Below are 57,671 nucleotides of genomic sequence, written 5' to 3' on the forward strand. Positions count from 1 at the left end.
TGATGGCGCGGAAGTCAGCGGCATCGTTTTTAATTTACCGGATGGTTTCGCTGAAAACGCGACTTACTACGTTACGGTAGTGCCTTATAACTCCGCAGGTGAAGCATCGGACTGTACGGAAATCAGTTTCACAACAGAGACGTTACCGATGCCTCCCGGCTGCACGACCATTACCAATCCGACAGATGGCGCAAGTCGTAACACAATCGATGCAGGAATCACTTGGACAGCTGTTGCTGGTGCTACCGGTTACCGGATTTCTATCGGCACAACCCCAGGCGGTAGGGAAATCGTGGACAATGAAACGGTGACCGGTACACGGTTCATTCCAACCCTTGACTTCGCCGAAAACACCGCGTATTACATCACCGTCATTCCATTTAATGCGGCAGGAGAGGCAGCTGGATGCGGTTATACCCGTTTCGTCATCACGCCCGGTGAGCATATAGGCCGAACCAAATACGGTATTTCTCCCAACGGCGATGGCATTAACGATTTCTGGAGAATAGAAGGCATTGGCGACTACCCCGATAATACCGTTTCCATATACAATCGATGGGGAGACATGGTTTTCCAGCTCCCGCGTTACGACAATGTATCAAAAGTATTCACAGGCGATGCCAACCGACTTACACGGCTCGGTGGCGGTGCGTTGCCTTCCGGTACATACTTCTTCGTGATTCAGTATCGCGATGGTCAGGAGCAGAAAAAAGTAGAAGGATTTTTAGTGTTAAAGCGTTAGCATGAGCTTCACAAAAAACTATTTTATTACTTTGTGTGTGCTTATCGGGTTGCACGGTGTTACCCTCGGTCAACAAACACCGCTTTTCCCCGAATATAATTACAACCCATTCCTGATCAACCCAGCCTACGCCGGAATGACACCCGGACCGGTGATTAGTGCTAGCCACACGCGGTTTACCCGTAATATAGACGGCGCACCATCAACGTCTTCGCTGACTTATCACATGCCCATATCGGCAGGAAAAATGGGTCTGGGGGCAGCTATCATCGACGATAGAATCGGGGTCATGTCGGCCACAAGCGTCGCCTTGGCCTATTCGTATAAAATATATTTTGATTTAAAACGCGACCGCCCGTATTGGGAGGTGTACGACCAGAACGTACTTTCATTTGGCATGACGGCGGGGATGAGACGACTTCATGAGAACCTGCTTGAACTGGGGGTGCCAGAAGACCCCGAGTTTGCAGCTAACCTTTCCGAGACGATCCCGACAATCGGTGCCGGAATCTTATATAATAAGGTAGGGTTTTATTTCGGGATTTCTGCGCCCGACCTATTGGGGGGCAGGTTCGCATCGTGGGATGACCTGAAGTTGTCGACACCCATCTATGGGTATGCCGGGTATCGCTTCTTTACCGATCTTTACAAAGAAATCATGATAACACCCAGCACATTGGTCAAATATGAGGCGGGGGCACCCGTACAGATAGACATGAACTTATCCGTGAATTTCAAAAGCAAGTTTGAATTTGGGGCAGGGTACCGAAGCAGTACCTCGCTGAATGTGCTCATCGGTGTTTACCCTGTTGAGCAACTCCGAATGGCTTATCATTACACCATCGGGCTGAGGAGACCAACATTGGGTAATCATCATGGTTTGATTTTATCGTATAGCTTATCGCCGTGAAAGTACCCTCGGCCGTTTTTTTTAAGAGGTCGCATTTAAGGGGTCGAATCCGTGAGCTAATACGCCTTCGCTTCGGGGGTTTCTTCTTTTTTGCTTTGCGTAATCTCGTGCTGAAATGCATTGCGGAAGGCTGCCGAGGCGTTTTCAGTCAGGAAAAAGCCACGTCCACTATAATGTGCAACGTTGTAAACCTCCTCGTCAAATTCGGAGGTGAACTGGCGAACTTGCTCCGTCCACTTATCGATCTCCGATGACTCGCCTTGTAAGTAATGCAGCGTAAGCCTACCTACGGCGATTTCAAAGTCGGCCGCGAGCGACCAAGCGGTAGCAAAAGCCGAAGCTGCTGCGTCCCACTGCCGCTGTTCCAGATGAGCGTAACCGAGCAGCTTGTAGCCCCGTGCGTAGGCCGGATCTAACCTAACCGCAAGTTCAAGATGGTGCACGGCTGAGTCGTATTCGTGGGTGATGTCTACTTCCGCCCATGCCAGGTCTGTCCACTCTTCGGCAGTCAATACCGGATGGCGCAGCGCCGTTTGGCGTTCGGTGCCCAGCCGTGCGTAGATACGGTCAACCCGCTTCAGCACGCGCCGTATGTGGCGGTACACTTTTCGTTTGTTGTAGGCCTTAGCAAATAACCGGGTCAGCTCATCGGTGTGGGCGGCAAAATCGGGCGCATTGTCTTGCCCATACTCCACCCAATTCCGTCCATCCTCCTCGCCAAATAGCACCATCACGTGGTTCCGCGCAGCCCGGGGGTCGTCGCCGAGGTAGTGCCCGGGCAAGCCGCCGATTTGGCCGGTCTCCCATTCGGCTACCTCCTCGGGTATCATCGAGACGAAGATAACCACAGCACCGTATTCGGCACGTATCTGCTCAATGTGCCGATTGAGCTTCGCAACCTGCTTGGCGTTCAGAAGCTGCCGGTTTACCTCGCCGAAACCTAGTTTGGTATAGCCAATGCCTGCATACCTGATTCGGTCGTTTTTCCTAAGTTCTTTCTGTGCGAATAGGAGTGAGGGCATAAGGGTAAGAAACCCCATCCAAAGGAGGTAGCCAAAATAAGGTTTTTTAACGGCAGGTAACATGGACACTAATCCGCAATAACCGCGCCGCATAAAAAAACCTCCCGGTTTGGCGGGAGGTTGGGCAACGCTGGGCGTTGTGTGTATTTATCCGTTGGTAGGCCTCGGCGCACCGCGGTCGTATGGCGTCATATCGAAGCTGTTCACCTCGTCCATCGTTAGCCCGAGTGCATGAGCTACACCCTCACCGTATTCGGGGTCGGCCTTGTAGCAGTTGCGGATATGGCGGATCTGGATGAACTTTTCTGCGCCACCCACTTGTGCGGCCGTATTCCGGAATAAGAAATCGGCTTTACCATCCGCTTTGATGATACGGAACAGGTCGCCCGGTTGGGTGTAGTAGTCGGCATCGTCGTCACGGAAGTTGTGCGCGTAGGCCGTGCCTTCGAGTTCCAACGGCGGTTCTTTCGCGGCAGGTTGCTCCTGCCATTCGCCGTAACTGTTAGGCTCGTAGTTTTTCGCGTCGCCATAGTTCCCATCCACGCGCATGGCACCATCTCGATGGAAGGCATGGTAAGGGCACTTGGGCTTATTCACCGGTATTTGATAATGGTTTACCCCTAGGCGGTAGCGCTGCGCGTCGCCGTACGAGAACAGCCGGCCCTGCAGCATCTTGTCGGGCGAGAAGCCAATACCCGGAACGATGTTCGTGGGGTTGAAGGCCGCTTGCTCCACATCCTGGAAATAGTTTTCGGGGTTGCGGTTCAGTTCAAACTCACCCACTGGGATGAGCGGGAAGTCTTTCTTGGACCATACTTTCGTGAGGTCGAACGGATGGAAGCGATAGGTCTTTGCCTGCTCTTCGGTCATCACTTGGATGAACATTTTCCATTTTGGGAAGTCCTGCCGTTCAATTGCATCGAAAAGGTCGCGTTGCGACGATTCGCGGTCTACGCCTACCAGTTTCGCTGCTTCTTCGTCCGAGAGGTTCTCAATGCCCTGCTGGGTAACGAAGTGGAACTTCACCCAGTGCCGTACGTTATCTTTATTGATCAGGCTGTAGGTATGGCTACCGAAACCGTGCATATGGCGGTAGCCGCGTGGGATACCGCGGTCGCTCATCACAATGGTTACTTGGTGCAGCGACTCAGGGAGTAGCGTCCAGAAATCCCAGTTGTTGTTGGCGCTCCGCAGGTTCGTTTTCGGATCGCGTTTAACGGCGTGGTTCAAGTCGGGGAATTTCATCGGGTCGCGGAAAAAGAATACCGGCGTATTGTTGCCCACCAAATCCCATATCCCTTCATCGGTGTAATATTTCATGGCGAAGCCCCGGATGTCGCGCTCGGCATCCGCTGCACCACGCTCGCCCGCTACCGTAGAGAAACGCGCGAACATATCGGTCTTTTTCCCGATTTCGCTGAAGATACTGGCCTTGGTATATTGCGTAATATCGTGGGTAACCGTAAAGGTACCGAAAGCACCCGACCCTTTCGCATGCATGCGCCGCTCGGGGATAACCTCGCGGTCGAAATTCGCCATCTTTTCGAGGAACCAAAAGTCTTGCATGAGCAACGGACCCCTGGGGCCGGCCGTTTGCGAGTTTTGGTTGTCCGGAACCGGAGCCCCGGTTTGTCTAGTTAATTTTCCCTTGTTCTCTTCCATGCTGTTGTTATTTTAGTGAGTACACGCAAATGTATATAGATTGTGATGATTTGTTTCAATAAATGTGATCAATAGTATTTATAACCGTATAGCCGTGTTAAATAAATGGTTTCTGCTAACCTACGAAAATAAACCGGTAATACCATGGAACATTTTTATGAATGTAACAGCAAAATTTATTGTATTTTATGTGCAATTGTCTTAGGTTAGCAGCCCATGCAAATGAAGGATTATATCATCGTACCACTTGGCCGGGTACTTCTTTTTATGGTGTGTTGTTTTATGTCGGGCTGCGCGGGCACTGTGGAAGACGAAGAAAGCGATCCGCGGCGGCCTTCGTTTAAGCCGATTGTCGATATCGACTTCTATGAGGTAAGGCGTTCGTTCGACAACGGATTGGCGTACGACTCGATCGGGTTTGTGCAGGAAGCCGAATGGCATATTAAATTTACGCGTGAGGATGCCGTCCAGATTTATGTGCCCGGCAGCGATTCATCGTTCAATTTTGAAATTACGCACGACCACGATTCTTTTTTCCACTTTGCGCGTGAGAGCTGGAAGGTCGTCGACCTGAATCGCGACAGCCTCATGTTGCAACGGCTGAGCCTCGATGGGCTGCGGGTGAATAAGATGCGTTCCAATGTATATATGCGTTTCTACGCTAAAGATTACCTCAATACGTTGGGTACATCGTTGACGCGGCTTCGCGAGCCGCGTCGGCAGGATACGTTATTCGTGCGGCAGATGGTGCAGCGGGCCAACCGGAACCTCGACAATGTAGATAGCTCGTATTCATCCAAGAATTACCCCAAGCTGGCGAGTAAAAGTGAGATGCTCGAAATCGAGCGCCGGCAATACGATAGCCTCGCGTTGATGAGTCAATCGTCGGCTTATGAATACCTGTATCCCGAATATGATATCACCATTCACCGGGCATACAAAGATTTTTACCATACGTTTTCCATTCTCGTAGGACCCGATGGCAAAATGCGTCTGGGCAAGTTTTTCGTCATGCCGGAGTTTGTGGAATCCAGGCGGCGCGTACTCAAGGGTATCATAGATGTCTACCTGCAGAACCTGCTCGATGTTACCCCGGCAACGACGTTGGGGATGCCCCACAATAGTGTAGTCTATCTGCGGGTGCGGGGCAAGGAAGATGGATAGATAATCGTACCTTAGCGGGTATTAAAGCAACGGTATTATGTTTGATAAATTAATGGCAGCCCAACAGAAGGCTGACGAAATAAAGAAGCGACTTGACCACGTGATGGTCACCGGAGAGGCCGAGGGCGGTGCGATCAAAGTAACTGCAACTGCCAATAGGGACGTGACCAATGTAAGCATCGACCCGACTTTTCTTGCCAATGCTGACAAGGAAGAACTGGAGGAGTTGTTGGCCGTGGCCATCAACAACACCATGAAGCAGGCTGAGAACGTGAGCCAGACCGAAATGCAGGGCGCCGCGAAGGATATGCTTGGTGGATTGGGCGGCTTGTTTTAAGCCGCCATCCGCCAATCACTTACTTGATTTATTGATGTGGTACTGTACGAGGTCGTCTATAGGCGACCGTATAATGCGTCCCACTTTCATGCCATACTGGCTAGCTGTATCTTCCAACACGTTTCTGAAGTTATAACCCACGGAGCCAATGCAGTTGAATGTGTGGTTTTGGTAATCCGGGTAGCGCGACACCAGGTTGCGGAAAAAGTCGTCGAACGCTGCATGCACAATGCCGCTCGAATAGTTGATGTTGACCGACACATCGTACACGAATTTGCTGAAACTAGCACAGAAACGGTTGGCCAGTGGTTTGGTATACACGGCGTCCATCACATCGTCGGGCGTCAGCTTATAGGTGTCCCAAAAAACTTCCCGCACATCTTCGGGCATAAAGCCACGGATGTAGTCGGTAAGCAGTTTCTTGCCGATGTAGCAACCGCTGCCTTCATCACCTAAGATATAGGCCGCCGAGTCGATATTGTGGGCGATGTCTTCGCCATCGTAAATACACGTATTGGTGCCGGTACCGAGGATAGCGGCAAAGCCCGGTTGGTCGCCCAGTAAGGCCCGCGCAGCTGCCAGCAGGTCATGCCCCACGAAAACCGTTGAGTTGGAGAAAACTTTTTTCAAAGCTTCGACAACAATACTGGCTTTTTCTTCATTATGTACCCCCGCACCGTAATAGTTCACTTCGGTGACCTCGTGGTACGGTAAGTCTTTGGGTAATCCCTTTTTGAGTGAGTTTACGATATATTCGCTATCTACGAAATAAGGGTTATACCCCTCCGTATTGAAATACACTTTTTTCCCAGCGTTGTCCAGCAAGCACCAATTGGTTTTGGTCGATCCTCCGTCTGCAATTATAATCATTTGTTGGGTATTAGTTTTGTTGGTTTTTTCAGTTTAATGATATTCCTTCAATTATACGCGCCGAAAATACGGTTTTCCCCGAAAATAATGACATTATCGACTTTCTTATTTCAAAAATAGTTCAACATCGGCGCTATATCGGGCTAATGGCCGCCTTCGGTATTGAGGTTCTCGATGTCGTACCCCTGCTTTTTCAGGATGTCCGATACCTTCCATGCAAAAAATGCAAGGTAAGCAAAACAGGCTACCGGAACCCAATACGAGAGATGGATGTCATGCAGCACATCGGCCAGACTGCCCTGTAGCGGCGGAATGATAGCATGGGTAAGGTCGAAATGGGATGTGCAGAATGGAATGAATACGCCGTTGGCCCCTGCCAGGAACCCCCAGAAGAAAAACACCATGGTCAGCGAATATAGCGCCGATGTGTAGCTTTGATTTGATTTATTTGTCATTTGTTTCATGTAAGGTTAGCCGAAATTTTCGCCTAACTTAGGGGTTTTGGTGCCAATTATTCGAACTTTTTCGGGACTTTTCTATAGGTGTAACCGATAAATCGTTTTACCTATTTGATAGACAGCGAATTAATTTGGCTTTTTTTGACGGGTGGTAGCCGGGGGAATGATGCTGCTCTTCCGCTGGTTTCGGATGCCAGAAGTGTTATTTTTTTAATATTTTTTTGAAAAGACAAATAGAATGTGTTACTTTGCGCAGTATTCTCAAAGTTTATCCTAGATACTTCGTCGAAAACTCTTTGATTTCTGAAGATTAATGCTGAATCACTACTGTTTGAAAATGAACGGCTGCACGAGGTGGATGAATTTCTTTTTATAACAGCAAATCCATATATTATTATATTTTTTAGTTGAATGAATATTAATGAACTGAACGCGAAACTCGTGTCTGAGTTACGCGAAATAGCGAAGTTGATCGGTATCGCTGACGTAGAGAAGCTTCGGAAGCACGAGTTGGTAACCAAGATCGTTGAAACCGGTGAGGAGGAAGCCAAGAATGCTGCATTGGAAGCTGAGGCAACTACGGAAACGGAAGACGCGGCCGAGGCGGTAGGCGAGCGCCCAAGGAAGCGTACGCGCACCATGAAATCGGTTGAGCCAATCAGTGTGCGCAACACACGCGACGATTTTCCTGCCGATAGTCGGGAACCGGCTGCGCCGGCGGATAACCGTCCGGAACCAACTGCCACCCCGAAACCTGCTAACGGTAGCAAGATGGAGGGCCCCGCAGGAAGTCTCGACTTTGACAATGTCATCGTCAATGAAGGGGTGTTGGAAATTATGCCCGATGGATACGGTTTCCTCCGGTCGTCGGACTATAACTACCTGACGTCGCCGGATGATATATATGTCTCGCAGTCGCAAATCAAACTTTTCGGACTTAAAACAGGTGATACCGTGCGCGGCAGCATCCGGCCACCGAAGGAGGGTGAGAAGTATTTCCCTTTAGTCCGCGTAGAAGCCATCAACGGCCAGAACCCCGCAGAAGTACGCGACCGTGTGCCGTTTGATTTCTTAACGCCGCTGTTTCCAACCGAGCGATTGAAGCTTTTCACAGGCACAGGTAACTACTCCACGCGGATTATGGACCTGTTCACACCCATCGGTAAAGGCCAACGTGGGCTGATCGTGGCGCAACCCAAAACGGGTAAAACCATGTTGCTTAAAGACGTGGCCAACGCCATCGCAAAGAACCACCCCGAGGTGTATTTGATTATCCTTTTAATCGATGAACGCCCGGAAGAGGTGACAGATATGGCCCGCAGCGTACGCGCTGAAGTGGTGTCGTCGACCTTTGATGAGCCCGCGGATAGGCACGTGAAGATTGCGAATATCGTATTGGAAAAAGCAAAACGCATGGTAGAATGTGGGCACGATGTGGTTATTCTGCTCGATTCGATTACGCGGCTGGCGAGGGCATACAATACGGTAGCCCCGGCGTCGGGCAAAATCCTGTCGGGTGGTGTGGATGCCAATGCGCTCCACAAACCGAAGCGCTTCTTTGGTGCAGCACGTAATATCGAGCACGGCGGCTCATTGACGATACTGGCCACGGCGCTGATCGATACCGGCTCCAAGATGGACGAGGTTATCTTTGAGGAATTCAAAGGAACGGGTAACATGGAGCTGCAGCTCGATCGGAAGCTTTCCAACAAGCGTATCTTCCCGGCAATCGACCTTATTGCGTCGAGCACGCGTCGGGACGACCTGCTGAACGACCGCGAAACGTTACAGCGGATATGGGTGCTGCGTAATCACCTGGCAGATATGAATTCGATGGAAGCCATGGAGTTCTTATTGTCGCAGATGCGTGGAACCAAATCTAATGAGGAGTTCCTCGTCAGTATGAATGGTTAATCATTAATAATGGCTGTAGCATCATCATGCTACAGCCATATATTTATGAAGACGCATATACCCAATTTTATAACCTGCCTAAACTTATTCAGTGGTTGTGTAGGGGTAACCTTTGCCTATGCGGGGCAGCTCGATATTGCTGCCTATTGTGTGCTTGCCTCTGGTGCCTTTGATTTTTTTGATGGGTTGGCTGCCCGAGCTTTGCATGTAAAATCGCCTATTGGCAAGGAACTGGATTCGTTGGCCGATGTGGTGAGTTTTGGTTTCCTCCCGGGGGCAGTACTTTATAGCATGCTTGGGGTAGCTTGGCCGGGCAATGGCTATGTGCCTTACTTGGGGTTTCTGGTCACCGTTTTTTCTGCACTTCGCCTCGCAAAATTCAATATCGACGACCGGCAGTCGACCGATTTTATTGGCCTCAATACGCCAATGAATGCGTTTTATGTGGTTTCGCTTCCCTTCATAGCGGCTACATACGGTACCATTATATACCATCCGGCCTTCTTGATCGGCAGTATTTTGGTTACCTCGCTGCTATTGGTCAGTAACGTGCGGCTTTTCTCTTTGAAAATCAATTCGTTTTCGTGGCGCGAAAACGGCTGGAAATTCACCTTCTTATTAATCAGTGCGGTTTTGGTGGTCGTGTTGAAATTCGCTGCTGCCCCGTTGGTCCTGGCTCTTTACTTTTTGTTTTCCTACGTCCACTTTCGGCAGCCCCAGTGAATTCGGGTCAGGTCCGTCAATCAATTGTTTTCAAATACGCGCGCAATTCCCCGTAAAGCACGTCTAGCTTTGGTAACATCGTAGCGAGTTTAGCTGCAATGCCATCCACGTTTTGACGATGTTTCGCATCATCTTCGATTTCCTGCAATTCCTGGCGCATTTCGTTGGCACCAACATACGCCAATGTCGGCTTAATATGATGGGCCTGTTTATAGGCGCTTTCCCAGTCCTCCTGTTCCACATACGTTGTAAGCAGCTGCATATCCGATGGGGTCTGCTTGATAAAAAGATCCAATATTTCTCGGATGAGCTGCGTATTGCCGTTGGAAAGGTCCATCAGGTATGCCAAGTCGGCTTGCTCAAAATTCATCTTGTTCATATGTATCTGGGTTAAAAAGGCGAACGGCAAGCCGGTCGGATGTCTCGTCCAGCAGCTCATCGGTGGTTTTCCCTAATATCGGGTGGACGAATGTCGCCGCGATTTCTTGCAAAGGTGCTAATGCGAATCGACGGTTGGGCAGGTGCGGGTGCGGTACTTGGAGGTTTGGCTCGTCGATGACTTCATCGGCATAATACAGAATGTCGATGTCGATCAACCGCGATTCCCATTTGTTTACACGTATGCGGCCCATCCGCTTTTCGATCGCGTTGATTGTTGCAAGCAAGGGCAGTGGTTTCAGCGTGGTCGCAACCCCAACCACTTGATTGAGGTAGTTGGGTTGGTCTTCATGGCCCCAAGCACCCGTTTCGTATATGGAGGAGATACGGTGCAAGTTCCCAATTTTTGTGCTTATTTCGTTGCGCGCGTGGCTTAGCTGGGCAAGCCTATCGCCCATGTTTGTCCCCAATAATAAATAGGCACTCGCTGTAACCTGCATAAAAACGATATCGATCGGTTTCGAAAGGCAAACTTAGGTAAACGGCAGTTTATATCCAAATATGCATCGCTGTAACGAATGAGGCGTGGCGTCGTCAAACTCCTGGCATGCTAGATATGCTATTTGTCAATGCAGTGAAGTTTTTCTAAGTTTGAACACCTTATAATAGAACACATATGAAATCATTTTTCAAATACGTGCTCGCTACCGTAACCGGTATCGTCATTTCGTTCATCCTGTTGTTCGTGGTGGGGTTAATCGTCATCGGTGCCTTGGTGACCTCCATGAGCGCAGAGAAAGAAACCACCGTTGCCGCTAATTCGCTGCTGCTGATCGACCTCAAGCACGACATCACGGAACGCACAATCCCCGATCCTTTCGAAGAGCTCGACCTACCGGGATTCATTACCGTTAAAAGTTTCGGACTGAATGATATACTCAAACGTATAGAAGGGGCCAAAGAAGATGAACGAATCGAGGGCATCTGCCTCGACCTCTCTTCCGTATCCGCAAGTTTTGCTACGCTACAGGAAATCCGCGATGCCCTGGTCGATTTCAAAGCATCCGGCAAATTCATTGTTGCCTACAGCGAGGGTTATACCCAGCGGGCTTATTACCTCGCTTCCACGGCCGATCGGGTTTACGTCAATCCGGAAGGATCGATAGACTTTAGGGGCCTTGCCTCGCAAACCGCTTTCTTAAAAGGTACGCTGGATAAGTTGGGCATTGAAGCACAAGTAGTGAAAGTAGGGACATTCAAAAGCGCGGTAGAGCCTTTTGTCTTGGACAAGATGAGCGATGCCAATAGGGAGCAGGTCAGCTCTTTCTTGGGAAGTATATATGACCATTTCATTGCACAGATCGGCGAAAGCCGCGGTATGGCGACCGATTCATTGCACGCCATTGCCGATGGCTACCTGGTAAGGACTGCCGACGATGCAGTGGCTTATGGGTTGGCCGACGGCAAACGGTATAAGGACGAATTCTTAACCGAGTTGAAAGACTCGCTCAACGTGGATCAGGAAAAAGATTTGAATGTCGTGTCGATTTTGAAATATAAGCCTACGGCGAAATCGGTGAGTGCATCTGTCCGCGAACGTGTTGCCGTGGTATACGCGGTAGGTAGCATCGTGTCGGGCGAAGGCACCGACGACATGATCGGCTCAGAACGCATATCGCGCGAGCTGCGCAAGGTACGCCGCGATGATAAAGTGAAAGCGGTGGTGTTCCGCGTTAATTCGCCCGGTGGTAGCGCCCTAGCCTCAGACGTCATCTGGCGCGAAGTGGAGCTGTTGAGCCAGGAAAAGCCGATTATCGTATCCATGGGCGATGTGGCGGCCTCGGGAGGGTATTACATTTCAGCGGCTGCCGATTCCATTTTTGCCGAACCCAACACCATCACCGGTTCCATCGGTGTGTTCGGCCTTATCCCCAATATGCAGGAACTGTATAACGACAAGCTGGGTATTACCTTTGATGAGGTGAAAACGGGTAAATATGCCGACTTCCTGGCGAATGTGGACCGGCCGCTCACGGCCGATGAACGACAGATCCTCCAAATGCAGGTCAATCAGATATACGATACGTTCCTGCAACGCGTGGCCGATGGCCGTGGCTTATCCAAGGCACAAGTGGATAGCATTGGGCAGGGGCGCGTATGGAGCGGACAGCAGGCCGTGGAACACGGACTGGTAGATCGCTTGGGCAGCATGGACGATGCGATTGCCGCTGCCGCGGATAAGGCCGGCTTGGAAACCTACCGCGTGGTCACCTACCCGGCTATCAAGAGCCCCTTCGAGGCATTGTTAGGCGGCTCTGCCGACCGGATAAGCACGTGGTTCAGTAAGCGTGAGTTGGGCGAACACTACCGGTATTATGAGCAAGCGAAAGCCGCATTGCAGGTGCGTGGTATACAGGCGCGGCTTCCGTTTACCATGGAGATCTATTGACGCCATGGCCGCTGCATCCCGGTCGCGAGTGCGCAACGGCGGTGTCCGCAAGGTGTCGATTACCGAATGCCCGCGCGATGCCATGCAAGGATTGCACCGTTTTATTCCCACGGCGACCAAAGCGGCGTATATGGAGCTGCTCCTCGGTGCGGGATTCGACCGGCTCGATTTCGGTAGTTTCGTGTCGCCCAACGCCATTCCCCAAATGCGGGATACCGCTGAGGTGCTGGACCGCTTGGATGGCGCTTTAGAAGGAACGGAAAGCTCCACGGAACTTCTCGCCATCGTTGCCAATGTGCGTGGCGCGGAGGCGGCGGTCCGGCATGGCCGGGTGAAGGTGCTCGGCTTCCCTTTTTCGGTTTCCGAGACCTTTCAACAGCGCAATGCCAACACGGGGATCCTACAAGCCCTCGATACCGTTAAACAAATCGCCATGATATGCCAGGCCCATGGCCGCACTCCGCTTGTGTATCTCTCCATGGGCTTTGGGAATCCATATGGCGACCCATGGAGCCCGGCCATCGTGGCCGACTATACGGAGAAGCTGGTGGCCATGGGAATCCGCCATTTTGCACTGGCAGATACGGTGGGGAATTCCACGCCGGAGACCATCACTTCGCTGTATCCGTATTTGCATGACACGTTCCCCGATATCGAACTGGGGTTACACTTGCATAGTACGCCAGCGACAGGTCGCCAGAAATTGGTTGCCGCACTTGATGCGGGATGTGTCCGCTTTGATACCGCGCTCCGTGGTTTCGGCGGATGTCCGATGGCTGCGGATAAACTGACCGGTAACATCGCTACGGAAACATTGCTGGAGTTGCTCGATGAGCGGGGTATCGGGACCGCGCTAAACCGAGATGCATGGGCCGCGGCACAACGGTATAGCTACGAAGTGTTTTGATTTTCCAATACTTATAGTAGCTTTGTTCCCCTTACATCATTAGCATTATAGATAGCATGAAGACGATAGACGATTTAGATTTTTCCGGGAAGAAAGCATTGATACGGGTAGACTTCAACGTACCCCTGGATGAACATTACGCCATCACCGACGATAACCGCATACAGGGGGCAACACCGACCATCAAGAAGATCTTGAACGATGGGGGGGCTGTCATCCTGATGTCGCACCTCGGTAGGCCTAAGGAAGGGCCTTCAGAAAAATTTTCCCTGAAACACATCGTCGCCCACCTCTCGGGCGTATTGGGTGTTGACGTGCAGTTTGCCGACGATTGCATCGGCGACGGCGCGTACGCCAAGGCTGCGGCACTGAAGCCGGGCGAAGTGCTCCTTTTGGAGAATCTCCGTTTTTATAAGGAAGAGGAGAAAGGCGATGCCGGTTTTGCCGAGAAGTTGGCTAAGCTCGGCGACGTGTATGTCAACGACGCATTCGGTACTGCCCACCGGGCACATGCTTCAACGGCCGTGATTGCGCAGTTCTTTCCAAATGCTAAATACTTCGGGTACCTTATGGCAGCTGAAGTGGGCAACGCAGAGCGCGTACTGAATGATCCACAGCGTCCGTTTACCGCCATTATGGGCGGGGCAAAGGTGTCCGACAAGCTCGAATTGATCGAGGCGCTGCTTGATAAGGTGGATAACCTCATTATTGGCGGCGGCATGGCTTATACCTTTGTAAAAGCCCGTGGCGGCGAGATTGGCCAGTCGCTGGTGGAGCTGGATAAACTCGACCTGGCGAATGATCTGGTGAAGAAGGCGAAAAAGAAAGGGGTAAACCTCGTATTGCCCACCGATTGCCAGATTGCCGACAGGTTCGCGCCGGATTCGCCGGCATACGATGGTCCGAACGACCAAATTCCTGCCGATAAGATGGGGTTGGACATCGGCAAGGAATCGGGCGAGCATTTTGCCCAAGTGATCCTGGCTTCCAACACGATTTTGTGGAACGGCCCCATGGGTGTATTTGAGATGGACAAGTTTGCCAAAGGTACGCGCGCGGTAGCCGATGCCGTGGTGGCGGCTACCGAACGGGGTGCATTTTCGCTGATCGGCGGGGGCGACTCCGCAGCCGCGGTAAGCAAGTTCGGTATGACCGAACATGTGAGCTACGTGAGTACCGGGGGGGGAGCCCTGCTGGAATACATGGAGGGCAAGGAACTACCAGGTGTGAAAGCCATCAACGAATAGGAAAATGGAGCGGCCCCGGCCGCTTTTTTTATGTGCTTGGCATGGACGATCATGCGGCTAATTACTTGCCGCTTTTTAATCGGTACCAGCATAGCATTACGATTCCAACGCCAACTACAAGTAGGATGATACACCCCGCCCAATTTGGCCGGGTATGCTTTTCTTTGGAGGTCGTGTCTTGAACTTGGGATTCGAGGGTCTTGGACGTACGCGACACCGATTGGACGGTCTGGTCTTGCCTGCTCGATCCGGCGACCCTGGTCGACGTTTGGACATCCATCCGGTTGGTTAGTGGCCACAAGGTCGCTATCAACGCGTTGGACTTTACTTCCGACATCCCATTGCGGTTTGACCAGGTTTGCAAAGTATACAAAATCCCAGTGTTGCATCCGTATAATTTGGGCTGGGCCGGGCTGACCATCGTGATTGACCCGGAGGGTATGCCATTGACGAGTATCGCAAATGCTGACGAAAAGTTCAATGAACTTACGGTGGTGGAGCACGTTTCTAGCCAACTGAAACGTCGCGGAACACCACAGGAATGGTTAGATGCAGTCATTGAGGAATATATACAAGAAGAAGAGCAATTATCGCCTCCCCAACTGTCCATCGCATCTTGGACCGTTGCGGCTATGTGCACACACATCCTCTTTAATTTGGCAACTCATCGGAAAGTAAAAATGTTCCCGGAATTCTACTTTTCCTCGCTAAATAATTTTTAAACGAGCTTATTATTGGTGGCAAATGCTATGGCCTCAGAAATATTGCTAACGTCCAGCTTTTGACACAAGTTCCTTTTATGAAATTTGACGGTGTCTTCCGAGATAAACAGCGCCTCAGCAATTTCTTTTATGGTGTAGCCGCGCGTTGACAATTGTAATATTTCACTTTCTCTGTCGGAAAGTTTTGCTTTTTCATCTAGTTTCCAAAAATTACGTGTTAAATCATAGGTGTGTATCTGATTGCTTCCCATTCGGTAGATTTTAATGTGGCCGGCTTCCTTTTCGGACGACAGCGAGACAATACACAAGGCTTTCCATATCTTGCCATCCTTCGTCAAAAACATGGGTGTCAGTTTTTGATTGATTAATATGGCCTTTCCCTCTTGACTTTTGATATGAAAATCATAGGATATGGTGTGTTCTTTTCGCTCATTTACAGGGATTTGCTCGTAAAAATCAAACCCTATGGTGTTGATTTTAATCAATAAATCCAAGTCTTGCGGAATGACGTGCTGAAAATAAAATTCATACCCGAGTTCCTTGACTTTATCAGCGGTATGCCCGCATAAGAACAATGGATTATCCGACACATAATCAAATCCTTTTTTTTCATAATCGATGATATAAATACTGTTATAAGTCGTTTTAGCGAATGCTAGAACGACATCCATGTAGTCGGTGATTTGTGTCTTTTCATCCTTAGTTACTTTCCTGATCGTATTCTTGGACGAAAAGAAATCTTTCATATCAGCCATAACTGGTTTTGTTGGTTTATACCGAAGGTAAACATTTTTATGTTAATATGACATTATCCTACGTACTTGAAAACTACACTTTTGTGTAAGCTGGTGATTTACTGAACCTAGTATTTTAGGTGTAAATCGCTGATTATGAAATCCTCAAACTATAACCTGGAAAAACTGTCATCAAAAGAACTGCTCGACCTTGCCAAATTTGTAGTTACTGAGAATTTTAAACATCATGTAGGAACCGACGATCCTGTGGAGTATGAGTGTGCAATTAACTGCATATATGCAGATGAACAGGGCTATTTTGATAAGGCACAGATATTTGTTTCCAAGGGTTTCGATCGATCAATCATAGGCTCGATAAGGGTATTAAGGTGGAACTACATTGATGTGCTCCCTATTCAACGGATTTTCGGTATTAACCCGCTAGATATTGACGATAGCCCTAATTGCAGGCCTATTTGGCATATCGGCAGATTTGCAATAAAAAAGGGGAGTGGAGATGTCAATCTTCTCAAACAACTGATGGTTTGTGCAATCGCTTCTGTATGCGAGGATGAGAATGCAATAGCCTATGCTGAATGTGATTGTAAGTTGCTCAGGGTGTTGGCGGCTTTAGGAATCAATGCCCATCCGCTGGGCAATGCAGTAAATTATCTGGGTTCTGGAACTATTCCTATCCGTATGACCTATGGGAACTTAATTGATTTCTATTGCAAGCATAAGTTTATAGTGCCGAAGGGCATTTTAGGCACCAATGATACGAAACACGAAAACTACACTTTAGTGTAATGGATTCGCATTTCTACACTTGTATATTTGATGCGATAACTGATGTTGTCGACTAGTAACCAGTAATTGACTAATGCATTGCGAATATGATATTTTCAGGATTTTGACAGATAAACGTGGATTCATTACAGACATGTCCAAATCATATTGCTAGGAGGTACATGATCACTGACCTTTGTTGGGGTGATGGTAACGATATTATGTTCATAGTATTTTTTGAAATTGGTAGAGAGAACACAACTGGGAAGAAAGCTTGATTTAGAATCGTAAAGTTCAATTTTTAAATATTAATCAATATTCTGTATTAGTACTGATGTGTTAACTTTTTGCATCAAATAAGTTTAACAATTTTTGTTCTTTGACACTTAGTACTGATGTGTTAAGTTTTCAAACAATTATTTCGTCAATTTGCAATTGTGTAATCTTGGCTAAAGAGCCTCTGCAAGGAATTACTCCAAGTTTTATCCTTTGGCTGCCTTGAAACTTAATTCAAATCAAAAAAACGCATAGATTATATAATTAGCTAAAAATCATAATATTACGAGTTTTTATTAAAACTTAACGCATCACCAGTATTTGACACTTTGATTTTTTTGATCCTGAGCGATTAGATCCTTTAGCGGTGTTTTATCAAACACCGAGATTCCGAGAATCTGCATGATTTCGTAAATGGAGAGCGTGCTTTTCAGGTCGGCAAATCTACAGGTCAATTCAAATCAAAAAATCAAAGAACAACGATAATGTATTTATATACAGTGTTTTACAAGAAATTTTGAAAACTTAACGCATCCCTAGTATTACAAGATTATAAATTGAAGTCCATTTACTCGGTAATTACGTATAACCGATTGTAATTCAAATTAAAATAGCTGAATTCATGAACTTTAACGGGACACTAATGAAATCAATAAATAGTTTTAGATGGTATTGATAGTTAAACAAAAACGGGATCGATTTGACTTAAATAGTGCAGAGTTAAATATTTTTTGGAATAGCTAAATCAGCTAACTATAAAAATGAACTAGAGTGAGTCTAATATAAATTTAAAAGCCATGAAAAAAGCACAAATTATTCTAATTTCAAGTGTAGTTTTATTAGTCATTTTTTCGATAGAGAATAGTATGTCTGCAATTCTCGTTGAGGATGGTTGTACGGGAACAGCAACCACGAAACGGGGTTATGTATTTCTTGATGAAGGCAGTACAGAATGCTCTTATTGTAAAAATACTGGTTTTATATCGGAACCCGTTTTTAATTCTGAGCATGAATTAATCGGATACTTATATGAGACAGAAGAAGTTATGGGGACAGCAAACTATGTAACCTGTGAACTATCAGCAGATACAACATCCTCATGTACCCAAATTGATGTTTATTCGGGTTCTCTTGATTGTGAACCAGTATTTGTTCCATTACCGTCTAATTAACAATAAATTTATCAATAACAAAGATATCTTATAAACTTAGACTCACTCTAAATTTTTATAAGTCGTTTCTACTACAATTATGAATACAGCAAAATGCACTTACTTTTTTATTATTCTTATTTCCATCTCAGGCTGCAAAAATAACAACCCTATTTCAGATTCATCTGCACCCGCTATTCTCGATCACGAGCACTTTGAAATAATAAATATAGATCCTCAAAAAAGCATTTTATTAAAAACAGATGATTTCGTTAATTCAATTAACTTTATTCCTTTGGAAACCACAATAGATTCAGAGTTTTCAGAGATATCCCAGATTGCAAGCATAGACGATCGCTATATTATCTTAGACAAGAATACAAGCCAAATTTTATTCTTCACTAAGAAAGGCAAATTTCTAAAAAAAATCAGCCCAGGTAATGACGAATCACCAAACTCCTATAAAAAAATCCTCTATTTCACTATAGATAAATACAACAAAAAGATCTATTTTAACGATTTGGATTCATTTAACAAGTTCGAATTTGACCTCGACGGAAATTTATTACGAGTCTATCCAAAGGAAGGAATAGATTATCATATAAGAGAGAATCATAATATAAATGAATATCAACTAAGCTATTTCGCCTATAGAGGTTTTCAGATAAACAAGGAGGCTCCTTCAAATATAAAAATATTTAAAGGTGAGGCCCTAGTCCATGCCTATTTGCCATTTGATGCTACTATCATAAACAGAGAAGACACATACGGTTCCAGCAATTACTTTTTCGACTCAGACAGCCTGGTGTTCTTTAGTAAACCTTACAGTTATAACATCTATTGTTTTGACGATTTAGGCGGAATGGCCAGAGCCTTCCAATTTCGGTTTCCAAATCAATTGTGCATACCTGAGGATTTTACGACAAACCCGTTATACAGTAAGAAGAGGAAACAATTTATTAAAAACAATGGAAAAAAATATATTTGGTTACTGATTTTTTCAAAACAGGCAAAAATCTTTTATTCCGGCTGGTTGGTGGAGCCTATTCGGATAAGTTTCTATATAATATACCGACAAGATCTTTAATTAGTTTAACAAATTATATCTCAGATTCAAGCACAAATCTTTTACCTATTTTAGGCAATAAAGTACTAGCTATGGACAAGAACAAAATACTCTCTGCCTTCTCCTCCAAGCAGTTTATTGATTTAATAAATAATTACAGTAAAAGTGGAGGAGATACAAACACATTGCCAACATATATCAATGAAATATATAACAAAGGAAATAATCAGAACCCGATATTGCTACTAACTACTTTCAAAAATGACGTGTCCTATGACAAGACGTTTTAATCAGGCATATGCTTTCCTCCCTTTTATACTCCTAATACAGCTGTATCCATCAAAGGTGGTCTATGCACAAGATCTCGGGGACAAAAGTCCAAAAGAGTTGCGTATTGCATCTGCTACCGCAAGTGTAGCGTCTGAGACAGCGATGTTTGATTCAGTACGCTTTGTACCCCTTGAAACCGTCAAGGCATCAGAGTTTCGGCAGATTTCGAAACTGTTGGTTATGAAAGATCGTTATATTATTTTGGACGAGAGCTTGGATATTGTCCTTCTTTTTGACAGGAATGGTCGCTTTATCAACAAGATAGCGACAAACAACAAAGATCTACCCGACCCTTTCCAAGATATATACAACCTTGCGGTAAATCATGCGGAGCGAACAATAGCCTGCTCTTTCGCTGAGCCCCATAAGGTTGTTTGCTATTTCGATTTTGAAGGACGATTTCTTCGCAAGGAAGACGTAAAGGCGCGAATCCAAGAAACTGTGTTTTTCAACAATCTGGAGATAAGATATTACCGTTACCGGACTGAACTGACAGAACCAAAGGATGGACTGTTTCCAAATATCGAGGTATTTGACCGCAAAACCAGACAAAGGACAAATGCTAATCTCTATTTTGACACGGCGAGGATGGACTATCGAGACGAATTGTTTGGAATAAAGCGCTACTTCTATCCCTCCGGTCAAAATCATCTTTTTTTTACCCAACCCTACAACTACACGATATACGAATTGCTCCCATCTGGAATACTCACCGAAAGATACCGGATCATTCTTCCGTTGGAAAACTCCCTGCCAACAGATTTCCTGTCTGATAGTAGCTATGATGGTCATCGTAAAGAGTATATTCATACTAATTCCACTACTAAATATGTCCCCAATCGAGTTTATTATTTTTTAAACGTGTACCAAGCCGGAGATTGGTTAACCTTTCAAATGACCGCTGGGAACGCCCTGCTTTACCACTTGGAAACGAACGATTTATACGATTTTTCACATATAGAGCTATCCAATTGGGGATTTCCGAGCACACCCCACACGCGTAAGATCCTAGCGGTAGATGGAAACGCATTGATAACCAATGTTGATTTTAAAACAATAAAAAGATTCTATGAGGACAATCCTGATGACGACAGATTGCGAATAGCAGATCTAAAGAGATTTCTCCAGAAAAGTTTTCGAAACCCCATTCTCCAATTCTCTTACTTAAAACAATAGAACATGTCCAATACGGGTCTATCGAACAGACATAAACATATACTGCTTATCACTGGTTTACTTTTGATATTACTGGGATTTGGATTGGGACGATTCTCATCGAATGAAACCAAAAGTAACAATGAACAACAAAATGTACCTCATTCGGCACCGGTCAATGACAATCGTACTTTTTTTTGGGATATATATCCTGAGCTTGTGATCCCCAATGCAGGACAAGAGATAAATGGTAACCTAACTCTACTGGATTCCAATAACACGATCATCTCCTTGGCGGATATTTCCGCCGATTTTCCTATATTGGTCTTTCGATATTCCAAATTTGATTGCCACCTATGCGTGGATCAAATATTGGACAAATTGACCAGACTATTTAAAGTCGAGGAAAAGAAAGTATGTATCCTGGTAGACGGATACAGTTCCAGAGAGTTACGAATCAAATACAAGGGTAGTGCATGGAAATTCCCTATATATATACTTGACAAAGAAAAGCTGGGGCTTAAGCTAGAAAACAAGAATCTGCCGTTCCTATTTGTGTTGAAAAATAAAAACTTAGAGGTCAGTAAGATTTTTGTCCCATTTAAAGAACACAGTCGCCAAACAGACACATATTTACAGAATATTGCTACATATTTTGATTAATAAACACGTTTTCCTTACCCTTATTCATCTAGTATGCTTTTACTTCATATGCTACAGTCAGACGGATTCGTTGAAACAGATTTCGATTCGTGGCCGTGTCCTTGATTCACTTAATGAGAATGCGATCTCGGAGGCTACCGTAACACTGTATCACAAGGACAGAATAGATATGTTGAAATATGGATTCACTAACAATAGTGGTGTTTTTAATTTCAGTGCCATCCCTTCGACCGATTCTGTTTTTTTAATCGAAGTCTCACACCTAGGTTTTGTGGCAATAAGCAGACAGCTGCGTTTGAAGCAAGGAAGTAGAAGTATAGATCTGGGGGACATCACTATGGCCAAGCGGTCTATCCTGATCGAAGAAGTAGACATCGGCAAGCCACCTATCATGATGCATAAAGATACACTTGTTATCAATCCCGAAGCTTTTTCGGTCCAACCCAATGCGGTAGTCGAAGACCTGTTAAAGAAAGTGCCCGGCATCGTCGTATGGGGAGACGGGGAGATCACTGTCAACGGCAAAAAAGTAGAACGGGTACTCGTGAACGGAAAGCCGTTTTTCGGAAGCGATGTCGTCACCTCCACGCGCAACCTGCCCAGTGGAGCAGTAGACAACATAAAAGTCTATGAGCAGCCCCAGCAGCGGCTGGACGAAGAAGCAATACTGGAGATGGATATCCGGCTCAAGAAACCAAATGGTTTGTTTGGAAAAATCCAAGGCAGTGTTGGTAACCAAAACCGCTCGGAAGCCATCCTATTGATGAACTATTTTGACAGTAAGAATCAGATCAGTATGTATGGAGGCAAGAACAACACCAACAAACGATTGCGCTCCCTGAAAGAGGTCTTGAGGAGCAATGTCTATAAAGCTGGTGGAGAGGATATAAATATCTATGCTCCTGCTTTTGGCAAGCCAGGATTGAACCGCTTTATGGTAGGTGGAGCCAGATTTGATCGGGAGTGGAGCCCCCTTATTACGAGCAATGTAGAAATGCTCTACACATCTGATGAAACCGAACTCGACAGTGATATGCTGGAGTTCAGGAATTTTGAAGACCAAAATGATCAAATGATCGCACAGGTCAACAACCAGAAAAGACGCCAAGATCGATGGTCTATCGGCGGAGATGCTAGCTTTAAGGATAGGTATCGGCTGTTCAGCGTAAGTTCAAAATTAGTGCAGACTAAATACAACAATGAGGGACAACGTGATAGAACTGTACGGGGCGACGAAGACAATGTACTGTCTACATGGGCAACAGGCACCCAAAACTCTTCGACATTGACCGCAGGAGATTTCAAAATAGAATATGCAACAAAAGTTAAGAATGGCATATTAAAAAATCAAGAAAAGTTCAGCCTATCCTATCGGCTCAACTCTTCAGATAAAGAGGACAAAATACATCAACTTTCTTCTTTTGACAACGTTGAGCAGGGCATTTCAGAGTATGTTGACCGTACCATGAACAAACAGCTCCGTAGGAATCAGCATGATCTCATTGCTAGTGTCAATCTCAAACCCATTATTAGCAGAGGTTACACGAATTGGGAGCTGAAACTCAACAACACAGTCAAATGGGATGATATAGATACGGATCAAAAAGATATATTCCTTGATACAGCGACCAACAACTATACAATCAACAAAAATTTGACATTTAGGGACCAATTCAATGAGCTGGAGTGGATGCCGGGCCTATCTCTAGGGAGGTCGTATTTCAAAACCATCCCCAGAGGCACTGATATTTGGGGATTTACCACTAAAATGGACCTATCTACAACTATACGTAGCAATCAGTCTGACAATTTGATGCGCAATCTCGACCAACAAATATCCCTGCCTATTCCTTCAGGCAGCCTATTTTATCAACAAAGGAGACAATTGTGGAACAGTTCATGGACATTGGCCCTGAAGACAAGCATCCGACAGCCCGAACTAGAGCAGCTGGTGGCGGTAATGGATGAGACACAAAAAGACTACAACCTGGTGGGCAACCCCACCTTGAAGCCCGAGGAACAGTACAAATTCGGATTTGAATATTCTCGCAGGAGTAGCGTAACCAGTAGTTCGCATCGCTTTCAACTCAATTATACCCTCGTCGCCCATCAAATGGTAGACAGCAGTATGTATCAGGTAGACGGAAGAAGAATATCCTATGTGGTCAATGCAGCAGGGCTTCCTTTTTATGACATAGACTATCGATATAAAAGTGCCCCAAAACTTGGCCCCGTACCCTTGAATTTCTCGCTGGCCGCTTATATCAGAAAAGGACAAAACTATTATTTCAATAATGGCATACGATCCATCAATGACAATATAACCTCATCCCTGAATGGCTTGGTGACAGGGGCTCTCTATGATCACTTTTTGGTCAGTATGCGTATTGCCTCTAAAAAATACCTGAATACCTCCAATGGCCATACGACAAACTCAGGAAACAATTCCGTGGGAATGGACTTCACCATCACGTGGCCACGACGGACTACTTTCATTAGCAGTATCACCACCACCAACTCTTACATCAAAGGAATATCCTCGGACTACCTGTATTTTTGGAATGCTCATGTCTACTACCGCATGTTGAAAAAAGAGCAGATAGAGATTAAGTTATCTATCTATGATATATTGAACAACAGCAAAAACATTAGTACCTTTTCGAACGAAAATATCGTAAGAAGGGAACAGACCAATAATCTACGCCAATATATTATGCTAAGCCTATCCTACTACCCAAGATTTTTTTAAACTAATTGACTGACATGTATAGATTTGCCAGAATAGGAATAACGCGGCTGAGAGCGTTTGTATTGTTAATTGGTCTGGCCTATTCATCTTTTACAGGCCAATCTACCTTTAATTAACTATTTTATGCAGAGACACACAATAAAGGCAAGCAAACACCGCTCGGCTGTTTCAGATTACGAGTCAGAAGCAAATATATTAAATCTAAAATTTGTTATAGTATTATAGCGTTATGAATGTGCTGGTGTCGGTTTTAGGCCGCCTCTCTTATGCCATTTCCTCAATAAATATACCCAATACTGTACGTGGCGAAAACCCGCTGCGGCGCGCTCGCCTCGTTGGCGTAAACCAATTTGACGCCAATGTCGAAATCGGGCAAGTAAAACCGTAGGAGATTCATATCGGCCCTTAACCCAAGGCCAAACGTACGGGGCTGGAAGGGCACGCCCGTGCGCACATTCTGGAAGTCGGCAAACACCCCGCCTTTAAAGCGTTTGATATAAGCCAGCGGGCCGATGGCCCAGTCGGGATAGGCAATGGGAAACCGGTAGCTGAATAGTAGCGTATTGTCTACCGGCACCGGTTGCAGCCGGTCGTAGCCGCTTACCAATGGGATATCATCGGCCATTTGGTAGCTTCCACTGCGCCGTTGGTAGCTGAACCGGGCAAGCAGCGAATGGTTGCTCCACAGGCCCGGAAAATAGAAGGCTGTACGCACGGAGAGGTGTTTGCCGCTGAGGTTGCCGTCGAACGGGAAATGCCGATAGCTGACGCTGACGTTCTGCCCCCACCGTGGGGCCAGATCCAAGGCACTCTGCCGCACGTTGTGGTTGAAATAGGCTTGGTACTGCATAGGGAACCGGACGCCGCTGATGAATTTTTCCTGGAGTTGCGGCTCGCTCAATCCGTACCGGTTGGTGTAGGATGTTGCTGCACTTACGCCGGTGGTGAACACATGGTTGAGCCGGTAGAAAACAAGCGGGATGTCCATTTGCAATGTGGCCACGTTTTCCCGCCAGCGAATGCGTATGGTGTCTACTGCCGATTCGCCGGTTACCTGGGCCGCGGCCAGTTGTCCGCGGTTGCTGTATGCCAACGAGAACTTGGGAAAGAAACGCTGGTAAGCCACAGTTGCTGAGTAGGTGCTCGAACGGATATCGCTGTCGTATTGGTAGCCAAGACGGACCTGCGTCGTGTTTAACAGGTCGTCAGAAAGCCAGTAGACCCCGGGTTTGATGTCGCCGATATTGTCAAAATTACCGTTGTCTATCGACAAACTATGGAAGTTTATCAGATTTTTGACGCCGTTATAGGTTGTAGAAGGCCATAACTCCTCTTTCGGCGCATCTTTAGTCTTTAAATTGTGTTTTTTGCTTAAGGGGGCCTTAAAATGGCTTATCGGCAAATCATCCATTTTCAGGCGACTGATTTCGTAGCCATTTACTTGGTAATTGTTGAACCATAGTTGGTTGCCGGTGGTGTCTACTGAAGGGTTGAATGCTCCGAAGCGGGCATTCGTCAACTGGTAGACCATACCGTGTTGGTCCAGTGCATACACATTGTCGATACCGTTGAAATGCGCTTTGAACACGATGCGATGGCCGGCGTATACCGGCCGTTCGATTTGCTGGGCTTGCCAGTCGAGCAGGTAGCGGTACGTGCCTGTCGGGATGTCTAGCTCCACAATTGTAGCGCCTTTTTCGGATATGCCGGTTGCCACCACCTTGGTGCCTGTAGGGTCATAAGCAGGCGTCTGGAGTAGGATGTTTTCGGGTGCGGGAAAGCTTGCTAGCATCTCCCCGGTCGCGGTATCGAGCACTACCAAGCTCACTTTATTGCTTTCGTCGACGGCTACCACAGCCACTTGTGAGCCGTCCGGATTTAGTGTTGGTGAGAAGTATCTGCTCTTCCGTGTAAGCTGGTGATAGGTCTTTTGCTCGAGGTTATATAGGTTGATAACGCTGTATGTACGCTTGCCGTAGCGGCTATGCCGACGTACTTCATCCCACACGATTTTGCCTGCAGCATAGGCGAAATGAGGCTCGGTTTGACGCCCGGTTTTTACCACCTCTGTGTGCCCGTCGGCCGGGTCTAGGATGACGATTTTGGGTGCCTCGCGCACGCCCCTGTACAGCGCGATAATACGCCCGTCGGGCAGGGCCTGCGGCAGCAGCCAACTCGCCGGTTTTCCATCCGGTTTTGGCGATAAAACCGGATAGTCTATTGGGTCGTTTTCCAGTAGTTGTTTCTGCCATTTTCCGTGGAGATTTTCGGTGACTTTTACATGCCATTTCCGCGTACCATAACCGGTGAATTTGTGAAGTGAATTGGTGAAATTATAAGGGCGGATTGGCAGCTTGGCCATGCGGGTCATCAGGCTATCGAGGATACCCGCGCCATAGTCGTCCCGCAGGGCGGAGGTCATGAAATAGCCAAGCTCGTAGAACCCCGGTGTGACGTTCTTGAGCGATCCTAAATAATCTTTCTGGTAACTGTATTTTTTGCCGCTGAGCAAGTTCGTTCGGAAAGGCATTTCCCAAGAGGGAAGACGGCCGCGCCCCGCATTGGAAAGCCGGGTTTCCGCCACCACCGCGTCGCCCTCAAAAAACCACGCGGGGAGGGTGACTCCGTAAATGGCCAACGCCAATTGTTCAAAAAAAGGAGCTCGTAAGTAGCCTGTCAATTTGTCAAACTGTACCACGTGTCGTAGCTCGTGGATGGCGAGATTGTCTAGCCAATTTTGGAAATCACCCTGCTGGGGTGGGGTGGTATAGAACTCCGATCGACGGGGGGCAAGCTGAACATTGCCGTTCGATTCCACGGTCTGGTTCTGGAGAATGATCGAAATTTTCCGTGGCTCTTTACCAAGGTCCGCGCTTACGCGTTTACGCAATTCCACGAGTTTGCTGGCCAGTTGCTGAGCCTCGTCTTCAAATGCAGACGGGTAAATCAATTGGAATTTTTCCGTTTGTATTTGTCGCCATTTTACACTTGGCGGGTACTGGTCGGCATTAAAAATCTGGGGAAAAGCCTTATGTGAATCGAAACATGATAATAATATGATTAATAAGCTGATTTTTAAACTATAATGTGCTTCAAGTAATATGCTCATATGGATATGCTAATATATTTGGTAATCACGTTATGTTTTTATCTGATATAAGTTAACTAAAAGTTTATGTGATTTCATATTCATTTTGATTATCAGCATACAAAATGTTATTGAATTATAGCAATATTACAAATATTATGTGATAAAACATAACTAAAAATTGCATTAATATCCATATTTGGTGCGTCTGTATTTATGGGTGAAAATCGGTAGCTAAAGTACACTATCTTTTTGAGTTTGGGTGCCGGCTTTTTTCTGGGCGACGAGCGGTTCTCCGTGATTTGCTATGTAAATGCTCTCCCCCACTATCCGCTGGCCGCCGCGAAAAGCTTAGCGACAATTGCACGTCGCGGGCCTTCGGATGTGTCGTCATTGCGTGGGTGCTGCACTGCTGCCATTACTCAGGTAGTGCCTTATAGTTTTGGCTGGCGCGAGACGTGCTTATGTTTTTTGTGTCCGCTGTCATTTTGTCTTTTATAGAGGGTTTGCCTAATGTCGGGCAGTCTGTTTTTCCCGTCGTTTTTCACATCGACTTCTTCGTTCTTTTCATTAAAAAAGCCGACTTTTGCAAGCAAATCTTTCACCGATGTAGGGTACAGTTTTTAAGTTAGGAGGGCTCATGGACGAATTGGATACGCTAGTTGAACAAACCGAAATGCTCTTGGCAGAAGGGAGTAGGGAGCAACTCAAGGAGTATCTCGATGACCTGAATATATCGGACGTGGAAGCCCTCATCGATGAGCTGCCCGAGTACGGCGCAACCTTCATCGAGACCCTTAGTATCAACCGGGCTGTCCACGTGTTTGGCATCCTCGATTTCCCTACACAAGAGCGAATTTTCACGAAGCTTGCGGCACCGAAAATTACGGAGCTGATCAACGAAATGCCGCCAGATGATCGGACGTCTTTTTTTAGTGATTTGAAGGGCGACGTGGTGAAGCAATTGATCATTCTTTTACCCCCCTCTGAACGCAAGGAAGCACTGGCTTTATTGGGCTATCCTGAAGACAGTGTGGGGCGGTTGATGACGCCCGATTACATCACGGTAAAACAGCACTGGACCATCACGCGTGTGCTCGAACATATCCGCAAATATGGACGGGATTCCGAGACGATTGACGTGTGCTATGTCATCGATAAAAATGGGGAGTTGTTGGATGATATCCGGATACGAAATATCCTGCTAGCCGACCCCGAAACAAGGGTAAGGGACATCATGGACAGTCGCTTGATTTCCCTTAATGCGAACGACCCACAGGAGGAAGCCATCACCGTCTTCCGGATGAATAATCGCGTAGCCCTTCCGGTGGTCGATTCGCAAGGCATCATGCTGGGTATTGTTACCATAGATGACATCCTTTGGCTGGCCAACGAGGAGTATACCGAAGACATGCAGCGCATCGGTGGTACGGAAGCGTTGGACGAGCCTTACCTCGATGTTTCTATTCCCCACCTGGTGAAGAAACGCGCCGGATGGCTGATTGTACTTTTTCTCGGGCAACTGCTCACAGCAACGGTGCTCGAACATTACGAAAGCCAGCTGGCCAGTGCCGTGCTTATCCTGTTTATGCCAGTGATTCTTTCGAGTGGTGGGAACAGCGGGTCGCAGGCATCCACGTTGATCATCCAGGCGATGGCACTTGGTGAGGTAACGCTCGCGGATTGGTGGCGGGTGATGCGACGGGAGATCCTTTCGGGTTTGTTACTGGGGTTGATTCTAGGTGGGCTGGGTTTTCTCCGTGTATGTACTTGGCAGGCGTTTGCGCATGCCTATGGCGACCATTGGCTGTTGGTGGCGGTGGTGGTTAGCTTTTCATTATTGGGCGTGGTGCTATGGGGCTCGCTGGTAGGATCCATGTTGCCGTTCCTCCTACGCCGGCTTGGCGCCGACCCGGCCTCTTCGTCTGCACCGTTCGTGTCTACCCTAGTGGATGTGACCGGCCTGATCATTTACTTCACCGTGGCTACGATTGTCCTTGCCGGCGTATTGTTATGAAGTACACCAAGACCATACTGGCGGGTTGGATGTTATGGATGCTTTCGGCATCGGGTCTTTCCGCTCAAGAGAAGTTCCCCGTTTTTCTGGATGCTGAGATTGGGGTGCAGCGGTTTGCAGCGTCTGCCATGCATTCCGTTTTTCCCGCGGGTGCAAACCTCAAAATCGGTCCTGTTTTTGCTTTTGGCGATCAGTGGCGGCTCCGGCTTCGGCCCCATGCGGGGGTCACTTTCTATTCCAACAAAATAGACGATTGGGTAACCGAACAGCTGTTGATTGTTAAACTGGGCGGGCAGGTGAGCTACGATGTGTTTTATCTGGGGCAGGCAACTTTTTTCCCTTATCTCGCTGCCGATTTCAATTGGGTGGCCAATTTCGATGCAGAGAAGGAAGGTGATGGTGACGATGCAAATGTCACCTATTCGGACAGTTACCTGAAGGGAACTGGGTTTTCGCAGGAAGCAGGGCTCCGGGTACAGATGCGCGAATGGTATGTGAAATTTGGATACGAATTTTTCAGCCCCCGATTGAAAGTCCGGAAGGATATTATCGACGATGACCTGGCATCGGGTTACCTCACGCCGAGGAACCACCGCTTTAATTTCAATTCGTTTAACGTCACCGTGGGGGCTATGTTGAGTTTATGATGAGGATCTGCAGAAAAATAATGATGCTGGCTGCCGTTGCGCTGTTTTGGTGCTGCAACGGTGAAGATACGTTACTTGATCTGTACCCCATGGAACCGATCGTCAACCCGGAGGTAGGCATACTGATGGCAGGTAACGGTATGATCCATGCCGACTTCGATGGGCGGCAGCAAATCAGCGGCGTTACCGAGACGGGCATATTTACGACCACCGACAGGTTCCAGTCGCTCCACTTTGAGCCGCACGCGTGGCAAGCGACGGATGGCATGGTTGCTTTCGGTGATGGTGTCGTCGTGCACGTTCAAACCGAGGGGATGTCGTTTTCATTACGGTATTCAATGGATGATGGGAAAACGTGGACAACGTTTGGCAAACCCATCGTAGACGGACGTTTGCTCGCTGCGGGAGGTGTATCCGCCGTGCAGTTATCGATTGCGGCAGATGGCTCCGTTTGGGTGTTGGGCCAGCAAGAGGTAGGAGGTGATAGGCGGGCGTTACTGTACAGCGTGGACCTGGAGCAGCAGCGGAGCTCGTTGATGATGGAGAAAGTAGGGGCAATGGCGCTGACCTTTGGCTTTGCAAATCCCCAGCATGGCTGGATGCTTTACGGTGTGCCAGAGGAAGGCGGTCGTGTCCATGTGTTGCGGACGGAAAACGGCGGCCAGTCATGGGCTGACGGAGCGTTGCTGGATGGTGTAGCCCAACCGTTGATTACGCCCATCACGGCGGATGACCTGTTAGTCTACAACCGCGAAGGTGTTGTTTTCCGCTCGGCGGATGGTGGCATCTCCTTCGAGCCGGTAGCGGTTGGCGGTGGGGTCATCGCTTGCCAAGCGGCCTCTTCCAACGTCACTTTCGCATTGCTGGAAAATGGGTTGGCCAAAAGCACGGATGGGGGACGAACATGGACGGCGCTGGATGCATTCGTGCATGGGTTGGAAGTGTCCGGAACCGCCATGGATTTCCATGGCGAGCGTGCGGGCATCGTTTATGGCGCGGACCGTTTATTCATCTCCAACAACGGTGGCCAAAGTTGGGATGTGTTGGTATATCCGTACGATTATGTTTTTGAATAGGGCAATATAAATTAGCGATACAATGGTAATGATTGAAATCTAGGGAATTGCGTTGTTTTTGAAATATTTTTTGTTTATTCGAGGGAAAGTTCCGAATATTGCAGTCCCGAAAACGGGGTATACCAGCTAAAACACTCCTGAATAGCTCAGCTGGTTAGAGCATCTGACTGTTAATCAGAGGGTCGCTGGTTCGAGCCCAGCTTCAGGAGCAAACACAAAAAGCTGTTTTTCGATAAGAAAAACAGCTTTTATGCTTTATAAACGAAGATTAGGGATGTCTTCGTTTGACAAATCGGGTTCTCCGATGTGGTTTGATTTACATAGTTTTTTGTTGAACTTCGCGTCGTTTTGTTACAAATATGTAACAGAAATTCGGGCGTGCTTAAGGAAAAAATTAGGGCAACCGTAAGCACAAAAATTTATGGGCATCACAAGAAAGCTGATGACACCTGCAACACGGTGTATGATTTCTTCCAGCACCAATTGAAAAACTCGAAGCTGCTTAACACCGCGGGCACGAAGGATAGGAAGATGTTTTTCAACCGGGTCTATCAGAAAATCGATTTTTACAAAAACCAAATGACCGTTTTCCCGGATATGTTGTAGCAATGGGCGGGTTGTTAACTGTTTATCGTGATGACCACATTGCCGATTTTCTGTCCGGTTTCCACATATCGGTACGCGTCCACGATCTGGTCCAGGGGGTAATGCCGGTCAATCACCGGCCTGAAGTCGCCATTGGCTATCCGCTCTTTCAAAAACCGCATGTCGTCCGTGCTGAACTTGGGGATGGGGAAGATGCATTTGCGGCCCCCGAAGATTGGGGTTAGCAAAGCAAGCGGGATATTTTCGCCATTTTTCCCCAACTCGGTAGAGACATATATGCCTTTCTTCTTCAGGAGCGGTTTGCATCGGTCGAATGAGCTTTTCCCGACGGCATCAAATATGAAATCAAATTTATGGTCGGTTTTTGTGAAATCGTCGTTCAGGTAGTCAATAACTACATCGGCTCCCAGATTTCTAACGAGCTCGATATGGGGCGTAGCGCATACGGCGGTGACATGTGCGCCAAAGTAATGCAGAAGCTGTACTGCCGCTGATCCGATTGCTCCGGTGGCCCCGTTGACCAATACCTGTTGTCCGGCCGTTACCTTTGCCGCCCGGATGTTGGACAGCGCATAGTGGGCGCCCTCGGTGGCGGGTACCACTTCATGATAGGTGAGGGGATCGGGTACTGTAAACAACGTGCCGCTTTCGGCGATAACCTTGTATTCGGCGTGGCTCCCGAAGCGGCCATCGTCGTAACCGAACACGCGGTCGCCAATATTAAACAGCGTCACCTCCCCGCCAATGCCTACGATTTCACCGGCAAATTCATTGCCGAGTATCTTGGTGTTTGGTTTTAGAAGCCCGCTCCAAAAGCGGCTCACGAAGTATTCCGCACTCCGGAACCCGCAATCTGTGCGGTTTACGGTAGTGGCATGGATTTTTATGAGCACCTCCTTGACGGCCGGTTGCGGCTTCTCGATCTCCATCACCGATACCACTTCGGGCGGACCGTATTTGGTGTATACTGCTGCTTTCATTTACGCGTGATCATTGATGATGTGTTAAAGATAATCTTTCTGTATTAACTTCTTGTTAATTCCGGTGTTAGCCTGTGGCGTCTACCCTCGGGTATTTATCGCGTAAGCTGTTTTATTTGCCGATGTAAACCTATACCTTTGCGCCCAAATTGAATAGCATTACCATGAGTTTAGTCATTATCGGAACCATCGCTTACGATGCGATAGAAACACCTTTCGGGAAAACGGATAAAATCGTTGGCGGAGCAGCCACTTTTGCGGGGCTTGCAGCTTCTTACCTGTATGAGCACGTGAAACTGGTCGGTGTTGTGGGCGCCGATTTCGGTGAGGATAACCTGAATATTCTGCGGTCAAAAGGAATCGATCTGGAGGGCGTCCAGGTGAAGGAAGGAGAGAAATCCTTTTTCTGGTCGGGCAAGTACCAAAACGACATGAACAGCCGCGACACGCTGGTTACTGAACTCAATGTGCTGGCCGATTTTGATCCGATTGTTCCCGACAGTTACCAGGATTGCGAATACCTGCTGTTGGGCAACTTAACACCACAGGTTCAGCTAACCACGCTGGACAGGCTGGAGCGCAAGCCCAAACTGGTGGTGCTGGATACCATGAACTTCTGGATGGATATCGCATTGGACGACTTGCACCGTGTGTTGAAGTACGTAGATGTGCTAACCATCAATGATGCAGAAGCGCGGCAACTATCTGGGGAGTACGCGCTGGTGAAAGCTGCCGAAAAAATCTTGCAACTAGGACCCAAATACCTAATTATAAAAAAGGGGGAGCATGGTGCCCTGCTGTTTGGAGAAGACCAGATTTTCGCTGCTCCGGCTTTACCGCTTGCCGAAGTTTACGACCCAACAGGTGCTGGCGATGCGTTTGCCGGCGGTTTTGTTGGTTATTTGGCCAAGGTAGGTACGGTGAATTTCAACAACATGAAAAACGCGGTTATTTTTGGTTCGGCGCTGGCGTCTTTCTGCGTAGAGAAGTTTGGTACTGAGCGGCTCCGGGAGCTGGACAATGACCTTATCAACCAACGTATTGAACGGTTTACAGAGCTTAGTAAATTCGATATCTAGGGGTGCCCCTTATAGCAGCACGCCGACCACCTCAAATCGAGAAAACACCTCTTCGGTATGCGGGGCATCCGACAGCTCGTCGGTGAGATCCTGTCCTGCCCAATGTTCGTAGTGCATGCCGCGGAACCACAGCCTGCTTTTGGAAACATCATAGATGTAGCCGCGGTAGGCTATCCATATCGCTGGTTTATCTTGGCCGTTTCGCAGCGCCAATTGCGCTGGGGAGTAAACAGGTAGCCCTTCTTCTGCACTAGACTCGCTCATATTTATAGGCATTCAATGTTTTCTTCATTGTCCGCCGTGCCACATGGATGCGTGTTTTTACCGTGCCAATTGGAATCTGGAGGTGTTCGGATATCTCATGATACTTATACCCTTCAAAATACATGCTGAACGGTACGTAGTAGTCTTCGGATAAATCGGACATGGCCTCCTTGATGTCTTCCATGACGAACTTCCTTTCGCCGGCATTGGTGGCCGCACTGTGTACTAAGTGCGCATTGGAGATTTCATTAGATTGGGAAACCAACCCGCTGGTTTTTACGAAACGTCGATAATTATTAATGAAGGTGTTTTTCATGATGGTGTATAACCATCCTTTTAGGTTTGTACCCTCTTTGAATTTGCCGTGATAGGTCACGGCCTTCAGCATGGTGTCTTGCACCAAATCATTGGCATCCTCGTCATCACGGGTAAAATGCAGCGCATAACCTCTTAACGACTCCGCGTGTTGCACCACTAACGTGTTAAACTCAAATCTCGTCATCTTTTTACGGTTTAAGGGGGTTCAGACTTGGGGCCTGAATCTCCGTGTTAAACATTTTATGATACCAAATAAGCGGTCGCAATGCTTATTGGGGAAACCTGACGTTTTTACTTCGGTCTACTTAGTGTCGCGTTAGTTACTACAAGTATCGTGCTAGTTGGCCGCGAGGCCACGTACCATACGGCCAATTTACAATAAAATTTTGATTAATTCATAAAATATTCACTTCCCGCTCCAATGTGATACCGAATTGGGTGTTGACATCATTGATAATCTGTTCGGATAGCTCGTAAATAGCTGATCCGGAGGCGTTTTTGTGATTTACCAATACCAGTGCCTGGTTTTTCCAAGTGCCGGCATCGCCTATGCGCTTACCCTTCCAGCCGCATTGTTCGATCAGCCATCCGGCGGCAAGTTTAACATGGTTGGTCCCCATCGGGTAAAACACGAAGTCCTTGTCTGGAAAAGTGGACTGTAGCTGCTCCAAATAAGATACGTGCACAATGGGGTTTTTGAAGAAACTTCCCGAGTTGCCAATGGTCGATGGGTCCGGAAGTTTGTCGGTCCGGATAGCAGAAACTACCCTGGCAATATCTTTTATGGTCGGATCAGTGATGTCGCGTTTGGCTAATTCGGCATCGATTGCACCATACGATTTGTTGATGGAAGGTGTGAGCGAAAGTTGGTAGGTAACCTCGGTAATGATATACCTGCCCTTTGCTTCGCGCTTGAAATAACTCTCCCGATAGGAAAACCGGCAGGCTTCTTTGTCGAATGTGGAGAACTCGCCACGTTGTGTATCAAAAACGCGGCAACTCACAAACACATCTTTCTGCTCTACGCCATAAGCACCGATATTCTGTATGGGCGCAGCGCCGACCGTGCCGGGGATGAGGGCGAGATTCTCCATGCCCGCAAATTGGTGGTCTACGCAATACCACACCAACTCGTTCCAGATGATGCCGGCACCGGCCGTGACCATCGCGGTATTTTGCAATAGGGTGTGGCGTATGCCCGGAATGGTAATGCGGATGACCAAACCGTCAAAATCGTGAGTGAACAGGATATTACTACCCCCTCCCAAAACCAGCAACGGCTGTTGGGTGCGGGCCCGGTATTCGGTGAATAACTGGGCGAGCGCTTCTTCCGAATCGACTTCTACGTATTGCTTGGCAAATGCGTCTACGCCAAACGTGTTGTATTTCTTTAATGGGAAGTGTTCTTTGAACGATAGTTCCATAAAAATTGACCGATATGCTCAACTATTCAAAATATTCACTACCTTTAACGTAGCACAACTGAGTGCTCAAAGATAACAGATTGACCTGAGAGCACAACTAAATTGAATGCATCATGATTAATGCAGACAAAAAACGCACGCAGATATTGGAAGCCGCCACACGGCGATTCGCGCACTTTGGCTTGGCTAAAACCACGATGGCTGAAATTGCCCAAGATTTGTCGTTTTCCAAGGCCTTGCTATATTACTATTTTCCCGATAAAAACGCCTTATATGCCGCGGTACTGGAGCATGTGATTAACCAGTCATTCGAAGAGATGGAGGCTGCTATAACTACTGTTTCCGATTACTACGAGGCGATGATGTTTACGTTGGATAAGCGTATTGAGTTTGTCATGCGGTATTATAATTTGCTTGAATATTCCATTTCGGCCTTGCAGCAGGTGCCAGATACCATGGCGTGTGTGCTGGAAGATTCTAAAGATAAGGAGCGAAACATACTCGCGACGATTCTTCAAAAAGGCATCGATACCGGCCAACTGGAAGTAGAGGATGTGAACGAAACCGCCGAGATACTGTTGTTTGCCTTAGTGGGTATGCGGTTTAGTATACTGAAAGATATCAAAGGCGTGCTCTTTCCGACCAAGGAGGAGTTTGATCGGATACTAACCCTTCAGAAAAAAATGGCTATCGTATTTTTGAATGGATTGAAGACGACAGGATCCGATTGACAATCTGTTGTGCATGCACGCGCGAATTTTCGATAAACCACAAATGGGTATTCATGCCGCCGCATACCACCCCGGCCAGAAATAGACCGGGTATATTGGTCTCCATGGTTTCGGGGTTGTGGTATGGTACCCGCGATGCATCCTGCGATAACGTAATCCCTATTTTTTCGAGAAAAGCAAAATCGGGCCGGTAGCCGGTTAATGCTAACACGAAATCGTTCTCGATGGTGATGGGGCCGTCGGGCGTAAGGACATCAACTTCCATAGGTCGGATTTCCGTTAGTTTACTGCTGAATAGCGCGCGAACCTCGCCATTGGCAATGCGGTTTTCGATATCGGGCCGTACCCAGTATTTTACCCGTGGACCGATTTGTCCGGCACGGACCACCAAGGTTACATCCGCCCCCTTACGGTAGGTCTCCAATGCGGCATCGATGGATGAATTGCTGGCGCCGATAACCACCACTTTCTGTCCGGCATAATAATGGGGGTCGTTGTAGTAGTGGCTTACTTTGGGTAGCTCTTCTCCCGGAATATTTAGTAAGCAGGGGATATCGTAAAAACCGGTAGCAACAATGACATGTCGCGCAGTATAGGTCGATTTCGACGTATGGACGGTAAACTCGTCTGCGCCTTTCTTAACCGTCGTTACCTCCTCAAATAGGTGGATGTTTAGCTCGAACTGCTGTTGGATACGGCGGTAATACTCGAGTGCCTCGGCACGTCTCGGCTTCGGATTGGTCGATACAAAGGGGATGTTGCCTATTTCGAGCCGCTCGGAGGTAGAGAAGAACGTCATGTTTTGTGGGTAGCGGTACAGCGAATTGACCAGGCATCCGCGTTCTACGATGAGGTAGGTCAATCCAGCCGCTTTGGCTGCTATGCCACAGGCCAGCCCAATCGGGCCGCCGCCGATAATGAGTACATCAATAGGTGCTGAGGGTGTTTCCATTCGGCACAAATATACACGACAGCCAAACGAAAAACAAAATGTGGGGCTGGGGCGAGCTACGCCACCGTTCGCTTATGTGGCGTCGGTGTCGCCATCAGGTCGTTGCAGACGTTGTTAAGATCAGAAGCAATGCGTCTTAGGAACTGAAGCTGGTCGGTAATCAACCTTGATTCTTCAGAGTCGATGTTGTTGTCGTCGATGCCCGAGGGCGTTTCGACTTCTATTTCGGTAAACACGTCGTCTGTATCGTTAGGTTCAAAAAGTTGGATACTTTGCGCTAGCAGCGCTAACGTTCTCCGAATCACCTTTATTTGGTCGCCCGTTAAAGACGTGTCGGAAGCTCCCTGTACATTGTTAAGCAGGGTTACGGAGTATGACGAGAGTATGTGGTTGAATACCACGAACCTATTTACGTCTCTGGCATCTTTCCGCTTGCTCTTCGGCTCGGTCATCATACGCTGAAAAGCTGAGGCCATGTTGGCGGCATTTACGTACACCTCCTTGCGGGCGAGTTTATATTCCGTCATACTTGGTGATTGGCCGGCAATTATTTTGAGGGCTTGCGCAATATATTGGTAATTAGCGATGAGCAGTTTGCGCATGGTGCCATACACTTGCACGCTTTCCCAGCTGGGTAAAATCACATAACTGGAAAGAAATGCCAGTCCAGACCCAATTAGCGTGTCGATAATCCGTTCTTGAAGGATGGAAAGTGTACCCATGCCCAAGAAACTGAATAGGATAAGCACGTAGGGCGTCATGAACATCACACTGACCACGTAGCTTACCCGCATCAAGCTAAAGGTGGTTACCATAAAGAGGAGTAACAATATAAACAGTGATGTATCGTCTTTTACGATAAGCAGAAGTACTGCGCCCACCACACCCCCAATAATGGTTCCGATAAGCCGCTGGAAGTTACGTTCTTTCGTCAGGCTGAACCCGGGCTTTAAGATAACCATAATGGTTAACAATATCCAATAACTGTGGGTGCCTACATTAAAAGTGAGCGACACCAAATATCCGACGCCCATCATGATGGCCATGCGGAGCGAATGCCGAAAAAGCGTCGATTTTATCGTGAGGTTTTCGCGTATCTTTTTAAAATCGATGTCCTTGTGTTCTATGAACTTGCTGAGGTCTGTTTCTTCGCTCCGTACGGAATTTTTAGCTTTCAAATCGAAATAACCATACAACAAGTCCATGCGCTGTACTAGATTTCGGATGTTGATGAGTACTTTACGCAAGGGCAATGCGTTGAGTTGATGTTTCTTTTCGACTTGGTCAATGGCCCCACGTATCCGTTCCAGATCCGTTTTGAAATTGTACAGCGCTTTGGGCTTCTTATTGGCATTGATCTGGTAAGACAGGTGCTCGAGTTCATTTCCGATTCGCCGGATGGTGACATGAAACTGTTGCAGCACACCTGTTGCACCGAACTGCTCCCGGATCGAGTTGTAGTCGTAGTGCGTGGCCATACTTTGCTCAAACAGGTCGATGATATCGGTAAAAATCAAGATGAGCAACCGTCCGATCTCGGTGGTATCTTTTATTTTCCGCTTGCCCCTGAATAGTTGGTCGCGCACGTTATCCTGATGGGTGCTCACGGTAATTTGCTGATCGATTAGTGCACGGTAGTTTTTTTCGATATCCAGGTGAACGGCATAGAAGTTGGCCTTAATGCGTATATAGTCGGCTACGTTCGTTATCGACTCGGCAAGTTCCTGTTGTGCTTGCCGGTATGGTCTCACCTGGTGCAGCGAAAGACTTAATAGCATATACCATAAGCAACCCGCTAAAATATAGAGCAGGTAGGTGCCAATGGTTAGCGTAGGGTCGGCCGTGGCGCGCATACTGAGTACCATGATGAGGATGCCCATGGTGCCGACCGATGAAGCGCGGGCACCATACACCGCAAGCATGGAAAACAGGAAAGATAAGGCCATCAGGGTAACGACAACGAGTAAGGTGATGTCGCTGACAAGATTGGAGAGGAGCGCAGCGATGAGTACCGAAAGGGTGCAGAAAAACATGCCGTTTCGCCGGTGGTGTACCGGCCCCGGACTATCGGATAAACCTACCGCCATGGCACCCAACGATACGATAATGCCGGTTTGCAGACTACCAAACGCCGAAAAGACCAATGCAGGTACGATAGTGCCAAATGTAAGACGAAGGCCATCTGAAAAATACTGGCTGTAGAAGAAATTCTGGATATCTTTCGCCTTACTCATGCATAGACGGATTGTAACTGCGAAGATACACAAAAGGATTGTGATAAAAACGGGAATAGCGAGATACAAAATACCCAGTAATAGGTATTTGAATGTAGGCGTGGCGGCGCTAGGTTTGTTTGGTGAACCGAGAGTAGGCTTTCGGTTGTTTCGAGTGTGACTTTATTAGTTTACGTTTAACGAATTAACCATGACAAATAAAAAGATGAATCACCAGTTAGATCAGCTAGGGGCAATGTTTTGTCAATTAGGAAACGCAGCTGCCCAGTTGGTTGGTGACCGTAACCGCATGGTGGGTGAAAACGCCCATCGTCACGGCAGCGTTCCAAAAGCCGGCTTAGCCGAATCTGCGGCTCCAGTGTATCGGGTTGTCCGTGAAATCGAAACTGTTTAATTGTCTTATTTTTAAATTTCATTTGCTTTTATTGGTGTTTTTGCAATAAATCGGGCTGATTATTTAACAAATATTTATATATTTGGTGGTTTGGTTGGTATTTGATATGCGTGATTCACTGAAACCGTGACGGGCATTGGTTAACAATCCTTATCTTCGTTCTTTGTCCGTTCCCAAGCCACGCACCGGGGCGAGCACGAATCCGGCATAATGTAGAGAAGCCAACACGGTATAATCAATAATTAGTTTCAAATGAATTTAAGTAAAAAGCAAGCAGTCTTCGAAAGCGAAGTACTCACCCGTTTCGAGTTGTTTAATAGCCTGTTTATGACGTTGCCGTTCTATCAGGTCAAACACACGGGGACATTGCTGCCATTCTTTACTACACATTGTGAGCGTGGCGTTGCCGACAAATTAAATCCTGAGACCATCATAGAGAGCTTTTTCGAGCAATACGCACAGTACGTCCGCGAGTCGGATAGGATTGACCTTTTGTTTAGGATCATCCAGTACATTGAGCGGCAGGTAGTGCTTTTCGACGCCGTGGAAGATTCAGCGTTCCGGAAAACAGGTCGGTCGGACGAAGCGGGGCTGTTGGATTCGGTATTTTCGGAAACCGAAAACAATACGGAACTCCGTGACAAGTTGGTGGAGAAACTGAACGACTTTTCTGTGCGGTTGGTATTGACGGCGCACCCCACACAATTCTATCCAGGGCCGGTATTGTCCATCATGACCGACCTGATTGAGGCACTGAAGAAGAACGATATCCATAACATCCACCTTCTGCTTCAACAGTTGGGTAAGACGCCGTTTATGAAAAAGGATAAACCTACGCCGGTAGACGAGGCCGTCAGCCTAGCTTGGTTTCTTGAGAATGTGTTCTATCGCGTGGCTTCGGCTATCCAATCCAAAATCGATGACGAGTTCGACCTTCCGGTCGACGAGAATAAGAGTTTGGTTGAGTTGGGATTCTGGCCCGGCGGCGATCGCGACGGTAACCCCAACGTTACCGTGGAAGGCACCAAGCGCGTAGCGTTGTTATTGCGGACCGTGCTGTTTAGGTGCTATTACCGCGACTTCCGTACACTCAGGCGGCGTATCACCTTTAAGGGGGTCGAGAAATACATGGATGTGCTGCAGGATCTGATTTACGAAAACAGCTTCAATCCATCCGATAATCCCGAGAATGTGAAGTCGGTGATCGTTCATAACCTGAAGGAAATCAAACGGGTACTGAACGACTACCATGATGGGCTATTTGTGGAGTTGGTGGATGACCTGCTGCGTAAAGTACGGACGTTCGGATGTTTTTTTGCTACCCTCGACTTGAGGCAGGATAGCAGTATTCTCCGGAAAACCCACGCATACCTACGTGAAAAATATGCCGACAACGTAGCCGAATCAGGTGATTTCGAGAAGCTGGACGAGCGCGGTAAACAGGAGGCGATGAAATTCGAAGAGCACGATTTGCCTGTGGGCAAAGAAGCACCAGCACTGGTGGCCGATACCCTACAGGTCATTCGTCTTATTGGCAATATCCAGCGCTCGGGCGGTGAACGTGCGGCCCAGCGGTTCATTATCAGCAATTGCCAGCAGGCATCAGACATGTTGGAATTGATGGAGCTCTTTTTGTGGAGCGGCTGGAAACGCGACGCGCTGCATATTGATTTTGTACCGTTGTTTGAAACGGTGGATGACCTAAAGCGTGCGGCGGCGGTGATGGAAACCTTGTATACGAACACTTCGTACGCGGCCCACTTGAAGCGCCGCGGTAATAAACAGACCATCATGCTGGGGTTCTCGGACAGCACGAAAGATGGCGGCTACCTCATGGCCAATTGGTCGATATACAAGGCCAAAATTGAGCTTACCGCTATGGCGCGCAAATATGATGTGGATCTGGTGTTTTTTGATGGCCGCGGTGGACCCCCGGCTCGGGGCGGCGGAAAAACGCAACGCTTCTACGCTTCGATGGGTAAAGAGATTGCAAATGATCATATCCAACTTACCATACAGGGGCAGACCATCAGTAGCCAGTATGGTTCATTGGATACCGCGCAATACAACATTGAGCAATTACTTCACGCCGGCCTTACGTCGCATATTGAACAACGGAGCGGTGATACACTTACTGACGAGAAGAAGAAGCTGATTGAATATATGGCCCAGATAAGCCACGACCAGTTCCTGGCGCTGCGCCACGACCCACTGTTCCTCAAGTACCTTGAACGGTTGAGTCCACTCAAATTCTTGTCGCAGATTAATATCAGCAGTCGGCCGGTTAAACGTAATTCGGATAAGGAACTGCGTTTGGAAGACCTGAGGGCAATTAGTTTTGTAACCTCATGGAGCCAACTGAAGCAGAATATACCCGGCTTTTACGGGGTGGGTACTGCGTTGGAAGAGGCCGAAAAGGCTGGCAAATGGGATCAGGTAAAAGAGCTCTACGAAACTTCGGGGATGTTCCAGACCATTATAGACAACTGCATGATGTCGATGTCTAAGTCGAATTTTGAGTTGACTTCATACATTCAGCATGACGAAGTTTTCGGTGATTTTTGGAAGCGGATGCGCGATGAGTTCGAACGGACCACCAAGTATGTGCTGAAACTTAGTGGCAGTACCGTGCTGATGGAAAATTATCCAGTGGAACGCGAATCTATTGCCATGCGGGAGAAAATTATATTACCATTGCTAATCATCCAACATTATGCCATACGGAAGTTGCAGGCCGGAGGGTTAACTGATACGGACAACGAGGTGTTTTCAAAACTGATTACACGCACCATCTATGGCGTTGTTAACGCCGGAAGGAACTTGGCCTAATCGGCTGATGCCCAAAATGTGTTGATGCATATGGCAATTTTCGCTAAGTTTGCTGCATTGAAAACAATTTATACTGATGAATATTAAAAATAGCTTTTTAGTTGCTGCATCGTTGTTCGTTTTGGGGTCTTGCGCTAGACATCCCGGCGAAGCCGTGCGCAGGGGTACGCTTTATAACAATGAAACTAACGTAGACTCTGAGGGGTATACCTTTTTTAAACGGGTAAATGAAAAGGCCCAGTTTGAGACCCAATTAGCAAAATATGTAAGAACCACCGCAGCGTCAGCCGAAGCCAAGGATTTGGCCGGTAAAGTCGTTGAAACGTATGAGCCGATGGTTGCCGAGCTATCAGATTTTGCCGCCGGATTCTCGGTCGTGCTGGTCGATCGTGGTGAGCTGGGTTTCGCGGTGCCGCATCATTTCGAAGCCGATACATTGGGTGCTTTTGACAATGCGGGTTATATTGCGCACGTTCAACACGAACAAGGCGCTATTCTGGACCAATTCAAACGCTTAAGTCGCAATACCATTGAAGAGCTCCAGCATTATGCCGAAGAAAAGATGCCAACTGTTAAAGCTCTTTACGTTGCCGCCGGTGGCCAGGAGGACCACGGTGCCCATCATTGATTTAAATGGATAAGTAATGCCGAAAAAGAGCATCGTCACAGGTATATTGTCATACGGGATGTCAGGACGCGTATTCCACGCACCTTTCATTAACCAGAAAACACGGTTTGAACTGCGGGCTATCGTAGAACGCCATGAGAAGCGGGCACAACAACGGTATCCCGATATCATCAGTTATGATTCGGTAAATGATCTGTTGTATGACGATGCCATTGAGCTCGTGATCATTAATACGCCCAATAATACCCACGTCGACTATGCAAAACAGGCATTGCATGCCGGTAAGCACATTTTGGTAGAGAAACCTTTTGCACCCAGTAGTACAGAAGCCAAGGAAATCTTTGAGCTGGGCCGGAAAGTGGGCAAGCACGTCATGGTTTTTCAAAACCGGCGCTGGGATAGTGATTTCAAATTGCTCAAGCGTGTGGTGGAACGGCAAGCGGTAGGGGAACCCATAGAATTGCACGTCCGGTTCGATCGGTACCGCCCGGAAAAAGGCCCTAAAGTGTTTAAGGAAATGCCTATTCCAGCCAGTGGCGTATTGTACGATCTGGGACCGCATCTCCTCGATCAGGTGATTTGTTTGTTTGGGAAGCCCGATAAAAGCATGAAAATCCTTACGACCCATAGACAGGAGTCTGAGGTAGATGATTTTGCCACATTGGTGCTTAGCTACCCCAAGGGATTAACGGTATTTATCCATGCGAGCCTGTTGGTGGCCAATCCGCTGCCAGCCTATGTGCTGCATGGTACCAAGGGATCTTTTCAGAAAGTGAGGGCCGATGTACAGGAAGACCAACTGCAATCGGGCATCTCACCGAAAGATCCTGAGTACGGTATAGAACCTTCCGGTAAGGAGGGATTGATTACGCTAATGAAACCCAATGGTGATCGGGAAATCCGCTACCGCGAGGCGTTAAAAGGCGACTATAATGACCTGTTTAACGCGGTATATGCACAGATCCGGCGGGACGAGCCATTTCCTGTGACAGCGGAGGAAATCTGTTGGCAGCTGGAAATCCTTGAGCAGCAAGTTTGGAATGAGCGGTAAGTCGTAGCCTATTTCAATTCGATGTTTGGTGACGGTGAATTAACACACCGTTAATAATAACAAAACGTTGCATTGCTATTATTGGCCAGGTAACTTACGGTGGTCACATGATAGCAACTGTGAAGCATACATATCCCCTTATAAACCGAGAAATAAGCTGGTTATATTTTAACGAGCGGGTGCTGCAGGAGGCGGCCGACAAAACGGTGCCGCTTATTGAGCGGTTACGGTTTCTGGCTATTTTTTCGTCCAACCTGGATGAGTTTTACCGCGTAAGAGTAGCCACCCTCAATCGACTGGTAGATATCAATGCCAAGGCCAAAACCATGCTTGGTTTCAACCCCAAAAAGGTACTTAATGAAATAAAGGATATCGTGGTGCGGCTCGAAAAGCAGTTCGACTACCTGTATGAACAGGAAATCATCAAAGAGCTGGAGGCCCAGAAGATCTTCATCATCAACGAGCAACAGCTAAATGTTGCGCGGGGCGCATATGTGCGTGAGTACTTTCGGCGGCAGGTGCTGCCAACACTGGTGCCCATTATGTTGGAGGAGACGGATGTGGCAAAGCCTTTTCCAGAACTGAAGGATCGGCATACGTACTTTATCGTAAAGCTGACCTTCCGGAAAAAAGTGAAGTATGCACTGGTGGAGATTCCAAGCCCCATTATTTCCCGCTTCCTTATATTGCCCGAAAATAATGGGTTAAAGTTTATCATCCTGCTAGACGACATTATCCGATATTGTTTGGATGACTTGTTTTTTATTTTCGACCCGGATACCATTGCGGCTTACAGCATCCAGCTTACGCGGGATGCCGAGCTGGATATTGATCCCAATATGAGCGAGAAATTCGTAGATGCACTGATGCACAGCCTGCAACGCCGGGATAAGGGCCGACCCATGCGACTGCTCTACGATAGCGATATACCGCTCGATTCCTTAGACTATTTGGTCGGTCGCATGCAATTGGACACGGATGCGCTGATTCCCAGCGGCAGGTATCATAACTTCCGGGATTTCATCGATTTCCCCAATGTGGGCGGGTCGGCATTGGAGTACCCAGCCATGCCCCAACTGCGGGTCAACGACCTGGATCTCGGGCGGAGTATCTTTAGCCAAATGGCACAACGCGACTACCTGGTCAGCCTGCCGTACCAGTCGTTCGATTATATCGTCCATTTCCTCCGTGAAGCCGCCATTGACCCGAAGGTGCAGGAGATCAATATCTGCCTCTACCGGTTGGCCGAAAATTCGAGTGTCATCAATGCGTTGATCAACGCCGCACAAAATGGCAAGGTGGTCAACTGCCTCATTGAATTGAAAGCACGGTTCGATGAGGAAGCCAATATCTACTGGCGAAATCGACTGGTTGCGGGCGGCGTAAATGTAAATATCGGTGTAGTACAATACAAAGTGCACGCTAAGGTGTGCCTTGTTACGCGTCGTGAGAAAAGTGGTTTGGTTTACTACGCGAACCTCGCCACGGGCAATTTCAATGAGAAGACAGCCAAAAGCTATTGCGACCACAGTTTGTTCACCATAGATCCGGCCATTACAAAAGACTTGAAGCGCCTTTTCAGGGGCTTGGAAAAACAGGTTTTCCGTCGCGACTACAAATCAATCATTGCGTCGCCGCTGGGAACACGAATGCGGCTATACCAGCTTATTGCCGATGAAATCGAGCAGGCTAAATCCGGAAATAAGGCATATATGATCCTGAAAATGAACAGTCTTTCGGATGAAGAGATGATTGAGAAACTTTATGAGGCCAATAATGCCGGTGTAACCATCCAACTCATCGTAAGGGGGATGTGCTGTTTGGTGCCGGGGCAAGTGGGATTCAGCGATCGGATTACGGTACGGAGTATTGTAGATCGCTATTTGGAGCATGCACGTATTTGGGTTTTCGGCAATGGTGGCGATGAACTGATTTACCTGTCGTCCGCCGACTTAATGACACGCAATATCGACCGTAGGGTAGAAGTGGCATTTCCCATCATGGATGGCCGTATCCGAAAAGAAATTCGCGATATCATCAATATCCAACTACGTGACAATACCAAAGCCCGCGAAATCAATCAATCAAACAACAACCGATACATCGGCGCCAAGCGTAAAATTAAGCATCGGGCCCAGGAAGATATTTACAATTACCTGAAATATAAATCTTAACAATCGTGAGATACGCAGCAATCGATATTGGCTCCAACGCGGTGCGGCTCTTGATAGCCGACATTATCAGAAACGACGATGTCGTGTCGTTCAAAAAGAATACACTGGTACGGGTTCCTTTACGGTTGGGCGATGATGCATTCATCGACCACCGTATTTCCGTGTCGAAAGCCAAAGATCTGGTAAAGACAATGGCGGCATTCCGGAATTTGATGGACGTGTACAAAGTAAGTCAGTACATGGCGTGCGCCACATCGGCCATGCGTGAGGCGACCAATGGCAATGCGCTGTTACACGAAATCAACGAGGCCGGCATAGACCTGCGGATTATCGACGGCAGTGAAGAGGCTAAGATCGTTTACAGTAGCCATATCGAGCAGCACCTCAGCAGTAATAAGGCATACTTGTATATCGACGTAGGCGGGGGAAGTACCGAGGTGTCTGTTTTTGCCGAAGCGAAATTAATGGCCTCCGCATCGTTCAATATAGGGACCATCCGTATCTTGGATAACCAAGATAGCGATGAGACATGGAACGACATGCGGGATTGGGTAAAATACCACACGAAGGCATTCAAGACCGTGTATGGTATCGGTACGGGTGGCAATATCAATAAGCTCTCGCGGCTTGCCAATAACAGTAAGGAAGATAAACCCATTTCATTTGCCAAGTTGAAATCGCTTTACGAATACCTGGGGTCTTTTTCGCTGAAAGATCGCATCAACGTATTGGGGCTCAACCATGATCGTGCGGATGTGATCATCCCCGCTTGCGAGATCTTCCTTACCCTTATGAAGTCGGGCCGCCTGCGGCAGATCATCGTTCCCCGTGTGGGTTTGGCCGATGGTATTATCCAAACACTTATCGATAAATACGGAGCGCCAAAATCGCGGTGAAAAGACACTTGGCTAAAGAAAAAAAATACCTTACTTTTCATCTGTAATCGTTGGCTTTCAACGGCAGATGAGAGAACGATAAAATTGTATTATATGCGGGTTGCATATAAATACAATTTTATCTAAGTTTGCGCCAGTAAATCCTTTCGCGGAAGTGGCGAAATTGGTAGACGCACCATCTTGAGGGGGTGGCGCCCAACAGGGCATGGCAGTTCGAGTCTGCTCTTCCGCACCAGTTATAATGGAGGCCTTTGCGAAAGCAAAGGCTTTTGCTGTTTTAGGGTGTTCCGGAAAATTAACGCCACCGCTGTTATAAAGCGATGACTATAAAAGTGATACGCCAATACCCAGCGAGAAAACCCGGTTTTTGATGTCGTCCGACCATTTATAAGTGCTATTGGTGATATTAGCGAGGCCCAACCGATAATTGACATTGAGCGAAAATCTGCTCCATTTAACGCCCGTCAAAAAATTGATCCCATAATCGACACTTTTCATGGCATTATCCTTATAAATGATCATAGCTGATGTAGAGCCGCTAGCATAGGTGTTCTCCCCATTCATCGAAAATCCTATGTACGGCCCCGTGCCCGCAAAGACATTGCCCACATCACCTATGGGCACTTTACCTAGGAAATTGAAGGGGAAATCGAGCCACATGGTGCGCTGTATAACCTCCGCGCCCCCCAATATCTGGGATTCAATAATCTTGGCTCCCTTCCCTTGCAAGGAAACCTCAGGATGGAGATAAAGCCAAGGGGCAATGCGTGCGTCCAGGTATCCGGTAAGGTGAAAGCTCGTCCTTGGTTGCACATCGGAGATATTCTCCGAATCAGCAAAGCTGTAGGAGGGAAAATTAATGCCTGCTTTTAAGCCAAAGTCGGTTTGCGCCTGAATGCTTGTGGCAAGCAATACCATGAAACCTAATGATGGGATAAGTTTTTTCATAATTAGTACGTGTTAGTTAATTAGTTAACTTAAGTTGAGGGCAATATAGCAAACTAAATGAAACATAATCGCCATTAAATGAAACATGATATTAGCCATGCCACCAAACAAAACGTTTTCGAGCGTGTTTACTTGGCATAAACATAAAATAATTCCATTATGGCTATTGTAAAAGTAATCGAGGTCATCGCCTCATCCACCACTAGTTTCGATGACGCCATCCGCAATGCGGTTAAAGAAGTGTCGGCTACCGTTTCTAATGTAGATTCGGTCTATGTAAAAGATTTTAAGGTGCACGTCAAAGACGGCGAAATTTCTTCCTATGGAGCCATCTGCAATGTAGCGTTCCGGGTAGAGCGGGGCAGCGGTAATATCTAATGCCTAATGCAACAACTACCTACGGTCGCGCTCTTGGGTGGGAGCTTTGATTGCTGCCCGCTGTTCGGGGGTTAACGCTTTAAATTCGGCATAGGTGTCCATGATGTAGAGGCGGAGGTCGGATTCATCTGCAGTAGACAAAAATTCGACTGAGGGGCGATATTTCGTCATGTATAGCTCGAGGGCTTCTTCTTCCAGCGGGGTAACGGCGGTAATGGCCGCTGGGGTGAAACGGGCATCGATTTTCCTGCGTTCCCTTTCGGCGAGCAGCAATTCGTAGCGTTGCCGGGCCTGCCGCCCCGTTTTGCCAAACCACCGAGAGGGTGAGATGCGGATGCCGCCACGTTGTTGCGATACGTCGGTAAAGGCCCCTTCTGCCTGCGCCCGTTTGATTTCGGTTTCCAGCCGACTGTCGGTCATAGCCTTTATCTGTACTTCGTCGAGTTGTACCGCACTGCCGTCCGGCGTAAGGTATACCCGCTTAATGCCGAATTCGATAACAACTACGGTATCGGTACGGTAGCCCGGGTATTCAAATTGGAGGCGTTGGTTTTTGTCGACCGCTATGCTGAAGGAGCCATCTTCGAGGCTCTCGGCCAAAGTGCCCGTATGGAGGTTTTTTATTTCTACGTAGGGCAGGGGTTCGCCACTTTTCAATTCTAGTACATATCCATTGAGGACGGTGTTTTGCGCTACGGCGGAGGAGGAAAACGCCCAAAAGAAAACAATAACATACAGCGCCTGCACGATGAGTTTTCTTTCGGATACCGACGTCGATTTAAGACACTGCATATTACTATTAACGTATATCCCGTGTTATTGTTCGCTAATTTCCCAGCGGTTATTATCCGGATTATGGTCGGGATAGACTTTGTCGGGATCGAGTTGTACCGTCACGATTTTTTCGTCCGTGGGCGCTTTGAACGTCCATTGCGTATTACGTTCCCATATTTCTACGGGTAGTTTCACCCGGTGCACTTTGCCGCTCTCTGTCGTGATATCGACAACCACGGGCATGGGCATCTTTTCGAAGTTTTCTATGGTAATGAACCCTCGGTCATCCGGGTTACTGTTATCGGATATAACCATAACGACGCCTTGATCGAACCGCCAGTTATGCTTGAACCAACCCCGCCAGAACCAGTTGAGGTTCTCGCCGGCCACGTTTTCGATCGTGCGGAAGAAGTCGTCCGGCGTAGGATGCTTATACGCCCAACGATGCAAATAGGCCTTGAAGGCACGGTCGAAGCGTTCCGGTCCGAGTATTTCATTGCGCAGCAGGGTGAGACCGAAGCCCGGCTTGAAGTAGGCTAATACCCCGATGTTGCGTTCCTGCATGTTCTGCGGTGTACTCATGACCGGCTCCAAGTCCGGCCGCGTCAGGGCCTGCGCCATCCGGTTGGCATCGCCCGGCGCACGGTAATACTCGCCATTATTGAATGCTTCCGTAGACAGGTCGTTGATAAAGGTGTTAAACCCTTCGTCCATCCAAGCATGGAGCCGTTCATTGCTACCCACAATCATCGGGAACCAGATGTGACCGAACTCGTGGTCGGTGACGCCCCACAGCCCGCGGGCTTTGGATTTATAACTGCAGAAAACAATGGCCGGGTATTCCATCCCACCAATTTCCGCGGCTACATTGATGGCTACAGGGTAGGGGTACTCCATCAACAGATCGGAGTAAAATTCGATAGAAGCCTTGGTGTATTCGGTCGAGCGCTCCCAAGCGTTGCCACCATTGCTCTCCACGGGATAGGCCGAAAGCGCTAAGGCGGTGTTGCCACTAGGTAGGTTTATTTTCGCGCCATCCACTATAAAAGCGGGCGACGAGGCCCAGGCGACATCATGGGCATTCTGCAGCTTGAATTTCCAGGTAAGCTCTTTTTTGCCTTGCGGCCGTGAGCTGGGTTGGGTCACCTCGTCAGCCGATCGGATAACGACCGTTTCGTCGCTTTTCTTCGCCTGTTCCCACCGCTCCACCTGATCGGCTGTGTACACGTCTTTTGGGTTCAGTAGCTCACCACCCATCACAACGATGTGGTTGGCCGGTGCGGTGATTTCCACTTCGTAGTCGCCGAATTCCAGGTAAAACTCGCCCGGGCCGGTGTAGGGTTGCACGTTCCAGCCCAAAATGTCGTCATATACGGCCACCCGTGGAAACCATTGTGCCACGGCGAAAATCTTGCCGTTCTGGGTTTCCAGCACACTGGTGCGGTCAGCTCCATGGGTAGGCACGATGTAGGAATAATCGATGGTTATCGTGGTTTGTCCACCGTTGGGTTGCAAGGGTTCCGGCAAAAATACCTGCATGCGGGTATCGGTGACCAGGTGCTCGGCAGCTTTGCCGCTTCCCAGTTTTACAGCTTGGATGTCGTACCCGCCATCGAAATCCGACCGTGCATCGCCGTAGCGGCTTTTGGTAAGCGGCACGATAAGGTGGCCCCGGCCTTCTTGTGAAAACATGTTTTGGTCCAATTGTAACCAAATGAAATCCATCGCATCCGGGCTGTTGTTGGTGTATTCGAGGGTTACACTTGCCGTAATCTCGTTGGTTTGGTCATCCAATCGGGCGCTGATTTTATAGTCGACCGCATTCTGCCAGTATTTAGGGCCGGGCATCCCGCTAGCCGACCGGTATGCTGTGCCGTTGTTGGTGTAGAAAAACGGGTTGAATGCTTCCGTATAATCGTAATTGTTGGTGACGGTTTGTGCCCAACCTGTCGAGGGTAAAAACGCAGCAGTCATCATGGCGGCTACAGCCGCTATTCGTAATTTATTCATGTTGTACGATGTTGGTCTGTCCGTTATTTCAATAGGGCTTCGTATTCAGCGGCATCGAATCCTAAGATAACTCCCGCCGGACTTTCGATGACGGGCCGTTTGATTACGCTGGTCTTTTCTTGCATCAGGGCATTTGCTGACGCCGCGTCCACAATGGCGCTCTGTGCGTCAGGCGAAAGCTGCCGCCAGGTGGTACCTCGTTTGTTGACCAACGGCTCCCACCCGATTTGCTGCTCCCAAGCCTCAAGCTTGTCTATCGAAACGCCCTCTTTCTTGAAATCGTGGAAGGTATAGGGAACGCTATTTTCATCCAGCCATGTAAGGGCCTTTTTCACAGTGTTGCAGTTTTTGATTCCGTAAATGTGCATAGTGTGTTGTTTTGCCACAAGCAAACATAGTGATTAATACGGTAGAACGGTAGTAACAGTCGTGTTAATTTCACCCAAAATTTCTATCTTCGTACCGGATGGATAATTTTATCGTTTCGGCCCGGAAATACCGCCCTGCCACGTTTGATTCCGTGGTTGGCCAGCAGCATATTACCGTTACCCTCAAAAATGCCATTAAAAATAAGCAGCTGGCGCAGGCGTTCCTCTTTTGCGGTCCACGGGGGGTGGGTAAGACCACGTGCGCTCGTATTTTGGCAAAGACCATTAACTGCGAGCATCTTGGTGCCGATATGGAAGCCTGTGGGCAGTGCGATAGCTGTAAGTCCTTCCAGAACGGCAATTCATTCAGTATCCATGAACTCGATGCGGCATCGAACAATTCGGTGGACGATATCCGTAACCTGATTGACCAGGTGCGCATCCCTCCGCAGACGGGGAGATATAAGATATACATCATCGATGAGGTGCATATGCTATCGCAGCAGGCATTCAATGCGTTTTTGAAAACCCTTGAGGAACCACCTGCCTATGCGATATTCATCCTAGCCACTACTGAAAAGCATAAGATCTTGCCCACGATCCTCTCGCGGTGCCAGATTTTTGATTTCAACAGGATTAAGGTAGCCGACATGGCCAACCACCTGGCGTCGATAGCGGATAAAGAAGGTGTGTCGTACGATCGAGATGGATTGCACATCATCGCCCAAAAGGCGGATGGTGGATTGCGCGATGCGCTCTCGATGTTTGATCAGATTGTAAGTTTCTCCAACAAGGAGGTGACTTACCAAGCGGTCATCGACAACCTCAATATCCTCGACTACGAATATTTCTTCCGGCTTACCGATGCCATTATCCAGGAAGATTCGGCCTCGGCGCTGCTTATTTTCGATGAGATATTGGCCCATGGCTTTGATGGTAGTCATTTTGTCGGCGGATTGGGCTCGCATTTCCGCGATTTACTAGTAGCAAAGGAGCCTGCTACGCTGAAGCTGCTGGATACGAGTGATACCATCCGTCAGCGTTACCAGCAACAGTCGCAACAGGTGTCGCCTGGCTTGCTGTTGTCTGCGCTCAATATCGCCAACCATTGCGAAGTCAACTACCGCACGAGCAAAAACCAGCGTCTACAGGTGGAGCTGGCGCTGTTGAAGATGTGCCACATTGCCGCTGCGATACAACTGGCAAAATGCGGCGCCCCGCAATCCCTTACGGATGCTGCTGAAAAAAAAAAGTCTACGCTAACGCAGACACCAGTCGATAGTCATCAGTCGTCGGTCGATAACCGGCCGCCGGAACACGAAACTCGGAAGCCAGCCGCCATCGATTACCCATTACCCTCCGCCGACCGCCCATCGCCGGCCGCTGTCCACCGAACCATACCCACCGACCATCGGACACCGGATACAGACGCGCAGCCCCTAGCCCCCAAAACCCGTTCATGGGGTAATGTAAAGCTCAGCAATGCTATCCCCGACCTCAATAATATCTTGGCCGACAAGCAACCGGACGACGAAACTACAGATGAACCGGAGTTGCTTAGTGGCTCGGAACGGCAAGCATTCGATCACGAGACGTTACTCCAACACTGGCATGCGCTGGCTGATAAGCTGAAAGCGGAAAATAAAATCAATCTATTTACGCTGATGACGGCCAATGCACCGGAACTCCAGCCGGACTTTAACATTGGGGTGGTGATTGAAAACCCCATTCAAGACGAGCTTTTAAGTGTGTCGAAAATAGATATCCTGAATGAGTTGCGGACCAATCTGCGTAATTTTGCGATCGACCTTGTTCCCATCAAGATGAAGAAAGACACCGCACGGAAGCCCTATACCGCGCAGGAGAAATACCAAGCCATGGCGGCCAAGAATCCTGTGCTCGATGTGCTGAGGAAAACGTTCAATTTGGGTTTGGAGTAGGGGGATGGTCGTCCGCTGCGCTTACCGCCGTTCGCCGATCTGCTGCCGCCACATGGCATAGTACAGCCCCCGGGCATCTACCAATTCACCATGGGTGCCGGTTTCTGCGATTTTCCCTTTCTCCAGTACGATAATCCGGTCGGCATGCATGATTGTAGACAATCGGTGCGCAATCAATACCGTCATCTGTTCCCGTTCACCCGATAACGCCCGTACCGTTTCGGTAATAGCTTCTTCCGTAAGGGAGTCGAGGGCGCTGGTCGCTTCGTCGAAAATGAGTAGCCGGGGGTTGCGTATCAACGCCCGCGCAATGGAAATACGTTGCTTTTCACCGCCCGATAGCTTGAGCCCCCCTTCGCCCAATAGCGTGTGGATTCCTTTTTCGCTGCGCGTTAGCAGCGGCGTACAGCTGGCTTTATGTAAGGCCGACAACACCTCCTCGTCGGTGGCATCGGGTTTCACGAATAGCAGGTTGTCTTTGATGGTGCCGGCAAAAAGCTGGGTGTCCTGCGTCACGAAGCCGATCTGCCTGCGCATTTCGTTAAGCCTTACCGCGTCGGCCGGGATGCCGTTAAAAAGGATATGGCCCGACACGGGGCGGTAAAGGCCTACCAACAATTTAACCAGCGTGGATTTGCCCGAACCGGAGGGCCCCACGAATGCAATGGTTTCGCCGCTGTTGACCGTAAACGAAATATCGTCGATGGCATGTTGAGAGGCCGTCTTGTGCTTGAATACCACCTTGTCGAAAACCACCGCCTCCAAGGGGCCGATGGGGATCGGGTTTTCGGGCCGCCGCTCAATCGGTTTCCGCATCAAGCCGTCAAACAATTGGATGGAAGCCTCGGCTTCCCGGTACTGTACGATGATGTTGCCAATGTCCTGTAGGGGCATGAAAATGGATGTGGAGATGAATTGCATGGTGATGAGCTCACCAGGGGTAAGGACATCCCTGAAAATAAGCCAAAGCAAGGTGAATAATATCGATTGGCGGAGCAGATTCAAGGTAGTGCCCTGCAGGAAAGAAAGGAATCGAACCCGCCGTGTTTTGGTCATCTCGAGGTCGAAAATGGTTTGCGTGTGGCCACGCATCCGCCGGACCTCCGGAAAGGTAAGGCCGAGGCTCTTGACGAGCTCGATGTTGCGGAGCGATTCGGTGATGATACCCGACATCCGGGTCGTTTCGCGGTTGATGCTCCGTTGGGTGGTTTTTATCTTCCGGCTCAGCATACTGGTAATGGAACCGATGACCACAAAGCCGATTAGGAAAATCGGTATCAAAGCCCAATGCTTGGTAATGGCGTACCAAATCAGGAAGCTGAAACCCACGAGCGACGAAAAGAGGATATTAATGCTGGAGTTGATGAACCGTTCGGTATCGGTACGTACCTTTTGCAACACGGCCAGTGTTTCGCCGCTGCGCTGATCTTCAAACTCCTGGAACGACAAGCGCAGGGTCTGCCGTAGCCCCTCGTTGAATATCTGCATACCGAACCGCTGTACGGCAAGCCGCATCACGTAATCCTGGAAGGAACGGGCCAACCGCGCTAAGAGGGCAATGCCGATGGCGATGAACAGCCAGAAAAGTACCCCTTCAACCAGTTCCGCTTGGCTGCGTCCCTGCCTGTTGTTAGCATAGTCGTCAATGATCTTACCGAAGATGATGGGGTCGATCATCGAGAGTAACTGCGCCGCGGCAGCCAACACCAGTGCAAAATAGATATACCGGCGTTGTGGTTTAAGGTACTTCCAGAGGATTTTCATGCCCGCTTAAGCTTCCGCTCGCCGAGTACCCACGCGGCTTTACGGGGCGGGTTCAGCTTGATGCTGGGCGACCCTTCGGCGTGCTTGCGGATGTGTGTGACCACCTCCTCCACCGAATCGGTGAAAAGTAGGAGATCCATATCTTCGGGACTGATGGTTTTTTCATCCATCATACGTTGCACATGCGCAATGATTTCCTTGTGGAAGCCGACGCCCATCACCACAATGGGAAACCGCTTAATCTTACCGGTTTGAATGAGGGTGAGCGTTTCGAAAAACTCATCCAATGTGCCGAACCCCCCCGGCAATACGATGAATGCAAACGAGTATTTTCGCAGCAACTCCTTGCGGACGAAAAAATATTCCATGGTCACGAACCGGTCGAGGTAGGGGTTGTGTGCCTGCTCGTGTGGTAGTTCGATATTGCAACCTACCGAAAGCGCGCCGCCCTCCCTGGCACCTCGGTTGGCAGCCTCCATAATACCCGGGCCACCTCCCGTCATGATGGCGAAGCCGAGCTTGCCGATTTCGGCCGACACGCGGCGGGCGAGTTCGTAATAGGGGTGGTCTTCCTTGAAGCGTGCCGAGCCGAACACGGTGACGCACGGACCGATGAAGTGTAACCCCCGGAAGCCTTTGAGAAATTGCATCACCACGCCGCCTACGTATTTGAGCTCCTTCCAGCGCGCACGCGCGCCTTCCATAAATTTGCGTTCTTCCTTTATAAAACCATTGCTCATCGCTTCCCTTATTTTTGATGGTTAACTAATTCGGTAGCTTCCTGTATAATCCGTTTCTGCTTGCGCGATGCACAATCCAAACTTTCCAATTGCGACGGATCGCCGACAATATCTTTGACGAGGATGCACCCTTGCTTTAAGAGGATGTCTTTTTCAGCCTTGTTGATCGTGGTGAGGCAAGTGATAGGGTACAAGCCGGCATTGTCTACCCGGCGTTTGATGCTGCTTTCCTCGGGGTAATTCCAGGCGAGGAGATGGAGGTCATAGTAGGCGGCGAAGTCGACGGAGTCGGTCGTCATATAGGCATTGGTGACCAGCCAGCCTGCGGTAAATTGCGATTCCTTGCCGAAAAACGAAAAGGTACGGCCTTCGAAATCATTGACCCGCGATAGGAAATACATGGGTGTGGTCACCGTTATTTTGGCATCTTCCGTATTTCGGAACTTGCATTCCACCAACAGCAATTCGTCGTCTTTCTGTGCCACCACGTCCACCTCGTGGGTGACCGAATTGCCGGCGAGATGTTGGCTGGTAAGTGTTTGGTAATCGGCATGATTGAAAAGCTTGGCAACCCATTGTTCAAAATAATAACCAGCGGGTCCTAAATCTTTCAGTGCACGCTTGAGACTGTAGCGGGCAGCAAAAGAATCGGCTTCTCTTTTCAGTAGCCGAAAGGCCAGTTTGTAGAGGTCGCGCGTGCTGATCCCATCATAGGTCATGGGTTTCATCTTTTCCCATACCTCATCAACCACGTCGGGCGTAGCCCCCGATTTAGAAAGCGAGCCTTTCAGGCGGCGCAAATCGAACTCAACGAGTTCGCCGGAATATTTTTTTACTTGCATTTAATTGCCCTTTGGGCACCTAATATGCAAAATTTTTCGGAAAGCACTATGGGGTGGTTGGCAAAAACGCAGGATTCCATTTTTCGAGCAATCGGGGCAGTTGG

General features: G+C 48.2%; 52 protein-coding genes and 2 tRNA genes (1 of these 54 running past the window's edge). 31 read left to right on the top strand and 23 right to left on the bottom strand.

Annotated features, from left to right (window positions below; genetic code table 11):
* Positions 1 to 742: T9SS type B sorting domain-containing protein (locus U9S71_RS16065; protein ID WP_326328632.1), on the top strand; the 742-nt coding region annotated here is incomplete at its 5' end.
* 1 nt (position 743) lies between these two features.
* Positions 744 to 1,652 (top strand): PorP/SprF family type IX secretion system membrane protein, encoded by a 909-nt coding sequence (locus tag U9S71_RS16070; RefSeq protein ID WP_326328633.1) that lies wholly within the window; start codon positions 744 to 746, stop codon positions 1,650 to 1,652.
* Positions 1,653 to 1,708: 56 nt separating this feature from the next.
* Here the strand turns inward: U9S71_RS16070 and U9S71_RS16075 are convergent, their stop codons facing one another.
* Positions 1,709 to 2,674: a hypothetical protein gene (locus U9S71_RS16075; protein WP_326328634.1), complete on the bottom strand. Its 966-nt coding sequence runs from the start codon at positions 2,672 to 2,674 to the stop codon at positions 1,709 to 1,711.
* A 147-nt stretch (positions 2,675 to 2,821) separates the two neighbouring features.
* Positions 2,822 to 4,336: a catalase gene (locus U9S71_RS16080; RefSeq protein ID WP_326328635.1), complete on the bottom strand. Its 1,515-nt coding sequence runs from the start codon at positions 4,334 to 4,336 to the stop codon at positions 2,822 to 2,824.
* A gap of 222 nt (positions 4,337 to 4,558) precedes the next feature.
* On the opposite strand from U9S71_RS16080, the gene U9S71_RS16085 reads away from it, so the two are divergent.
* Together U9S71_RS16085 and U9S71_RS16090 are read left to right on the top strand one after the other, a co-directional pair.
* Positions 4,559 to 5,500 (top strand): hypothetical protein, encoded by a 942-nt coding sequence (locus tag U9S71_RS16085; protein WP_326328636.1) that lies wholly within the window; start codon positions 4,559 to 4,561, stop codon positions 5,498 to 5,500.
* Between the two features lie 37 nt (positions 5,501 to 5,537).
* A complete protein-coding gene (locus U9S71_RS16090) occupies positions 5,538 to 5,837 on the top strand; it encodes a YbaB/EbfC family nucleoid-associated protein (protein WP_326328637.1) in 300 nt (99 codons plus the stop codon).
* Positions 5,838 to 5,852: 15 nt separating this feature from the next.
* On the opposite strand, the gene U9S71_RS16095 is transcribed toward U9S71_RS16090, so the two are convergent.
* The gene (locus U9S71_RS16095) at positions 5,853 to 6,707 is read right to left on the bottom strand and encodes an N-acetylglucosamine kinase (RefSeq protein ID WP_326328638.1); all 855 of its coding nucleotides are present in this window, start codon (positions 6,705 to 6,707) and stop codon (positions 5,853 to 5,855) included.
* Positions 6,708 to 6,850: 143 nt separating this feature from the next.
* Entirely contained in the window at positions 6,851 to 7,162 is a 312-nt protein-coding gene (locus U9S71_RS16100; RefSeq protein ID WP_326328639.1) for a hypothetical protein, read from the bottom strand.
* A 414-nt stretch (positions 7,163 to 7,576) separates the two neighbouring features.
* Between U9S71_RS16100 and rho the strand changes: the two genes are divergently transcribed.
* Positions 7,577 to 9,079, top strand: a complete 1,503-nt coding sequence (gene rho, locus U9S71_RS16105; protein WP_326328640.1) for a transcription termination factor Rho — start codon at positions 7,577 to 7,579, stop codon at positions 9,077 to 9,079.
* 45 nt (positions 9,080 to 9,124) lie between these two features.
* Positions 9,125 to 9,802, top strand: a complete 678-nt coding sequence (gene pssA / locus U9S71_RS16110; protein WP_326328641.1) for a CDP-diacylglycerol--serine O-phosphatidyltransferase — start codon at positions 9,125 to 9,127, stop codon at positions 9,800 to 9,802.
* A 16-nt stretch (positions 9,803 to 9,818) separates the two neighbouring features.
* On the opposite strand, the gene U9S71_RS16115 is transcribed toward pssA, so the two are convergent.
* The gene (locus U9S71_RS16115) at positions 9,819 to 10,181 is read right to left on the bottom strand and encodes an Hpt domain-containing protein (RefSeq protein WP_326328642.1); all 363 of its coding nucleotides are present in this window, start codon (positions 10,179 to 10,181) and stop codon (positions 9,819 to 9,821) included.
* Positions 10,162 to 10,680 carry a 2-amino-4-hydroxy-6-hydroxymethyldihydropteridine diphosphokinase gene (gene folK / locus U9S71_RS16120; protein WP_326328643.1) on the bottom strand — a complete coding sequence of 173 codons (519 nt, stop codon included), beginning with the start codon at positions 10,678 to 10,680 and terminating at the stop codon, positions 10,162 to 10,164. Before folK ends, U9S71_RS16115 begins: the two co-directional genes overlap by 20 nt.
* 176 nt (positions 10,681 to 10,856) lie before the next feature.
* Between folK and sppA the strand changes: the two genes are divergently transcribed.
* The 4 genes from sppA (at position 10,857) to U9S71_RS16140 (ending at position 15,505) form a co-directional block, all read left to right on the top strand.
* Positions 10,857 to 12,629 carry a signal peptide peptidase SppA gene (gene sppA / locus U9S71_RS16125; protein WP_326328644.1) on the top strand — a complete coding sequence of 591 codons (1,773 nt, stop codon included), beginning with the start codon at positions 10,857 to 10,859 and terminating at the stop codon, positions 12,627 to 12,629.
* A gap of 4 nt (positions 12,630 to 12,633) precedes the next feature.
* Positions 12,634 to 13,536, top strand: a complete 903-nt coding sequence (locus U9S71_RS16130) for a hydroxymethylglutaryl-CoA lyase (protein ID WP_326328645.1) — start codon at positions 12,634 to 12,636, stop codon at positions 13,534 to 13,536.
* A gap of 56 nt (positions 13,537 to 13,592) precedes the next feature.
* Positions 13,593 to 14,783, top strand: a complete 1,191-nt coding sequence (locus U9S71_RS16135) for a phosphoglycerate kinase (protein WP_326328646.1) — start codon at positions 13,593 to 13,595, stop codon at positions 14,781 to 14,783.
* A gap of 200 nt (positions 14,784 to 14,983) precedes the next feature.
* Positions 14,984 to 15,505 carry a hypothetical protein gene (locus U9S71_RS16140; RefSeq protein WP_326328647.1) on the top strand — a complete coding sequence of 174 codons (522 nt, stop codon included), beginning with the start codon at positions 14,984 to 14,986 and terminating at the stop codon, positions 15,503 to 15,505.
* Here the strand turns inward: U9S71_RS16140 and U9S71_RS16145 are convergent.
* On the bottom strand, positions 15,502 to 16,260 hold the full coding sequence (locus U9S71_RS16145; protein WP_326328648.1) for a helix-turn-helix transcriptional regulator: 759 nt from the start codon (positions 16,258 to 16,260) through the stop codon (positions 15,502 to 15,504). The genes U9S71_RS16140 and U9S71_RS16145 overlap by 4 nt on opposite strands.
* Before the next feature lie 135 nt (positions 16,261 to 16,395).
* Here U9S71_RS16145 and U9S71_RS16150 point away from each other — a divergent pair, with 135 nt between their 5' ends.
* From U9S71_RS16150 to U9S71_RS16175, 6 genes are all read left to right on the top strand, one after another.
* Positions 16,396 to 17,046 (top strand): hypothetical protein, encoded by a 651-nt coding sequence (locus U9S71_RS16150; protein ID WP_326328649.1) that lies wholly within the window; start codon positions 16,396 to 16,398, stop codon positions 17,044 to 17,046.
* A gap of 1,052 nt (positions 17,047 to 18,098) precedes the next feature.
* Positions 18,099 to 18,473 (top strand): hypothetical protein, encoded by a 375-nt coding sequence (locus tag U9S71_RS16155; RefSeq protein ID WP_326328650.1) that lies wholly within the window; start codon positions 18,099 to 18,101, stop codon positions 18,471 to 18,473.
* Between the two features lie 79 nt (positions 18,474 to 18,552).
* Entirely contained in the window at positions 18,553 to 19,539 is a 987-nt protein-coding gene (locus U9S71_RS16160) for a DUF4934 domain-containing protein (protein WP_326328651.1), read from the top strand.
* A gap of 252 nt (positions 19,540 to 19,791) precedes the next feature.
* Positions 19,792 to 21,024 (top strand): DUF4934 domain-containing protein, encoded by a 1,233-nt coding sequence (locus U9S71_RS16165; protein ID WP_326328652.1) that lies wholly within the window; start codon positions 19,792 to 19,794, stop codon positions 21,022 to 21,024.
* Positions 21,025 to 21,027: 3 nt separating this feature from the next.
* Positions 21,028 to 21,666, top strand: a complete 639-nt coding sequence (locus U9S71_RS16170; protein WP_326328653.1) for a hypothetical protein — start codon at positions 21,028 to 21,030, stop codon at positions 21,664 to 21,666.
* A gap of 295 nt (positions 21,667 to 21,961) precedes the next feature.
* Positions 21,962 to 24,415, top strand: a complete 2,454-nt coding sequence (locus U9S71_RS16175) for a hypothetical protein (RefSeq protein ID WP_326328654.1) — start codon at positions 21,962 to 21,964, stop codon at positions 24,413 to 24,415.
* 277 nt (positions 24,416 to 24,692) lie between these two features.
* Here the strand turns inward: U9S71_RS16175 and U9S71_RS16180 are convergent, their stop codons facing one another.
* The gene (locus tag U9S71_RS16180) at positions 24,693 to 27,524 is read right to left on the bottom strand and encodes a PQQ-binding-like beta-propeller repeat protein (protein WP_326328655.1); all 2,832 of its coding nucleotides are present in this window, start codon (positions 27,522 to 27,524) and stop codon (positions 24,693 to 24,695) included.
* A gap of 413 nt (positions 27,525 to 27,937) precedes the next feature.
* Entirely contained in the window at positions 27,938 to 28,108 is a 171-nt protein-coding gene (locus U9S71_RS16185; RefSeq protein WP_326328656.1) for a hypothetical protein, read from the bottom strand.
* Between the two features lie 35 nt (positions 28,109 to 28,143).
* On the opposite strand from U9S71_RS16185, the gene mgtE reads away from it, so the two are divergent.
* The 4 genes from mgtE to U9S71_RS16205 all read left to right on the top strand — a co-directional run bounded on the left by mgtE (position 28,144) and on the right by U9S71_RS16205 (position 31,452).
* A complete protein-coding gene (gene mgtE / locus U9S71_RS16190; RefSeq protein WP_326328657.1) occupies positions 28,144 to 29,520 on the top strand; it encodes a magnesium transporter in 1,377 nt (458 codons plus the stop codon).
* Positions 29,517 to 30,167 carry a hypothetical protein gene (locus U9S71_RS16195; RefSeq protein ID WP_326328658.1) on the top strand — a complete coding sequence of 217 codons (651 nt, stop codon included), beginning with the start codon at positions 29,517 to 29,519 and terminating at the stop codon, positions 30,165 to 30,167. The genes mgtE and U9S71_RS16195 overlap by 4 nt, the downstream gene beginning before the upstream one ends.
* Entirely contained in the window at positions 30,164 to 31,243 is a 1,080-nt protein-coding gene (locus tag U9S71_RS16200) for a WD40/YVTN/BNR-like repeat-containing protein (RefSeq protein WP_326328659.1), read from the top strand. The genes U9S71_RS16195 and U9S71_RS16200 overlap by 4 nt, the downstream gene beginning before the upstream one ends.
* A gap of 135 nt (positions 31,244 to 31,378) precedes the next feature.
* A tRNA-Asn gene (locus tag U9S71_RS16205) sits at positions 31,379 to 31,452 on the top strand.
* A 411-nt stretch (positions 31,453 to 31,863) separates the two neighbouring features.
* On the opposite strand, the gene U9S71_RS16210 is transcribed toward U9S71_RS16205, so the two are convergent.
* Positions 31,864 to 32,829, bottom strand: a complete 966-nt coding sequence (locus U9S71_RS16210; protein WP_326328660.1) for an NAD(P)-dependent alcohol dehydrogenase — start codon at positions 32,827 to 32,829, stop codon at positions 31,864 to 31,866.
* 164 nt (positions 32,830 to 32,993) lie between these two features.
* Here U9S71_RS16210 and U9S71_RS16215 point away from each other — a divergent pair, with 164 nt between their 5' ends.
* The gene (locus U9S71_RS16215) at positions 32,994 to 33,908 is read left to right on the top strand and encodes a PfkB family carbohydrate kinase (protein WP_326328661.1); all 915 of its coding nucleotides are present in this window, start codon (positions 32,994 to 32,996) and stop codon (positions 33,906 to 33,908) included.
* Between the two features lie 9 nt (positions 33,909 to 33,917).
* Here U9S71_RS16215 and U9S71_RS16220 read toward each other — a convergent pair whose 3' ends face one another.
* The 3 genes from U9S71_RS16220 to murB all read right to left on the bottom strand — a co-directional run bounded on the left by U9S71_RS16220 (position 33,918) and on the right by murB (position 35,914).
* Positions 33,918 to 34,172: a cytochrome b5 domain-containing protein gene (locus U9S71_RS16220; RefSeq protein ID WP_326328662.1), complete on the bottom strand. Its 255-nt coding sequence runs from the start codon at positions 34,170 to 34,172 to the stop codon at positions 33,918 to 33,920.
* Positions 34,159 to 34,674, bottom strand: coding sequence for an RNA polymerase sigma factor (locus U9S71_RS16225; protein WP_326328663.1), 516 nt, complete (start codon positions 34,672 to 34,674; stop codon positions 34,159 to 34,161). Before U9S71_RS16225 ends, U9S71_RS16220 begins: the two co-directional genes overlap by 14 nt.
* A gap of 211 nt (positions 34,675 to 34,885) precedes the next feature.
* Positions 34,886 to 35,914, bottom strand: coding sequence for a UDP-N-acetylmuramate dehydrogenase (gene murB, locus U9S71_RS16230; RefSeq protein WP_326328665.1), 1,029 nt, complete (start codon positions 35,912 to 35,914; stop codon positions 34,886 to 34,888).
* Positions 35,915 to 36,027: 113 nt separating this feature from the next.
* Between murB and U9S71_RS16235 the strand changes: the two genes are divergently transcribed.
* Positions 36,028 to 36,645 carry a TetR/AcrR family transcriptional regulator gene (locus U9S71_RS16235; protein WP_326328666.1) on the top strand — a complete coding sequence of 206 codons (618 nt, stop codon included), beginning with the start codon at positions 36,028 to 36,030 and terminating at the stop codon, positions 36,643 to 36,645.
* Here U9S71_RS16235 and U9S71_RS16240 read toward each other — a convergent pair.
* Both U9S71_RS16240 and U9S71_RS16245 read right to left on the bottom strand, forming a co-directional pair.
* The gene (locus tag U9S71_RS16240) at positions 36,602 to 37,597 is read right to left on the bottom strand and encodes a YpdA family putative bacillithiol disulfide reductase (RefSeq protein ID WP_326328667.1); all 996 of its coding nucleotides are present in this window, start codon (positions 37,595 to 37,597) and stop codon (positions 36,602 to 36,604) included. The two genes, U9S71_RS16235 and U9S71_RS16240, sit on opposite strands and share 44 nt — an antisense overlap.
* A 56-nt stretch (positions 37,598 to 37,653) precedes the next feature.
* Positions 37,654 to 39,831: an FUSC family protein gene (locus U9S71_RS16245; RefSeq protein ID WP_326328668.1), complete on the bottom strand. Its 2,178-nt coding sequence runs from the start codon at positions 39,829 to 39,831 to the stop codon at positions 37,654 to 37,656.
* A gap of 190 nt (positions 39,832 to 40,021) precedes the next feature.
* Here U9S71_RS16245 and U9S71_RS16250 point away from each other — a divergent pair, with 190 nt between their 5' ends.
* The 7 genes from U9S71_RS16250 to U9S71_RS16280 all read left to right on the top strand — a co-directional run bounded on the left by U9S71_RS16250 (position 40,022) and on the right by U9S71_RS16280 (position 48,038).
* Positions 40,022 to 40,225, top strand: coding sequence for a hypothetical protein (locus tag U9S71_RS16250; protein ID WP_326328669.1), 204 nt, complete (start codon positions 40,022 to 40,024; stop codon positions 40,223 to 40,225).
* A 252-nt stretch (positions 40,226 to 40,477) separates the two neighbouring features.
* Positions 40,478 to 43,054: a phosphoenolpyruvate carboxylase gene (locus U9S71_RS16255; RefSeq protein WP_326328670.1), complete on the top strand. Its 2,577-nt coding sequence runs from the start codon at positions 40,478 to 40,480 to the stop codon at positions 43,052 to 43,054.
* A gap of 76 nt (positions 43,055 to 43,130) precedes the next feature.
* A complete protein-coding gene (locus U9S71_RS16260) occupies positions 43,131 to 43,682 on the top strand; it encodes a hypothetical protein (RefSeq protein WP_326328671.1) in 552 nt (183 codons plus the stop codon).
* Positions 43,683 to 43,698: 16 nt separating this feature from the next.
* Entirely contained in the window at positions 43,699 to 44,733 is a 1,035-nt protein-coding gene (locus tag U9S71_RS16265; protein ID WP_326328673.1) for a Gfo/Idh/MocA family oxidoreductase, read from the top strand.
* A gap of 107 nt (positions 44,734 to 44,840) precedes the next feature.
* Positions 44,841 to 46,907 (top strand): polyphosphate kinase 1, encoded by a 2,067-nt coding sequence (ppk1, locus tag U9S71_RS16270; protein ID WP_436410335.1) that lies wholly within the window; start codon positions 44,841 to 44,843, stop codon positions 46,905 to 46,907.
* 5 nt (positions 46,908 to 46,912) lie between these two features.
* The gene (locus U9S71_RS16275; RefSeq protein WP_326328675.1) at positions 46,913 to 47,803 is read left to right on the top strand and encodes a Ppx/GppA phosphatase family protein; all 891 of its coding nucleotides are present in this window, start codon (positions 46,913 to 46,915) and stop codon (positions 47,801 to 47,803) included.
* Positions 47,804 to 47,951: 148 nt separating this feature from the next.
* A tRNA-Leu gene (locus U9S71_RS16280) sits at positions 47,952 to 48,038 on the top strand.
* A gap of 89 nt (positions 48,039 to 48,127) precedes the next feature.
* Here U9S71_RS16280 and U9S71_RS16285 read toward each other — a convergent pair.
* Positions 48,128 to 48,751, bottom strand: coding sequence for an outer membrane beta-barrel protein (locus tag U9S71_RS16285; protein WP_326328676.1), 624 nt, complete (start codon positions 48,749 to 48,751; stop codon positions 48,128 to 48,130).
* A 159-nt stretch (positions 48,752 to 48,910) separates the two neighbouring features.
* Between U9S71_RS16285 and U9S71_RS16290 the strand changes: the two genes are divergently transcribed.
* On the top strand, positions 48,911 to 49,129 hold the full coding sequence (locus U9S71_RS16290; RefSeq protein WP_326328677.1) for a dodecin family protein: 219 nt from the start codon (positions 48,911 to 48,913) through the stop codon (positions 49,127 to 49,129).
* A 15-nt stretch (positions 49,130 to 49,144) separates the two neighbouring features.
* Here U9S71_RS16290 and U9S71_RS16295 read toward each other — a convergent pair whose 3' ends face one another.
* The 3 genes from U9S71_RS16295 to U9S71_RS16305 are packed head-to-tail and all read right to left on the bottom strand — an operon-like array spanning position 49,145 to position 52,281.
* The gene (locus tag U9S71_RS16295) at positions 49,145 to 49,921 is read right to left on the bottom strand and encodes a peptidase associated/transthyretin-like domain-containing protein (RefSeq protein ID WP_326328678.1); all 777 of its coding nucleotides are present in this window, start codon (positions 49,919 to 49,921) and stop codon (positions 49,145 to 49,147) included.
* 24 nt (positions 49,922 to 49,945) lie between these two features.
* The gene (locus U9S71_RS16300) at positions 49,946 to 51,913 is read right to left on the bottom strand and encodes a M1 family metallopeptidase (RefSeq protein ID WP_326328679.1); all 1,968 of its coding nucleotides are present in this window, start codon (positions 51,911 to 51,913) and stop codon (positions 49,946 to 49,948) included.
* Positions 51,914 to 51,936: 23 nt separating this feature from the next.
* Complete coding sequence (locus tag U9S71_RS16305) at positions 51,937 to 52,281, bottom strand: ArsC family reductase (protein ID WP_326328680.1); 345 nt, start codon at positions 52,279 to 52,281, stop codon at positions 51,937 to 51,939.
* Positions 52,282 to 52,379: 98 nt separating this feature from the next.
* On the opposite strand from U9S71_RS16305, the gene U9S71_RS16310 reads away from it, so the two are divergent.
* Positions 52,380 to 54,221 carry a DNA polymerase III subunit gamma/tau gene (locus U9S71_RS16310; protein WP_326328681.1) on the top strand — a complete coding sequence of 614 codons (1,842 nt, stop codon included), beginning with the start codon at positions 52,380 to 52,382 and terminating at the stop codon, positions 54,219 to 54,221.
* 21 nt (positions 54,222 to 54,242) lie between these two features.
* Here the strand turns inward: U9S71_RS16310 and U9S71_RS16315 are convergent, their stop codons facing one another.
* The 4 genes in view from U9S71_RS16315 to U9S71_RS16330 are tightly spaced (at most 46 nt apart) and all read right to left on the bottom strand, a layout consistent with a single transcriptional unit that may run on beyond the window.
* Positions 54,243 to 55,985: an ABC transporter ATP-binding protein gene (locus U9S71_RS16315; protein ID WP_326328682.1), complete on the bottom strand. Its 1,743-nt coding sequence runs from the start codon at positions 55,983 to 55,985 to the stop codon at positions 54,243 to 54,245.
* A complete protein-coding gene (locus U9S71_RS16320; RefSeq protein WP_326328683.1) occupies positions 55,982 to 56,725 on the bottom strand; it encodes an LOG family protein in 744 nt (247 codons plus the stop codon). The genes U9S71_RS16315 and U9S71_RS16320 overlap by 4 nt, the downstream gene beginning before the upstream one ends.
* 8 nt (positions 56,726 to 56,733) lie before the next feature.
* Positions 56,734 to 57,567 carry a restriction endonuclease gene (locus tag U9S71_RS16325; RefSeq protein WP_326328684.1) on the bottom strand — a complete coding sequence of 278 codons (834 nt, stop codon included), beginning with the start codon at positions 57,565 to 57,567 and terminating at the stop codon, positions 56,734 to 56,736.
* A 46-nt stretch (positions 57,568 to 57,613) separates the two neighbouring features.
* Positions 57,614 to 57,671 carry the end of an HAD family hydrolase gene (locus U9S71_RS16330; protein WP_326328685.1) on the bottom strand. 674 nt of this gene lie beyond the right edge of the window, so the window shows 58 of its 732 coding nt (coding positions 675-732); its start codon lies beyond the right edge, outside the window; the stop codon is at positions 57,614 to 57,616.

This window comes from Parapedobacter flavus (assembly GCF_035818675.1).
GTDB classification, from domain to species: Bacteria; Bacteroidota; Bacteroidia; order Sphingobacteriales; family Sphingobacteriaceae; genus Parapedobacter; species Parapedobacter flavus.

Coding starts and splice junctions, on each gene's coding strand:
- U9S71_RS16070 (WP_326328633.1), top strand. CDS start 744: ATGAGCTTCACAAAAAACTATTTTATTACTTTGTGTGTGCTTATCGGG.
- U9S71_RS16075 (WP_326328634.1), bottom strand. CDS start 2,674: ATGCCCTCACTCCTATTCGCACAGAAAGAACTTAGGAAAAACGACCGA.
- U9S71_RS16080 (WP_326328635.1), bottom strand. CDS start 4,336: ATGGAAGAGAACAAGGGAAAATTAACTAGACAAACCGGGGCTCCGGTT.
- U9S71_RS16085 (WP_326328636.1), top strand. CDS start 4,559: ATGAAGGATTATATCATCGTACCACTTGGCCGGGTACTTCTTTTTATG.
- U9S71_RS16090 (WP_326328637.1), top strand. CDS start 5,538: ATGTTTGATAAATTAATGGCAGCCCAACAGAAGGCTGACGAAATAAAG.
- U9S71_RS16095 (WP_326328638.1), bottom strand. CDS start 6,707: ATGATTATAATTGCAGACGGAGGATCGACCAAAACCAATTGGTGCTTG.
- U9S71_RS16100 (WP_326328639.1), bottom strand. CDS start 7,162: ATGACAAATAAATCAAATCAAAGCTACACATCGGCGCTATATTCGCTG.
- rho (WP_326328640.1), top strand. CDS start 7,577: ATGAATATTAATGAACTGAACGCGAAACTCGTGTCTGAGTTACGCGAA.
- pssA (WP_326328641.1), top strand. CDS start 9,125: ATGAAGACGCATATACCCAATTTTATAACCTGCCTAAACTTATTCAGT.
- U9S71_RS16115 (WP_326328642.1), bottom strand. CDS start 10,181: ATGAACAAGATGAATTTTGAGCAAGCCGACTTGGCATACCTGATGGAC.
- folK (WP_326328643.1), bottom strand. CDS start 10,680: ATGCAGGTTACAGCGAGTGCCTATTTATTATTGGGGACAAACATGGGC.
- sppA (WP_326328644.1), top strand. CDS start 10,857: ATGAAATCATTTTTCAAATACGTGCTCGCTACCGTAACCGGTATCGTC.
- U9S71_RS16130 (WP_326328645.1), top strand. CDS start 12,634: ATGGCCGCTGCATCCCGGTCGCGAGTGCGCAACGGCGGTGTCCGCAAG.
- U9S71_RS16135 (WP_326328646.1), top strand. CDS start 13,593: ATGAAGACGATAGACGATTTAGATTTTTCCGGGAAGAAAGCATTGATA.
- U9S71_RS16145 (WP_326328648.1), bottom strand. CDS start 16,260: ATGGCTGATATGAAAGATTTCTTTTCGTCCAAGAATACGATCAGGAAA.
- U9S71_RS16150 (WP_326328649.1), top strand. CDS start 16,396: ATGAAATCCTCAAACTATAACCTGGAAAAACTGTCATCAAAAGAACTG.
- U9S71_RS16155 (WP_326328650.1), top strand. CDS start 18,099: ATGAAAAAAGCACAAATTATTCTAATTTCAAGTGTAGTTTTATTAGTC.
- U9S71_RS16160 (WP_326328651.1), top strand. CDS start 18,553: ATGAATACAGCAAAATGCACTTACTTTTTTATTATTCTTATTTCCATC.
- U9S71_RS16165 (WP_326328652.1), top strand. CDS start 19,792: ATGACAAGACGTTTTAATCAGGCATATGCTTTCCTCCCTTTTATACTC.
- U9S71_RS16170 (WP_326328653.1), top strand. CDS start 21,028: ATGTCCAATACGGGTCTATCGAACAGACATAAACATATACTGCTTATC.
- U9S71_RS16180 (WP_326328655.1), bottom strand. CDS start 27,524: ATGAGCATATTACTTGAAGCACATTATAGTTTAAAAATCAGCTTATTA.
- mgtE (WP_326328657.1), top strand. CDS start 28,144: ATGGACGAATTGGATACGCTAGTTGAACAAACCGAAATGCTCTTGGCA.
- U9S71_RS16195 (WP_326328658.1), top strand. CDS start 29,517: ATGAAGTACACCAAGACCATACTGGCGGGTTGGATGTTATGGATGCTT.
- U9S71_RS16200 (WP_326328659.1), top strand. CDS start 30,164: ATGATGAGGATCTGCAGAAAAATAATGATGCTGGCTGCCGTTGCGCTG.
- U9S71_RS16210 (WP_326328660.1), bottom strand. CDS start 32,829: ATGAAAGCAGCAGTATACACCAAATACGGTCCGCCCGAAGTGGTATCG.
- U9S71_RS16215 (WP_326328661.1), top strand. CDS start 32,994: ATGAGTTTAGTCATTATCGGAACCATCGCTTACGATGCGATAGAAACA.
- U9S71_RS16220 (WP_326328662.1), bottom strand. CDS start 34,172: ATGAGCGAGTCTAGTGCAGAAGAAGGGCTACCTGTTTACTCCCCAGCG.
- U9S71_RS16225 (WP_326328663.1), bottom strand. CDS start 34,674: ATGACGAGATTTGAGTTTAACACGTTAGTGGTGCAACACGCGGAGTCG.
- murB (WP_326328665.1), bottom strand. CDS start 35,914: ATGGAACTATCGTTCAAAGAACACTTCCCATTAAAGAAATACAACACG.
- U9S71_RS16235 (WP_326328666.1), top strand. CDS start 36,028: ATGATTAATGCAGACAAAAAACGCACGCAGATATTGGAAGCCGCCACA.
- U9S71_RS16240 (WP_326328667.1), bottom strand. CDS start 37,597: ATGGAAACACCCTCAGCACCTATTGATGTACTCATTATCGGCGGCGGC.
- U9S71_RS16245 (WP_326328668.1), bottom strand. CDS start 39,831: ATGAGTAAGGCGAAAGATATCCAGAATTTCTTCTACAGCCAGTATTTT.
- U9S71_RS16250 (WP_326328669.1), top strand. CDS start 40,022: ATGACAAATAAAAAGATGAATCACCAGTTAGATCAGCTAGGGGCAATG.
- U9S71_RS16255 (WP_326328670.1), top strand. CDS start 40,478: ATGAATTTAAGTAAAAAGCAAGCAGTCTTCGAAAGCGAAGTACTCACC.
- U9S71_RS16260 (WP_326328671.1), top strand. CDS start 43,131: ATGAATATTAAAAATAGCTTTTTAGTTGCTGCATCGTTGTTCGTTTTG.
- U9S71_RS16265 (WP_326328673.1), top strand. CDS start 43,699: ATGCCGAAAAAGAGCATCGTCACAGGTATATTGTCATACGGGATGTCA.
- ppk1 (WP_436410335.1), top strand. CDS start 44,841: ATGATAGCAACTGTGAAGCATACATATCCCCTTATAAACCGAGAAATA.
- U9S71_RS16285 (WP_326328676.1), bottom strand. CDS start 48,751: ATGAAAAAACTTATCCCATCATTAGGTTTCATGGTATTGCTTGCCACA.
- U9S71_RS16290 (WP_326328677.1), top strand. CDS start 48,911: ATGGCTATTGTAAAAGTAATCGAGGTCATCGCCTCATCCACCACTAGT.
- U9S71_RS16295 (WP_326328678.1), bottom strand. CDS start 49,921: ATGCAGTGTCTTAAATCGACGTCGGTATCCGAAAGAAAACTCATCGTG.
- U9S71_RS16300 (WP_326328679.1), bottom strand. CDS start 51,913: ATGAATAAATTACGAATAGCGGCTGTAGCCGCCATGATGACTGCTGCG.
- U9S71_RS16305 (WP_326328680.1), bottom strand. CDS start 52,281: ATGCACATTTACGGAATCAAAAACTGCAACACTGTGAAAAAGGCCCTT.
- U9S71_RS16310 (WP_326328681.1), top strand. CDS start 52,380: ATGGATAATTTTATCGTTTCGGCCCGGAAATACCGCCCTGCCACGTTT.
- U9S71_RS16315 (WP_326328682.1), bottom strand. CDS start 55,985: ATGAAAATCCTCTGGAAGTACCTTAAACCACAACGCCGGTATATCTAT.
- U9S71_RS16320 (WP_326328683.1), bottom strand. CDS start 56,725: ATGAGCAATGGTTTTATAAAGGAAGAACGCAAATTTATGGAAGGCGCG.
- U9S71_RS16325 (WP_326328684.1), bottom strand. CDS start 57,567: ATGCAAGTAAAAAAATATTCCGGCGAACTCGTTGAGTTCGATTTGCGC.